Origin of the sequence: Kiloniella sp., from assembly GCF_048270245.1 — a bacterium.
GTDB lineage: Bacteria > Pseudomonadota > Alphaproteobacteria > Kiloniellales > Kiloniellaceae > Kiloniella.
Window position 1 is genome coordinate 114,951 of record NZ_JBLWTH010000004.1, and the last position, 57,671, is coordinate 172,621.

General features: G+C 44.6%; 55 protein-coding genes (2 of these 55 cut by a window edge). 30 read left to right on the forward strand and 25 right to left on the reverse strand.

Annotated features, from left to right (window positions below; all coding sequences use genetic code 11):
- Together ACN0W5_RS10770 and rpmG are read left to right on the forward strand one after the other, a co-directional pair.
- Positions 1 to 1,070 carry the 3' portion of a S41 family peptidase gene (locus ACN0W5_RS10770; protein WP_417454131.1) on the forward strand. 547 nt of this gene lie to the left of the window's left edge, so only the last 1,070 of its 1,617 coding nucleotides appear in the window; its start codon lies off the left edge, out of view; it ends in the stop codon at positions 1,068 to 1,070.
- A gap of 147 nt (positions 1,071 to 1,217) precedes the next feature.
- Entirely contained in the window at positions 1,218 to 1,385 is a 168-nt protein-coding gene (gene rpmG / locus ACN0W5_RS10775; protein ID WP_046507740.1) for a 50S ribosomal protein L33, read from the forward strand.
- 91 nt (positions 1,386 to 1,476) lie between these two features.
- On the opposite strand, the gene ACN0W5_RS10780 is transcribed toward rpmG, so the two are convergent.
- Together ACN0W5_RS10780 and ACN0W5_RS10785 are read right to left on the reverse strand one after the other, a co-directional pair.
- Positions 1,477 to 2,889: a PleD family two-component system response regulator gene (locus tag ACN0W5_RS10780; protein WP_417454132.1), complete on the reverse strand. Its 1,413-nt coding sequence runs from the start codon at positions 2,887 to 2,889 to the stop codon at positions 1,477 to 1,479.
- A gap of 47 nt (positions 2,890 to 2,936) precedes the next feature.
- Positions 2,937 to 3,314 (reverse strand): response regulator, encoded by a 378-nt coding sequence (locus ACN0W5_RS10785; RefSeq protein WP_046507735.1) that lies wholly within the window; start codon positions 3,312 to 3,314, stop codon positions 2,937 to 2,939.
- Positions 3,315 to 3,651: 337 nt separating this feature from the next.
- Here ACN0W5_RS10785 and ACN0W5_RS10790 point away from each other — a divergent pair, with 337 nt between their 5' ends.
- Positions 3,652 to 4,950 carry a DNA polymerase IV gene (locus tag ACN0W5_RS10790; protein ID WP_417454133.1) on the forward strand — a complete coding sequence of 433 codons (1,299 nt, stop codon included), beginning with the start codon at positions 3,652 to 3,654 and terminating at the stop codon, positions 4,948 to 4,950.
- A 36-nt stretch (positions 4,951 to 4,986) separates the two neighbouring features.
- On the opposite strand, the gene ACN0W5_RS10795 is transcribed toward ACN0W5_RS10790, so the two are convergent.
- Positions 4,987 to 5,772, reverse strand: a complete 786-nt coding sequence (locus tag ACN0W5_RS10795) for an EipB family protein (protein ID WP_417454134.1) — start codon at positions 5,770 to 5,772, stop codon at positions 4,987 to 4,989.
- 332 nt (positions 5,773 to 6,104) lie between these two features.
- On the opposite strand from ACN0W5_RS10795, the gene ACN0W5_RS10800 reads away from it, so the two are divergent.
- On the forward strand, positions 6,105 to 6,863 hold the full coding sequence (locus ACN0W5_RS10800; RefSeq protein ID WP_417454135.1) for a GGDEF domain-containing protein: 759 nt from the start codon (positions 6,105 to 6,107) through the stop codon (positions 6,861 to 6,863).
- 93 nt (positions 6,864 to 6,956) lie between these two features.
- Here the strand turns inward: ACN0W5_RS10800 and ACN0W5_RS10805 are convergent, their stop codons facing one another.
- Positions 6,957 to 7,505, reverse strand: coding sequence for a hypothetical protein (locus ACN0W5_RS10805; RefSeq protein ID WP_417454136.1), 549 nt, complete (start codon positions 7,503 to 7,505; stop codon positions 6,957 to 6,959).
- A gap of 183 nt (positions 7,506 to 7,688) precedes the next feature.
- Complete coding sequence (gene aspS / locus ACN0W5_RS10810) at positions 7,689 to 9,482, reverse strand: aspartate--tRNA ligase (RefSeq protein ID WP_417454137.1); 1,794 nt, start codon at positions 9,480 to 9,482, stop codon at positions 7,689 to 7,691.
- Positions 9,483 to 9,788: 306 nt separating this feature from the next.
- Here aspS and rnd point away from each other — a divergent pair, with 306 nt between their 5' ends.
- Both rnd and ACN0W5_RS10820 read left to right on the forward strand, forming a co-directional pair.
- The gene (gene rnd / locus ACN0W5_RS10815; protein WP_417454138.1) at positions 9,789 to 10,940 is read left to right on the forward strand and encodes a ribonuclease D; all 1,152 of its coding nucleotides are present in this window, start codon (positions 9,789 to 9,791) and stop codon (positions 10,938 to 10,940) included.
- Positions 10,918 to 12,060 carry a M23 family metallopeptidase gene (locus ACN0W5_RS10820; RefSeq protein WP_417454139.1) on the forward strand — a complete coding sequence of 381 codons (1,143 nt, stop codon included), beginning with the start codon at positions 10,918 to 10,920 and terminating at the stop codon, positions 12,058 to 12,060. Before rnd ends, ACN0W5_RS10820 begins: the two co-directional genes overlap by 23 nt.
- Before the next feature lie 56 nt (positions 12,061 to 12,116).
- Here the strand turns inward: ACN0W5_RS10820 and ACN0W5_RS10825 are convergent, their stop codons facing one another.
- Positions 12,117 to 14,294 carry an RNA degradosome polyphosphate kinase gene (locus tag ACN0W5_RS10825; protein ID WP_417454140.1) on the reverse strand — a complete coding sequence of 726 codons (2,178 nt, stop codon included), beginning with the start codon at positions 14,292 to 14,294 and terminating at the stop codon, positions 12,117 to 12,119.
- A 134-nt stretch (positions 14,295 to 14,428) separates the two neighbouring features.
- Between ACN0W5_RS10825 and ACN0W5_RS10830 the strand changes: the two genes are divergently transcribed.
- Entirely contained in the window at positions 14,429 to 14,935 is a 507-nt protein-coding gene (locus tag ACN0W5_RS10830) for a SixA phosphatase family protein (RefSeq protein ID WP_417454141.1), read from the forward strand.
- Between the two features lie 59 nt (positions 14,936 to 14,994).
- On the opposite strand, the gene ACN0W5_RS10835 is transcribed toward ACN0W5_RS10830, so the two are convergent.
- From ACN0W5_RS10835 to ACN0W5_RS10845, 3 genes are all read right to left on the reverse strand, one after another.
- On the reverse strand, positions 14,995 to 15,672 hold the full coding sequence (locus ACN0W5_RS10835) for an HdaA/DnaA family protein (RefSeq protein ID WP_417454142.1): 678 nt from the start codon (positions 15,670 to 15,672) through the stop codon (positions 14,995 to 14,997).
- Positions 15,673 to 15,718: 46 nt separating this feature from the next.
- Positions 15,719 to 16,807, reverse strand: coding sequence for an AI-2E family transporter (locus ACN0W5_RS10840; protein WP_417454143.1), 1,089 nt, complete (start codon positions 16,805 to 16,807; stop codon positions 15,719 to 15,721).
- A gap of 69 nt (positions 16,808 to 16,876) precedes the next feature.
- The gene (locus tag ACN0W5_RS10845; protein ID WP_417454144.1) at positions 16,877 to 18,109 is read right to left on the reverse strand and encodes a DUF2066 domain-containing protein; all 1,233 of its coding nucleotides are present in this window, start codon (positions 18,107 to 18,109) and stop codon (positions 16,877 to 16,879) included.
- Positions 18,110 to 18,371: 262 nt separating this feature from the next.
- On the opposite strand from ACN0W5_RS10845, the gene purM reads away from it, so the two are divergent.
- Both purM and purN read left to right on the forward strand, forming a co-directional pair.
- Positions 18,372 to 19,442, forward strand: coding sequence for a phosphoribosylformylglycinamidine cyclo-ligase (gene purM, locus ACN0W5_RS10850; RefSeq protein WP_417454145.1), 1,071 nt, complete (start codon positions 18,372 to 18,374; stop codon positions 19,440 to 19,442).
- The gene (gene purN, locus ACN0W5_RS10855) at positions 19,430 to 20,077 is read left to right on the forward strand and encodes a phosphoribosylglycinamide formyltransferase (RefSeq protein ID WP_417454146.1); all 648 of its coding nucleotides are present in this window, start codon (positions 19,430 to 19,432) and stop codon (positions 20,075 to 20,077) included. Before purM ends, purN begins: the two co-directional genes overlap by 13 nt.
- A 123-nt stretch (positions 20,078 to 20,200) precedes the next feature.
- Here purN and ACN0W5_RS10860 read toward each other — a convergent pair whose 3' ends face one another.
- Entirely contained in the window at positions 20,201 to 21,244 is a 1,044-nt protein-coding gene (locus tag ACN0W5_RS10860) for a zinc-dependent alcohol dehydrogenase family protein (protein WP_417454147.1), read from the reverse strand.
- A gap of 230 nt (positions 21,245 to 21,474) precedes the next feature.
- Here ACN0W5_RS10860 and ACN0W5_RS10865 point away from each other — a divergent pair, with 230 nt between their 5' ends.
- Positions 21,475 to 21,597 (forward strand): hypothetical protein, encoded by a 123-nt coding sequence (locus ACN0W5_RS10865; protein WP_299374261.1) that lies wholly within the window; start codon positions 21,475 to 21,477, stop codon positions 21,595 to 21,597.
- Positions 21,598 to 21,655: 58 nt separating this feature from the next.
- Here the strand turns inward: ACN0W5_RS10865 and ACN0W5_RS10870 are convergent, their stop codons facing one another.
- Positions 21,656 to 22,783 (reverse strand): aminotransferase class V-fold PLP-dependent enzyme, encoded by a 1,128-nt coding sequence (locus tag ACN0W5_RS10870; protein ID WP_417454148.1) that lies wholly within the window; start codon positions 22,781 to 22,783, stop codon positions 21,656 to 21,658.
- Positions 22,784 to 23,031: 248 nt separating this feature from the next.
- The gene (gene ndk, locus ACN0W5_RS10875; RefSeq protein ID WP_085900674.1) at positions 23,032 to 23,454 is read right to left on the reverse strand and encodes a nucleoside-diphosphate kinase; all 423 of its coding nucleotides are present in this window, start codon (positions 23,452 to 23,454) and stop codon (positions 23,032 to 23,034) included.
- 267 nt (positions 23,455 to 23,721) lie between these two features.
- Here ndk and ACN0W5_RS10880 point away from each other — a divergent pair, with 267 nt between their 5' ends.
- Entirely contained in the window at positions 23,722 to 25,629 is a 1,908-nt protein-coding gene (locus tag ACN0W5_RS10880) for an ABC-F family ATP-binding cassette domain-containing protein (RefSeq protein ID WP_417454149.1), read from the forward strand.
- Positions 25,630 to 25,648: 19 nt separating this feature from the next.
- On the opposite strand, the gene ACN0W5_RS10885 is transcribed toward ACN0W5_RS10880, so the two are convergent.
- A complete protein-coding gene (locus ACN0W5_RS10885; RefSeq protein WP_417454150.1) occupies positions 25,649 to 26,503 on the reverse strand; it encodes a substrate-binding periplasmic protein in 855 nt (284 codons plus the stop codon).
- Between the two features lie 208 nt (positions 26,504 to 26,711).
- A complete protein-coding gene (locus ACN0W5_RS10890; RefSeq protein ID WP_417454151.1) occupies positions 26,712 to 27,548 on the reverse strand; it encodes a cysteine hydrolase in 837 nt (278 codons plus the stop codon).
- 164 nt (positions 27,549 to 27,712) lie between these two features.
- Between ACN0W5_RS10890 and ACN0W5_RS10895 the strand changes: the two genes are divergently transcribed.
- Positions 27,713 to 28,630 carry an AraC family transcriptional regulator gene (locus ACN0W5_RS10895; RefSeq protein ID WP_417454152.1) on the forward strand — a complete coding sequence of 306 codons (918 nt, stop codon included), beginning with the start codon at positions 27,713 to 27,715 and terminating at the stop codon, positions 28,628 to 28,630.
- 135 nt (positions 28,631 to 28,765) lie between these two features.
- Positions 28,766 to 29,590, forward strand: coding sequence for a universal stress protein (locus ACN0W5_RS10900; RefSeq protein WP_417454153.1), 825 nt, complete (start codon positions 28,766 to 28,768; stop codon positions 29,588 to 29,590).
- Positions 29,591 to 29,624: 34 nt separating this feature from the next.
- Here ACN0W5_RS10900 and ACN0W5_RS10905 read toward each other — a convergent pair whose 3' ends face one another.
- Entirely contained in the window at positions 29,625 to 30,080 is a 456-nt protein-coding gene (locus tag ACN0W5_RS10905; RefSeq protein ID WP_417454154.1) for a DNA polymerase III subunit chi, read from the reverse strand.
- 51 nt (positions 30,081 to 30,131) lie between these two features.
- A complete protein-coding gene (locus ACN0W5_RS10910; RefSeq protein ID WP_417454155.1) occupies positions 30,132 to 31,631 on the reverse strand; it encodes a leucyl aminopeptidase in 1,500 nt (499 codons plus the stop codon).
- Positions 31,632 to 31,838: 207 nt separating this feature from the next.
- Between ACN0W5_RS10910 and ACN0W5_RS10915 the strand changes: the two genes are divergently transcribed.
- Genes ACN0W5_RS10915 through rsmA form a run of 6 tightly spaced genes read left to right on the forward strand, consistent with a single transcriptional unit; the run spans position 31,839 to position 39,481 of the window.
- On the forward strand, positions 31,839 to 32,987 hold the full coding sequence (locus tag ACN0W5_RS10915) for an LptF/LptG family permease (protein WP_417454156.1): 1,149 nt from the start codon (positions 31,839 to 31,841) through the stop codon (positions 32,985 to 32,987).
- Positions 32,987 to 34,111 carry an LPS export ABC transporter permease LptG gene (gene lptG / locus ACN0W5_RS10920; RefSeq protein ID WP_417454157.1) on the forward strand — a complete coding sequence of 375 codons (1,125 nt, stop codon included), beginning with the start codon at positions 32,987 to 32,989 and terminating at the stop codon, positions 34,109 to 34,111. Before ACN0W5_RS10915 ends, lptG begins: the two co-directional genes overlap by 1 nt.
- 3 nt (positions 34,112 to 34,114) lie before the next feature.
- The gene (locus tag ACN0W5_RS10925; protein ID WP_417454158.1) at positions 34,115 to 36,322 is read left to right on the forward strand and encodes an LPS-assembly protein LptD; all 2,208 of its coding nucleotides are present in this window, start codon (positions 34,115 to 34,117) and stop codon (positions 36,320 to 36,322) included.
- Between the two features lie 22 nt (positions 36,323 to 36,344).
- The gene (locus ACN0W5_RS10930) at positions 36,345 to 37,610 is read left to right on the forward strand and encodes a peptidylprolyl isomerase (RefSeq protein WP_417454381.1); all 1,266 of its coding nucleotides are present in this window, start codon (positions 36,345 to 36,347) and stop codon (positions 37,608 to 37,610) included.
- Positions 37,607 to 38,617, forward strand: a complete 1,011-nt coding sequence (gene pdxA, locus ACN0W5_RS10935; RefSeq protein WP_417454159.1) for a 4-hydroxythreonine-4-phosphate dehydrogenase PdxA — start codon at positions 37,607 to 37,609, stop codon at positions 38,615 to 38,617. Before ACN0W5_RS10930 ends, pdxA begins: the two co-directional genes overlap by 4 nt.
- Before the next feature lie 3 nt (positions 38,618 to 38,620).
- Positions 38,621 to 39,481 (forward strand): 16S rRNA (adenine(1518)-N(6)/adenine(1519)-N(6))-dimethyltransferase RsmA, encoded by an 861-nt coding sequence (gene rsmA / locus ACN0W5_RS10940; RefSeq protein WP_417454160.1) that lies wholly within the window; start codon positions 38,621 to 38,623, stop codon positions 39,479 to 39,481.
- Positions 39,482 to 39,496: 15 nt separating this feature from the next.
- Here the strand turns inward: rsmA and gmk are convergent, their stop codons facing one another.
- Positions 39,497 to 40,141: a guanylate kinase gene (gene gmk, locus ACN0W5_RS10945; protein ID WP_417454161.1), complete on the reverse strand. Its 645-nt coding sequence runs from the start codon at positions 40,139 to 40,141 to the stop codon at positions 39,497 to 39,499.
- 19 nt (positions 40,142 to 40,160) lie between these two features.
- Entirely contained in the window at positions 40,161 to 41,054 is an 894-nt protein-coding gene (locus ACN0W5_RS10950; protein ID WP_417454162.1) for a YicC/YloC family endoribonuclease, read from the reverse strand.
- Between the two features lie 120 nt (positions 41,055 to 41,174).
- Between ACN0W5_RS10950 and ACN0W5_RS10955 the strand changes: the two genes are divergently transcribed.
- Entirely contained in the window at positions 41,175 to 41,936 is a 762-nt protein-coding gene (locus ACN0W5_RS10955) for an SDR family NAD(P)-dependent oxidoreductase (RefSeq protein ID WP_417454163.1), read from the forward strand.
- 143 nt (positions 41,937 to 42,079) lie between these two features.
- Here ACN0W5_RS10955 and ACN0W5_RS10960 read toward each other — a convergent pair whose 3' ends face one another.
- The 7 genes from ACN0W5_RS10960 to fabD form a co-directional block, all read right to left on the reverse strand.
- Complete coding sequence (locus ACN0W5_RS10960) at positions 42,080 to 42,871, reverse strand: YdhR family protein (RefSeq protein ID WP_417454164.1); 792 nt, start codon at positions 42,869 to 42,871, stop codon at positions 42,080 to 42,082.
- 372 nt (positions 42,872 to 43,243) lie between these two features.
- The gene (gene infA / locus ACN0W5_RS10965) at positions 43,244 to 43,462 is read right to left on the reverse strand and encodes a translation initiation factor IF-1 (RefSeq protein WP_046507661.1); all 219 of its coding nucleotides are present in this window, start codon (positions 43,460 to 43,462) and stop codon (positions 43,244 to 43,246) included.
- Positions 43,463 to 43,681: 219 nt separating this feature from the next.
- Positions 43,682 to 44,584, reverse strand: a complete 903-nt coding sequence (mltG, locus tag ACN0W5_RS10970) for an endolytic transglycosylase MltG (protein WP_417454165.1) — start codon at positions 44,582 to 44,584, stop codon at positions 43,682 to 43,684.
- A gap of 112 nt (positions 44,585 to 44,696) precedes the next feature.
- Positions 44,697 to 45,959: a beta-ketoacyl-ACP synthase II gene (fabF, locus tag ACN0W5_RS10975; protein WP_417454166.1), complete on the reverse strand. Its 1,263-nt coding sequence runs from the start codon at positions 45,957 to 45,959 to the stop codon at positions 44,697 to 44,699.
- A 77-nt stretch (positions 45,960 to 46,036) separates the two neighbouring features.
- Positions 46,037 to 46,273: an acyl carrier protein gene (locus ACN0W5_RS10980; RefSeq protein WP_046507651.1), complete on the reverse strand. Its 237-nt coding sequence runs from the start codon at positions 46,271 to 46,273 to the stop codon at positions 46,037 to 46,039.
- Positions 46,274 to 46,460: 187 nt separating this feature from the next.
- Complete coding sequence (gene fabG / locus ACN0W5_RS10985; RefSeq protein ID WP_417454167.1) at positions 46,461 to 47,201, reverse strand: 3-oxoacyl-[acyl-carrier-protein] reductase; 741 nt, start codon at positions 47,199 to 47,201, stop codon at positions 46,461 to 46,463.
- Between the two features lie 90 nt (positions 47,202 to 47,291).
- Complete coding sequence (gene fabD, locus ACN0W5_RS10990) at positions 47,292 to 48,233, reverse strand: ACP S-malonyltransferase (protein ID WP_417454168.1); 942 nt, start codon at positions 48,231 to 48,233, stop codon at positions 47,292 to 47,294.
- Positions 48,234 to 48,635: 402 nt separating this feature from the next.
- Between fabD and rpsF the strand changes: the two genes are divergently transcribed.
- The 10 genes from rpsF to ACN0W5_RS11040 all read left to right on the forward strand — a co-directional run.
- A complete protein-coding gene (gene rpsF, locus ACN0W5_RS10995; RefSeq protein WP_085900695.1) occupies positions 48,636 to 49,103 on the forward strand; it encodes a 30S ribosomal protein S6 in 468 nt (155 codons plus the stop codon).
- Positions 49,104 to 49,114: 11 nt separating this feature from the next.
- A complete protein-coding gene (gene rpsR, locus ACN0W5_RS11000) occupies positions 49,115 to 49,372 on the forward strand; it encodes a 30S ribosomal protein S18 (protein WP_047764749.1) in 258 nt (85 codons plus the stop codon).
- A gap of 15 nt (positions 49,373 to 49,387) precedes the next feature.
- The gene (gene rplI / locus ACN0W5_RS11005; RefSeq protein ID WP_299373286.1) at positions 49,388 to 49,954 is read left to right on the forward strand and encodes a 50S ribosomal protein L9; all 567 of its coding nucleotides are present in this window, start codon (positions 49,388 to 49,390) and stop codon (positions 49,952 to 49,954) included.
- 184 nt (positions 49,955 to 50,138) lie between these two features.
- On the forward strand, positions 50,139 to 51,665 hold the full coding sequence (locus ACN0W5_RS11010; RefSeq protein ID WP_417454169.1) for a replicative DNA helicase: 1,527 nt from the start codon (positions 50,139 to 50,141) through the stop codon (positions 51,663 to 51,665).
- A gap of 267 nt (positions 51,666 to 51,932) precedes the next feature.
- On the forward strand, positions 51,933 to 52,706 hold the full coding sequence (locus tag ACN0W5_RS11015) for an MlaE family ABC transporter permease (RefSeq protein WP_299373292.1): 774 nt from the start codon (positions 51,933 to 51,935) through the stop codon (positions 52,704 to 52,706).
- On the forward strand, positions 52,703 to 53,503 hold the full coding sequence (locus ACN0W5_RS11020) for an ABC transporter ATP-binding protein (RefSeq protein ID WP_417454170.1): 801 nt from the start codon (positions 52,703 to 52,705) through the stop codon (positions 53,501 to 53,503). The genes ACN0W5_RS11015 and ACN0W5_RS11020 overlap by 4 nt, the downstream gene beginning before the upstream one ends.
- A 79-nt stretch (positions 53,504 to 53,582) precedes the next feature.
- Entirely contained in the window at positions 53,583 to 54,995 is a 1,413-nt protein-coding gene (gene radA / locus ACN0W5_RS11025) for a DNA repair protein RadA (protein WP_417454171.1), read from the forward strand.
- Positions 54,996 to 55,017: 22 nt separating this feature from the next.
- Positions 55,018 to 55,707, forward strand: coding sequence for a CvpA family protein (locus tag ACN0W5_RS11030; protein ID WP_417454172.1), 690 nt, complete (start codon positions 55,018 to 55,020; stop codon positions 55,705 to 55,707).
- 34 nt (positions 55,708 to 55,741) lie between these two features.
- Positions 55,742 to 57,199 carry an amidophosphoribosyltransferase gene (gene purF, locus ACN0W5_RS11035; RefSeq protein WP_417454173.1) on the forward strand — a complete coding sequence of 486 codons (1,458 nt, stop codon included), beginning with the start codon at positions 55,742 to 55,744 and terminating at the stop codon, positions 57,197 to 57,199.
- 10 nt (positions 57,200 to 57,209) lie between these two features.
- On the forward strand, positions 57,210 to 57,671 hold the 5' portion of the coding sequence (locus ACN0W5_RS11040; protein ID WP_417454174.1) for an SDR family NAD(P)-dependent oxidoreductase. Its footprint extends 261 nt past the window's final position; the window shows 462 of its 723 coding nt (coding positions 1-462); it begins with the start codon at positions 57,210 to 57,212; its stop codon lies off the right edge, out of view.

Below are 57,671 nucleotides of genomic sequence, written 5' to 3' on the forward strand. Positions count from 1 at the left end.
ATCGGAATGGTTTCTCTGGTATTGGTATCCGCTACATAAAGGAAAAAGCTGGCGCACGTATCGTATCTGTTATGGAAAACACACCAGCTTTGGCCGTTGGTCTTCAAGAAGGTGATATTATTATCAAGGTTGATGGAACAGACATTATCCCACTCCCTGAAAATGAAATAACAAAGTTGATGAAGGGACCCACGAATACAACAGTTGAGTTAACTGTTAAGCGCACCAATAGTGATTCTCCCCTCACCTACAAAATCACACGAAAAAAAATTTCCGTCCAAACGGTATTCTACAAGCGAATGGGGAATATAGCCTATCTTCAAATATCAAGCTTCAATAAACAAACCCCCCAAAACCTTCTCACAAAAGTAAGAACTGCCCAAAAAGAAATTGGGGACGATCTTTTGGGCTATATACTGGATCTAAGAGATAATGGAGGCGGCATAAAGATAGCTTCAGTCACCTCAGCAGACCTTTTCATATCAAGCGGTACTATTTCCTCTGTAAGGGGAAGGAACCCCAAGAGCCACGATTTAAATGTCGCCAAGAGTAGAGATATCGCCAAAGGGCAACCAATCATCGTTTTAATCAATGCGAATTCCGCCTCTTCTTCAGAGATTTTGGCAGCAGGCCTTCAGGATTCTGGCAGAGCTCTGGTGGTTGGTAGTAACTCCTACGGTAAGGGAACTGTCCAAAGTATTAATGAGCTGCCCAATGGCGGCGAGTTTAGAGTGACCTGGGCGAAGTTCCTTGCTCCATCTGGTTACGCTATCCATGATCGTGGGATAATCCCCAACGTATGTACGACAAACGAAAACTACAGCTCTGCCGATGACATTATTCAGCGCCTGCAATCAGGCACCTTGGAAATGACATATCACATCCAGAATTACGTATCGGAAAACTCATCCGATAGTGAGAGCCTGGAACAAATAAGAGCTTCTTGCCCCCAAAGGACAGAAACAATGGAAATCGATCTAGAGGTTGCAAAGTCTCTGATAAGCTCATCAAAGCTATTTAATATGGCAAAAAACAATACGAACTCAACAACATCAGAGCTGGTAAATTAACCTTCCTGATCATAATAACTATTTCATTTCGTCACTAAACTGTTCGCAATAAAGAAAATGTTAGAACAGGGCTTGACTTCAGGGCTTAAAACGTTATGTTTCGCCCCTGTTATATTTGTAATTTTTAAGCGCGATGAGGATTTCGCTATGGCTAAGCCAGCTACTCAACTAATTCGCATGGTAAGCACCGCGGACACTGGCTACTTTTATGTAGCAAAGAAAAACCCGCGCACACTTACTGAAAAACTCGAGCTACGCAAATACGATCCAGTTGCGCGCAAGCACGTTATTTTCAAAGAAGCGAAAATGAAATAAGCTTTTATAGCTTAGAATAAAAAGGCCGCATTATGCGGCCTTTTTTATGTCTGATATATAGGTAATCTGGTCAACTAGGTCTTTCATTTACTCAGATCGTAACCTTATGCCCCGCCGGGATATTTTTACTGGAATGCTCAATACATACGCAGTTACGACCCATAGATTTAGCATCATATAAGGCAGTATCTGCGCGCGCCAAAAGACTATCAGCCATTTCCATTGGGTCCGAAGTCGTTGCAACCCCAACCGAAATCGTGATTGTCAATGGTTCTGCAGATCCCGGCACCTCAATAGGTTTATCCCCGACTCGTGATCGAAGCCGTTCAGCAACGGTAAATGCCTGCTCAGAAGAAGCACTAGGCATAATAACAACAAATTCTTCGCCGCCATAACGTGCGAGCATATCAAAATCACGAACGGCATCAGTAACCCGTTTAGCCAGGACTTTAAGAACTTCATCTCCGCTCGCATGACCATAAGTGTCATTCACCTTTTTAAAGTGATCAATATCGAACATAAGCGTTGATACTGGTTTGGCCGTTTCTGCAATTTCCATAATTGCTCGATCCAAGTGCGCGTTCATATAGCGCCTGTTAAACACGCCTGTCAGTGGATCTGTGTACGCCATAGCAACACTTTTCTTGAGCATGTCAGTCAGGCGGTCGTGATAACGGCGACGTTTAATTTGGGTTTTACAGCGCGCACGTAATTCGTTTGGATCTATCGGCTTGACCAGATAATCCGTAACACCGATATCAAGGCCCTTAGCCAACTGAGACAGATTTTCCTCTTCCAAAACCAACAGGATTGGTACATGACGTGTTTCTTCGTGTGCACGCAGCTGAGAGCATAGCCTCAGGCCATCTTCCCCCCCTAGATCAAGTGCCACAATAAAAAGATCGTAAGACTTTTCCTGACCAAACTCGATCACTTCACGTGATTGACGGGAATGATCGACATTGTGGTCAAGCTCAGTCAAAAAATTGATAATTTTACTAGCGGTTAAATCGTTGGATTCCGCTAACAATATATTAGCATTAGAAATGGCTTCTTCTTCATCTGGTTCGCCAGATCCGATAGAATCAAACCGAGAAGAAGCTTCTTGGCGGACCCGTAACTCATCGGTCATCATTTTAAGTCGAACAAGAGAACGTACACGCGCAAAAAGCGCGACATCATTGAGCGGTTTTGTCAAAAAGTCGTCTGCGCCAACCTCAAGACCACGGACACGGTCGCTTACCTCACTTAAGGCAGTAACCATAACAACGGGTATGTGACGCGTCTTAGGATCGCTTTTTAAACGACTACAAACTTCATAGCCATCCATGCCAGGCATCATTACATCCAACAGGATGATATCCGGCATTTCTTTCGCTACGATTTCTAGTGCGGATTGCCCATCAGAAGCAGTTATCACCTCGAAATACTCTGCCATCAGCTTTGCTTCTAAAAGCCTGACATTAGCAGGTATATCGTCTACGACCAGAATCCTTGCCGCCATGAATGCTGCACTCTTTCAATATTATAAGAAAAACTGACGAGAAGGTTCTAGTTCAAGAATCTTTCTACAGTTTCTAAAAACTTTGTAACAGAGATCGGCTTTGGAATATAAGCTTCACAGCCGCCTTCCCTGATTTTTTCTTCGTCCCCCTTCATGGCAAACGCCGTCACGGCAATCACAGGTATAGCACGAAGATTATCATCTTCCTTGAGCCACTTAGTCACTTCCAGACCGGATACTTCAGGTAACTGAATATCCATCAAAATTAAATCAGGTTTGTGGGTTCGCGCTATTGAAAGCGCCTCCATTCCATCTTTTGACTGGAGGATATTATAGCCCTGAGCTTCCAGTAAATCGTGGAAAAGCTTCATATTAAGTTCGTTATCTTCGACAACAAGAACAGTTTTTTCTTTGTTCGTCTGCATAGATGTTTCCTGCCGATGCCTCCTAAAAACACATGGAGAGCCCAATGCGCTTCATTAAATGTCTCAGGTGGTTAACCATTTTCACTGAAACAATACCCTTGAATGCCACACTACTCAACTTTAGTTAACATAAGGTAACGGAAATATTGTTAAAATTAACGATAAAAACATATTTTTGCTGACTAACCCCCTAGAATCTCAAAAAATTTAAGCCATAGGCTGCATAATCAATCATATTTACACACTGATATTCATGAATGATTTTAAATTGTAAAATCTTGCAAAGCAAAGAACATAAAGAGTATAAAATAAGAACAATAAATAAACGTGAATTCCCATGCCTGATCTTTGCAGAGACTGTTTTCATTGGCGCGAAACACCCCCAATTTCCCAGGTTAAGCCAATTCGGTGCGGCAACTGTCACTCACCAAGACTGATCAATCACCCTGAACTCGGTGATCTATCAATGGCTCACATAGATTGCGATGCCTTTTATGCCAGTGTGGAAAAAAGAGATAACCCGGCGCTACAAGATAAACCAGTCATTATAGGCGGCGGGAAAAGAGGTGTGGTCTCGACAGCATGCTATTTGGCTAGACTTTATGGTGTCAAATCAGCGATGCCGATGTTCAAAGCCCTCAAAGCTTGCCCAAGCGCGGTAGTTGTCAAACCCAATATGTATAAGTACAAAGAAGAAGGCCTAAGAGTTAGAGACATGATGCAAGCCCTAACCCCCTTGGTCGAACCGCTCTCTATTGATGAAGCATTTTTGGATTTGTCCGGAACAGAAAAATTGCATGGGCACTGCCCTGCTATTACCCTTGTCAAACTTATTAAAAACATAGAAGAAAATATCGGGATAACTGCTTCTGTTGGCTTAAGCTATAACAAATCAATGGCAAAAATTGCATCTGATTTGGATAAACCACGTGGTTTTTCAGTGCTCGGACGAAGCAATACACAGGGATTTTTAGAATCTCAGCCTGTAAGACTTATTTGGGGTGTTGGAAAAAATCTAGAAAGACAACTTCACCAAGATGGCTTAAGACAGATTAAAGACCTTCTCCCCTACTCAGAAGAAGAGCTAATGAAGAAATACGGACAAATGGGGCAAAGAATGTTCCATTTTATCCGGGGAGAAGATGGAAGAACAGTTAACCCTAAATCCCCCACGAAAAGCATTTCAAACGAAACAACCTTTAATGATGATATCAAAGACTTTGATCAGCTCTCTGTCATTCTTTGGCGACTGTGCGAGAATGTTTCTCGCAATTTAAAGAAAAAGCAATTCGCGGCGGGCACGATAAACCTTAAACTGAAAACAGGCGATTTCCGCCTAATCTCCCGCAGTCGAAAAGCTTTTGCACCGACGCAACTCGCCGAGGAAATTTACCAAACAACATTGCCGCTGTTGAAAGAACAGTGTAACGGCCAACGCTTTCGTTTAATCGGTGTCGGGGGGAGTGAGCTTGTGTCAGCGGAACTTGCGGATCCACAAGACTTGCTTGATCCAGAAAAAGAAAAGCGCAAAAAAATAGAAACAGCACTAGATAAAGTTCGTGATAAGCTGGGCAACGACAGTATTCAGAAAGGTCGTTCCTATCAAAGAGCTAATAAGCAGGACACCAGAAAGTAATCCGTGATTACCCTTCTTAGGCAGGCTTGTTCGTGACTATCCACATTGCGGGGAATTATGAACTTCAAGCCCAGAGAGCTTCCCCTTTACAGAGAAATCCCCAAAATCCAAATCAATAGAAGTCACGACACCATTCTCATAAAGTGTAAGTTTTTGTTCCTGTATTGGCAGAGTACTTTTTGACCCCACCTCATAGAACGCAAGGAAAACCTTCCATGAAACCTTACCTCTTAATTCAGATGGTGTTTCATTTTCTTCATTAGGCAAGATAATCGCAGACGCCTTAAAGGCCTCCAGTTCGGCAGTTCCATCAAAAACACCCCTGTTTAAGGCAGTTTCACCCTCTTTAGCTGCAAGAATAATATCTTTTAAAAAGGCAGATGGGTAGATAACGTCTTTTAACTCAACATTTTGTTTCTCAGGCTTTGTGATCTCTGCCAGAACGGTTTCCCCTGAGTCCGAACGAGAAGACTTGCCAATATAACTGCTTTGACCAGACAGATTACCATCTTGAACCACTGTAAAACGATACCGCTGCCCATCCAACGCTTCCCAGGTATTGATATTGAGATCCATATCCATACGTTGACCTGTGCTATAAACAACACTCATTTCAAGATCGTTTGTCATGAGCCATCCACGGCAATCGGTCGTCAAATCATATTCTATTTGCCCGGCCATACTGTTAATAGCCCCTTGATGCGAACTATTTAAACGTAAGTCATAGGTTGCTTTATGCAAAAGTAAATCGACAGACTTTTGTTCTGCAATACTGGTATTAATAAACAATAACGCCGCAGCAGAAGCCGATAAAAAAATCATTTTTTTCTGCCATTTACGCATAAAAGAAATCCATTTCTATAAATTGAGGGGCCTTGAAAACCGCAGACTTTATCTAAGTACTCACTATTTCAGGCAAGATTGAGGCATATTCAACGATAAAAAATTATCTGTTATCTAAATTGTACTAGTCACATTTTACCCATCAACAGTCTTTTCTGTAAATTTACAGGAAAAAACGACACATCAATGCCAACAGACGCATCCCTAAAAATATGTTCCTGACTTTAAAACAGAGACTTAGTCATCACATATTTTCTGGCATATAAATTGCTTACTTACATCGTGATCTTTAATTGGAAATGGTGGCGAGTGTGACTTATACGGATGCATTTAACGGATCTGACTCTTTATATCCTGCAGCTTTTGGAAAAAGTGACGACATAAAACTATCGGCGGACCGCGATAATCTTATGTTTAGACTGCGCCGGATAGCCTATACCCAACCCAGCAAAAGCAAACCAATATCAGATAAACAGATCATTGAATTATTAGAAGCCGCTGCCTTGGCAGAGCAGACACTGTCCGAACAGCATGAACGTATTCGTTATTTAGAAAATCTTTCGATTACAGATGAATTGACAAGCCTTCTTAATCGTCGAGGTTTCCAAGTTGAACTTGATCGCACCCTAAGCCGTGCGACACGCACCGGAGACCAAGGCATCCTTGTTATATGCGATATGAATCACTTTAAATCTATCAATGATTCTTATGGCCATATGGCTGGTGACTGTGTCCTGAAAGAAGTCGCCAAGGCACTGGTAAAGCATTGTCGGAAAAGCGATTACATCGCACGCTTAAGCGGGGATGAATTCGCGATCCTTATGCCTAACACAGCACCAGACAGAGTCGATGCAATTATTGGCAAGCTCAACAAAATTTTAAATACGCTTATCGTACGCTGGGGCCAACACGAAATCCCGGTATCCGTTAGCGTTGGGCATGAAAAATATACAGCTGGTACAAACCCCAACCAATTACTTCATCTCGCTGATAAATCTATGTACCTAAACAAAGGCAACCAGATCGCCTGTCATCTTGGCCCTAAATACATCGAAAAAAGAACACTCTAGTTTTCAGTTACGCAGCTCTCTTCAAATTTCCAATACAAAAATGCCCTGAAAATATTCAGGGCATTTTTGTATTGTAATGATGTGACGATATATCTAGCCGTCAAATTCCATTGGCTTTAGATTATCAGCAAGATAGTCAGCATTATCAAATATTTCAGCAACTTGATCATCAACAACGATCTTGGCTGCCTTTAAGTGATTTGTCTGCGTATCAATGGCTGCGATCTCTTCGGAATAAGCAGATACTTCCGTCGGGTCAGTCGCCCCAAGTTGTGCGTCTTCAGCAAAATAACTAATTGATGTTTCCAAATCAGAAATAGCGGCGATCTCTATTTCATCCACAGGAGAAAGAGGCGCAAGCGTTGCATCTGCAACTTCAAAGTCAACATAGTCATCACACATATCCCCTTCCATCAAGCGGATAAGGGCACAATCCTGTTGCGCTACGGCCGAGATACCGTGGTCAGTCAGTGTTTTCCCGCTAAAAAAATAGCTCGCAACATCAACTGCTAATGAAGCAACCCCAATAGCAGGAGGCAGCGCACAGCCGCTCAATGTAAGCGCAAGAGTCGAAGCGACAAGAATTTTTCGCATGATATTCCCCCCAGGAATAACGATAAGCTTTTGAGAATCATGAGTCATTTAGCTTCCCCGTGCAAGGAAAACCTCCAAAAAGATCAAATTTTATCTAATTTTCGACTCCAAGCTGCGGTTGCCTTGTCGAATACACAACCACTACGAGTCAAAATCGCCCTGCCTAGATCAGTAGGGCGATTCGATTATTATTGCCTAATCCGAGTAAACCCCTGACCAATAGTCAGCGAATTAGCTCTCTTCTGTATCTTCCAAAGGCAGATCAAGTTTGATGTGCAACTCGCGCAAACGATCTTCATCAACTTCTGCTGGTGCCTGCATAAGCGGATCTTCGGCTTTACCATTCATTGGGAAGGCGATCACTTCGCGAATGTTTGGCTCATCAGCCAGCATCATCACCATACGGTCAACACCCGGTGCCGAACCACCGTGTGGCGGCGCACCAAACTTAAACGCTGACAGCATACCACCAAAGCTTTCTTCTACATCTGTGTTACTGTAGCCAGCAACTTCGAAAGCTTTATACATGATATCAGGACGGTGGTTACGGATCGCGCCAGAAGATAGCTCAATACCGTTACAGACGATGTCGTACTGATACGCGTTAATGGTCAGAGGATCCTGTGTTTCCAGCGCTTCCATTCCCCCTTGAGGCATAGAGAACGGGTTATGGCTGAAGTCAATTTTGCCTGTGTCTTCATCCGCCTCAAACATTGGGAAGTCAACAATCCAGCAGAATTTGAAAACGCTCTTGTCCAGAAGATCAAGATCAGTACCCAGCTTATTACGAACATGTCCCGCAAATTTGGCGGCAGCCAATTCTTTGTCACAAGCAAAGAACACTGCGTCTCCATTCTCTAGGCCTGCAATTTCTTTGATCTGAGCCAGACGATCTTCATCTAGGTTCTTGGCAATAGGCCCCTTAGGAACGCCTTCCTTATCATAGATGATATAACCAAGACCTGCGGCGCCTTCTTTACGTGCCCAGTCATTGAACTTGTCAAAGAAGCTACGTGGGTTTCCAGCAGTCCCCGGCGCAGGAATTGCGCGAACGACGTTACCACCTTCGATAGCACGGGCAAAAATGCCAAAGCTTGAGCCACGGAATGCTTCTGTGACGTCATTGATGATAATTGGGTTACGAAGGTCTGGTTTATCTGAACCATATTTGGCCATCGATTCTGCGTAAGGGATACGCACAAACGGATACGGAGAAACTTCGCGTCCTTCGGCAAATTCTTCGAACACACCGTGAAGCACAGGTTCGATAGCATTAAATACATCGTCCTGTGTCACATAACTCATTTCGAAATCGAGCTGATAAAATTCACCGGGGGAACGATCTGCACGACTATCTTCATCACGGAAACAAGGAGCAACCTGGAAATAACGATCAACACCACCAACCATCAACAGCTGTTTGAACATCTGTGGTGCCTGTGGCAGCGCGTAGAATTTACCAGGGTGAATACGGCTAGGAACCAAGAAATCACGTGCACCTTCAGGGCTGGACGCCGTTAGAATAGGTGTCTGGATTTCCATGAAGTTCTGTTCAATCATCCGACGACGTAGAGAGGAAATCACACCTGAACGAAGCTTCAGCTTCTTCACCATCTTTTCACGGCGTAAATCCAGATAACGATAGCGCAGTCTTGTGTCTTCGCCAGCGTCTTCATCAGAATTCACCTGAAGCGGCAACACTTCTGCACGGGACTGGATTTCAAGCTCACGAACGCGGACTTCGATCTCACCTGTCGGCAAAGCCCCGTTAATCGTCTCAGCCGTACGAGTAACCACATCGCCTGTCACAGTGATCACAGATTCAACACGTGTACTTTCCAGCATTTCAAAAAGTGGGCTAGAAACATCAACGACACACTGGGTAATACCAAAGCTATCGCGTAGATCTACAAAAAGAAGCTGACCGTGGTCACGTTTACGGTGAACCCAACCAGAAAGGCGAACCTGCTGACCTTCATCTGAAAGGCGCAGTTCAGCACAGTTATGTGAACGATAAGGATGCATAGTATTTCCTTTGGTATTATAGCTATCTCGATCCAGCAATTTTTATGTAGAGCGATTAAAACCGAACCTTGCAGGCTATCGATTTCAATTCAAACTTTACACACTGCCAAAATCATAAATTATTCCGTTGGAAAAAGGCATCAGATTGGCAATTTGTCAAGGTTTTGCGCCTCAACTTTGAAGAAAGTGACTAAATAATTTTCACAAGCAGCAAATTATGCGGATATCCCCCCTATCAGAAAGTCATTTTTGCTTATTAACCATATTCATCTTTCTAAGCAGGGATCAGGCACGTATAGTCGCGTCATGACATTGATTACATCCAGTAAAGAACTATCAGATCTCTGCCAGGATTTGGCTAAATCTGATGTCGTAACCGTAGATACAGAGTTCCTTCGGGACCAAACCTATTGGCCCAAACTCTGTCTTGTCCAGCTCGCTGATACTCATAATTATGCAGCTATTGATGTACTGGCGCCTGACATTGACCTCACACCACTTTTTGATTTGATGAAAAATCAAAGTGTGTTGAAAGTTTTCCACTCGGCACGCCAGGATCTCGAAATCTTCTGCCTTCTCATGGACGAAGTTCCAGCGCCGCTCTTTGATACGCAGCTGGCAGCCATGGTTTGTGGTTTTGGCGATTCGATTGGGTATGACAATCTCGCTAAAAAACTTCTGAATGTAGATATTGATAAATCCGCCCGCTTTGCAGATTGGTCCAAGCGTCCCTTGACGCCCAAACAGATATCCTATGCCATTTCAGATGTTACCCACCTGCGCGATATCTATGCAAAATTACGCTCACAGATTGACAAAAATGGTCGTGAACACTGGCTCGCCGAAGAAATGGCCATACTTGAAGATCCAGAAACCTATCGCCAGGATCCTGATACAGCTTGGTTGAGATTAAAAACAAGATCCAATGATCGTCGCTATCTTGCTATATTGAAAGAACTGGGCGCGTGGCGAGAACGCGAAGCACAACGACGCAATACACCGCGCGGCAGAGTGGTTAAAGACGAACAGCTTTACGATATTGCTTCCAACCGACCAACCAATGCCAAGGAACTTTCCAAGACCCGTGGTGTCTCGGTTGATATGGCAGAAGGTCGTCTTGGAAAGGAAATCCTTGCGGCAGTTAAGATCGCGATGGATCTACCTAAAGATTCCTGTCCAAAAGCAAAAGAACGCCATATCCCTAACAATGGACTTGCCGCAATCATTGACCTGCTCAGAGTTCTGCTCAAGCAATGCTGTGATGAATTTGATGTCGCACAAAAACTCATTGCCAACAGCAGCGATCTGGAAAAAATTGCAGCAGATGATAATGCCAAAGTCCGTGCACTAACTGGCTGGCGCCGCGAAGTCTTCGGTGACAAGGCGTTACGTCTAAAAAAAGGTCTCATTGCTCTTAGCATCAAGGATGGCAAGCTTGTCGTGGAGGATCTCGGCTAAACTGCGGAGAGCTAATTTCTATCTCTGCAATAGGGTTGCTACGACAGGTATTTTTCATACCTGTACGATCTATACCTGTGCCCTATTCACAGGAATAGTATTACTATTCTCATCCCCCGCGTTAACGGCACCACAAAAGCCGCCCGCACCTTTGCTCGCCTTTCCCGTAGCATGTGACACCGATAGCGATTGCTTTATTCAACACTACTTTGATTACGATCCCGGCCCCGAAGCTCTGGACCACACCTGTGGTATTTTGACCTATAACGGGCATCAGGGCATAGACATAAGAGTTAGCTCTCCACAGTGGAAAGAAAGCGGCTTCCCTGTTCTGGCTGCTGCAAAGGGCAAAATTGAAATTATCAAGGACGGGATTCCAGATCGTGCCTTGAATCAACAAGAAATCAAATCTTCCCTAGGCCTGGCACCAAAGCCAAGCAACTCAGTGGTCATTAACCACGGCGATGGCTGGCGCACACACTATGGCCATTTACGCCAAGGCAGTGTGATCGTCAAACCCGGGCAAGAGGTCTCTCAGGGATCTCTTTTGGGTCTCGTTGGCCTATCAGGGTCAACAAGTTTTCCTCATTTACACTTTCACCTTTCCTACAGAGGGCAAAATATTGATCCCTTTACAGGCATGACAGGTCGTGAGGGCTGCGATCAAGCGGCAACAGGACGTTCTTTTTGGTCAGCAGAGGCCAATGCCAAGCTTGGATACAAAGATGCTGGCGTTTTCCGTACTGGTTTTTCAGATCATTTTCCAGATTATGAAGAGCTTGATACCCTGAAGGTTGAAATCAATCTTTTCCCTGCTGATAGCAAAGAATTTTATTTTTGGGTCAGCCTATGGGGTATCCGACAGGGTGATATGGAAGAGTTAAAAATACTCTTACCCGACGGTGATGTATATCGACGGAGTGACGAGATCGAGAAAAGCTCGGTCCAAGGGCTAAGGGGATTTTACTACAGCAGAAGTCTGCCTTTACCAGCAGGAACCTATCAAGTTAACTACAAGCTTCGTCGCAAAAAAAATCAGAGAGAACCGGAAACAATTATAAACATAGACCGGTCCATGGAAATTTCCTCCCCAACAGAAATATTCTCGTCACCAAACTAATATCCAGTACCTCCAATTTACATGGTAAAGTACCTCAACAGTCTTTAACGTCTCTCTTAGAGAAGCCTTTTCAAACGCGGTGTCGACCGTTTATCTTTTAATGAGGTACCGCGCCCAGAAAGAGAGGGATTGTTCATAAAGTAGTTATGAGCAGAGAAACTCTCCTCGCATCTTTCTTTACGAATATAGCTACCATCAGCTTGTAAATCCCAGGATTGAGCTGTGTCATTTAATGTCGCGATCATAACCTGCTCGAGCACTTGTTGGTGAACCGTTGGATTTTCGATCGGTACAAAACTCTCAACTCGCCGATCAAGGTTTCGCGGCATCCAGTCTGCTGATGAAATAAAAACTTTGTTTTTTCCGGATGGAATTGTGTGACCATCACCAAAGATAACAATACGCCCATGTTCCAGATAGCGACCAACCAATGATTTAACACGAATGTTTTCCGACAAGCCCGGAACCCCCGGACGCAGACAACAGATACCACGGATGACCAATTCGATAGACACCCCAGCCTGAGATGCTTTGTAAAGCTGATCAATAACCTGACGATCCACAAGCGCATTCATCTTGGCCCAGATCGTGGCGGGTTTACCTTCTTTGGCCAATTCGATTTCTCTTTGAATATACTGCAATAACCTTTCCCTGAAGGTTAGCGGCGCATAGTCAATTTTCTCCATCGGAAGCGGCTTGGCATAGCCTGTAATGTAGTTAAAGAGCTTTGCCGTATCACGACACAATGCCTGATCAGAACTAAAGAACGAAAGATCAGTATAGACCTTGGCTGTAATGGGGTGATAGTTGCCTGTACCATAGTGCACGTAGGACTTTAACTTTTTACCTTCACGACGGACGACCAGCGATAATTTTGCATGGGTTTTAAGCTGAATAAATCCATAAATAACCTGAACGCCTGCGCGTTCCATATTTCTGGCCCAACGGATATTACGCTCTTCGTCAAAACGCGCTTTCAATTCCACCAGTGCCGTCACTGTTTTCCCGCGTTCAGCAGCCTCGATCAGGGCTTTAACAATCGGAGAATCTTCACTGGTTCGATAAAGCGTCTGCTTGATGGACACAACAGCCGGATCTTTTGCTGCTTGTCGAACGAACTGAACAACAACGTCAAAACTTTCATAGGGGTGATGAACCAGCAAATCTTTTTCCCGGATTGCCGCAAAACAATCACCACCGAATTCTCGGATACGTTCAGGAAAACGCGGTGTATAAGGTTGAAAAACCAAATCCGGACGATCTTTGACAATAAGCCGCTTAGTATCGACAAGCCCCAAAAGCCCTTCAAGAACAAATATCCTCTCGGGGTCAACATCTAATTCCCGCGTTACAAAAGCCCGTAAATTTTCCGACATATTGGCGTCAATAGAAAGACGGATACAGCTTCCTCTACGGCGGCGTTTAAGCGCACTTTCAAAAACCCGGACCAGATCTTCCGCCTCTTCTTCAATCTCGATATCACTATCTCGGAGCAATCTGAAATGCCCGACACTAATAATATCAAATCCCGGGAATAACTGCGACAAATGTAAGCGAATGACTTGTTCCAAACGAATAAAGCGATGATGCTCGCCCGGTATCCGAATAAAACGATTTAGCTGATGCGGCATCGCAATCAAGCCATTTATATATTTATCGCCCTGTACATCTTCCAATTCCAGCACCATGCAAAACCCATGATTTGGAACAAAGGGAAAAGGATGTGCCGGATCAATTGCAATTGGTGTCAGGATGGGAAATACCTGATCCTGAAAATATTCAGCCAGCCAAACTTTATCCTGATCCGTAAGCTCATCAACACTTAAAAGATCAAAATCTGCCTGTCTTAATTCCTGTCTTATAGAAGACCAGATAAGCTGCTGACGGTGCATCAGCTTTGCTGCTTGCGCATCAATTGCCTTCAGCTGTTGATCAGGGCTTAACCCGTCCTGACTGCGCGAGGTAACACCCGCATTCACCTGCCCCATCAGACCAGCAACACGCACCATATAGAACTCATCCAGGTTACCTGAAGAGATCGACAGGAATCTTAGCCGTTCAAGTAGGGGGTGAGATGGATTATCAGCCTCTTCGAGAACACGTTCGTTAAAGGCAATCCAGGAAAGCTCTCGGTTTATAAACCTGCTTGGAGAATCAGCCGCAATAGACAATACTTCACCCTCTTGCTGAGAGTTTTTTGCTCTTTTATCTTGTTGAGCTGCCTTAGCGGTCATAAATGTCTCCTGAATTGTGGGTAAAAGAATTTTACGTAAATACTGTAAAATAATAGTAAAAATATATCTGGCTATCTATGTAGTATAGTCAATAGCCCAAAGAAAACTAGCTCGTAATATACTTGTGTTGTCATATGAAAAAAATTTATCTTGCACGCCACGCTACAACCCACTATCCAAAGCAAAACCAGCAAGATCGGGATCGACCTCTTACCGAGAAGGGACTGAACGAAGCCAGTTGGCTGAGCAAAAAAATGAGCGATGTTTCTCCATCGATTATCATTACCTCATCAGCGGTAAGAGCTATGGAAACTTCTGCTGTTATCAAAAAGACATTAGACCGCGGTATCGAATTGAAGAGTTTTCCTGAACTTTATCTCGCTGCTCCTCAGATTATATATAAAACGTTGATTGAATTATCTGACCAGCACACGACAATTGTACTTGTCGGGCATAATCCGGGACTTAGTCAGTTTTTGTTCGACATAAGTGGGCCAAATTCTGAGAATACAGCTCTTCAACGAATTTATGGGGGGCTTCCCCCTGCTGGATACGGTATTCTAAAAAGCACAAGCACCGTCTGGGCCGATCTGACAAAAGAAAATACAGAATTGGAACATATTTATTTTCCAGGAGAATAACGCACACAAAAAAACCTTTGTTGCTTTACGTCTTAAACCATCCCTTGATAACCAAAGATCTAGGCTTCGAGAACAGACTTAATGAAGGGTATTGTTATCTCGCGTTGCGAAGCCAAAGATTCCTGATCAAGAACAGAGACAATCTCACGCGCAGCCTGAAACGACCGATCCAGCCTCAGAACCAAAAACCTTAAAACTTCTTTGGATATCGTCAACTGACGATCATAAAACAATTTTACCAGCAAGGCTTCGAACAAAAACTCATCCGGTGCGCCCATCTCAAAGGATGGAATAGCAGATAGCCGCGATGATAGATCAGGCAAGGAAACACCCCACCGAGCTGGAGCCTCTCGCCCCGTGAAAAGAAGATATCCCGCCTCTTCTCGAGCATAGTTGTATAGATGAAAAAGCTTCCGCTGTAGCTCTGCATCTTGCGTCAAGTCTTCCTGAATATCATCGAGAATACACCCACCCTGTTTTTTCAAAAGCTCGGTTGGTTCTGACGCCAATAAATCCTTGGCAGTAACAAAAACAGCAGCACTTTCCATTCGCCAAACATGGGCAAGATGCGTTTTCCCGCAACCAGATGGTCCATAAAAGGCAAGTGCGTGCCCCGGCCATTCCGGCCATTGATCAACACATGCGACCGCAACCTCGTTGCAAGGTGCAACAAGGAAATCTTCTCGTCCAAGGGCTGGACGATGACCAAAATCTAGCGGCAGCTGTGAACTATCCATTTATGATGTAAGCCGTTTAACTACTTCGTTATTTAGGTTGAATATTTTACGAATCTTTATCCTGCAGATTCTTGGGGCGATTGATACCATAATAATAACGACTGTCCATATATTCGCTCAAGGCAAAACGAGCACCAACGCCAATAACAGCTGCAACAGGCAAAGCCAACAGCATGCCAACAAAGCCAAACAAAGCGCCCCCGGCTAGTAAACCGAAGATAACCCATACAGGGTGCAAACCTATTTTCTCTCCGACAAGTTTTGGGGTCAAAATGTTACCTTCTAAAATTTGTCCGGCAAAAAAGACCCCGGCAACAACCGCAATTGGCCCCCAGCTATCAAATTGGAAAAAGGCCAATCCGACAGACAAAATCAGACCAATGATGGACCCAACAAAAGGAATAAAGGAAAGCAGACCAGCCACCATACCCAGCACAAGGCCAAAATTAAGCCCCGACAGGCTGAGGCCAACAGCATAAAACCCGCCTAGCACAAGGCAAACAGTGCCCTGCCCCCGAATAAATCCGGCCAAGGTTTCATCAACTTCTTTTGCTAAACGACGGATTGTTTCCAATTGTGACCTTGGCAACCAGCTATCAACTTTGGCGACAATTTTGTCCCAATCTCTAAGTAAATAAAAGGTCACGACAGGCGTGATAACCAGTAAGGAAACCAGATTGGCAAATGCCACACCACCGTCGATTAAGCTGCCCGCAAAACGAGAAAGCCACTGTGTTACGGATTTCAGGCTGTCCCCAAAAGCTTCTTTAAGATTAACGACACTCGTCGGATCAACGCGATCTTCAATCATCAACAGCAATTTGCTCATCTGTCCCCGAACTGCTTCGACAAGTTTCGGGAGGCTTTCGACCAGGTCAACAGCCTGCCCAATCAAAGCGGGAACAAGCAGAATGAGAGCAACGATAAGTATCAATAAAAAAGCAATCGTGACGAGCGTTGTGGCAAGAACACGTGACACCCCCATCTCTTCGAGCTTGTCACACACTGGATCGAGAAAATAAGCGATTGCCATACCCGCAACAAAGGGCAGCAAAACCGAGCGCAACACATAGACAGATAATAGAAAAACAACCAGCCCAATAAGCCAGAATCTAATTTGACGTTCGGCCGTCATTTTATTCCCCTCAATCGTTTATTGCCGATCACAATTACCTAACGTCTCTTTCAAGAGAGAGGCGTTAAATCATTCACTAACCTCTTCCTCGGAACCAAGATTAATTTCTTGTTCTGGAACAATTACCTCATCGACAACGGTTTCTTCGGGCGGAAGATCCTGATTAATTTGAGATGGAAGCGTAAGGCCTTGTTGGACCTTTGGCCTATTTAAAATCTGCAGCTCCCAAATGCTTCGCTGGTTCAGGACAAGTGCCAAATCCTTTTGCGCCAGAGCCAACGACAATTGTCTTTCATCCCCAGCGAAATAAACGTCGAGATTCACTTGTGTACGATTAATAGACCGGGTTTTTACTTTGTTGATCGCCGGAACCCCCTCTAACCGGTTATTTACCAATACCCAATCCTGCAAGCCTGATATTGGAACTTCGACCTGTATCCATCGCTCAACCCCAAACTGTAACAGGTTCGCCTGTTTCCAATCATGTTGAAGAGAATTATCAAGTGATCGCGCGGCACGCCGCAACATTTTTTGTGTTGTTTCGCCTTCTGATTTGTTCACATTCAGCTGATAACGTCGACCTTCACCAAAACGACCGACACGAACAGCAGACACTTTCGCAGTAGCACCATCATTGTTGATTTCTGCCACAGACAGAAAAACATCACTACTGCCGTACTTTGCCGCCAGTTTCCATAAACCTTCGCTGCCCGCTAAGGCCCCCTTTGCATCCACCAAAGAAAGATCATCAAGATCACCCAATGGCATTGTCACCGGAACCAGGCCATTACTAGTACCAACACCGCCCCAAGCTGTTCGCCATTGATTACGATCTTCCCACAGCAGGTTTGACCCCGCTCTTTTTTCAATGGGGATAATCAAAACCGGCTTACTCACTGTTTCCGCGATTGCGGCACCAGAATTACGAAATAACGCCCGAGTCTGCGATTCTTTAAACCGCACCGTCATATTTGCGATATATCGAACAGAAGATGATTTTTCTGCAGTTAAAGATATATCCAACACATAATTCAGCGCATCATTAGAATTCAATTTCGGAATTTTTGCATGATCATGTTCAGGCACAAGTTTACGAACCAGAGCACGAAAAGCCTTTTCATAACCTTGACTTAACGCATTTTTTTTCGCCTCGATCACTGAATTGGCCGTTGCATCAACGGGTATATCACGAACCGTATAAACTTCGTTCGCCGCCAAAGCAGGCGAATGACAAAGCCCTGTCACGAGCCCAAAAAAGGTTGTTAGAAATGCTGTCTTATAGAAAAAGCGGCGAAACCGCATTGCAAACCATCCCGGATTAAGTATCTTCCCAAATTACAGAGCCTAATACCGAATGCATTAGGTCGTATCTGAACCTGATAATAACCTCGAACTGTGACTATTCAATGAGACTGTTATCTCATTCGTATAAGTCATAATCGCTCGGTGTCATTAACCGGCTAGAAATGATCCGGGATTATTATCAGGTTCAGACACTTGAGTACATTAATACTCGAAGTTACAGGAGGATACCATAAGTACCATCCCTAATAATCCTGATTCCTTGAGCTACAAGGATGCCGGAGTTGATATCGACGCGGGAAATGAGCTTGTTGAAGCCATTAAACCCCTTGCAAAATCAACTGCTCGTTCAGGCTCCATGGCTGGTCTTGGTGGCTTTGGCGCTTTCTTTGACCCCAAAGCTGCTGGCTTTACTGATCCTCTTCTCATTGCCTGTAATGATGGTGTCGGGACGAAACTGAAAGTTGCCATTGAAGCGAACAAACACGACACTGTGGGAATCGATCTGGTTGCCATGTGTGTAAATGACCTTGTTGTGCAGGGCGGTGAACCTCTCTTTTTCCTCGATTACTATGCGACAGGTAAACTGAGCGTTGAAGCTGGGCGCGATATTATTGCAGGTATTGCAGAAGGTTGCGTGCTTTCCAACTGTGCATTGATCGGTGGAGAAACTGCTGAAATGCCGGGCATGTACAGCGATAATGATTACGATCTAGCTGGTTTTTCTGTCGGCGCGGTTGAACGCGGGCAAGCCTTAACCGGTGATCTGGTGAACGACGGTGACGTTGTTCTTGGCTTGGCATCAAGCGGTCCTCATTCAAACGGCTACTCTCTCATTCGTAAGATTGTTGAGATTTCTGGTCTAAAATACAGTGACCCCGCTCCTTTCCAGGATGGCGTAACTCTTGGCGAAGCTTTGCTTACCCCAACACGTATTTATGTAAAAAGCTGCCTTGAGGCTATCCGCGCCTTTGGTCCCCATGGTGAAGGCGTAAAGGCCTTTGCTCACATCACCGGGGGTGGATTTGTCGAAAACCTACCGAGGGTTTTACCCAAAGGCCTCGGCGTAACAATCAACGGTATTTCCTGGCCTATTCCACGTGTCTTTAGCTGGCTTGCTAAAGTCGGAGGGATTGATGAACACGAAATGATGCGCACATTCAACTGCGGCATTGGCATGGCTGTTGTGGTTGCCGCCGACAAAGTAGAAGATGTTACAGGTATTCTTCAAGCTCAAGGGGAAACCGTTGTGTCACTTGGCACAGTAGAAACCCGCAGCGATGGCGAAGAAGCCGTTCAGATTGAAAGGCTTGCAGAAACGTGGCCCGCTTAAAAGTTGGCGTTCTGATATCTGGCAGGGGAAGTAATCTGCAGGCTCTTTTAGATGCCGCAGCAGATCCCGCTTTCCCTGCTGAGCTTGTATTAGTTGTCTCTAACGTTCCAGACGTCGCAGGGCTGGAACGCGCAAAGAAAGCTGGTGTTGCGACAGCAACTGTAAATCATCGCGACTATAAAAGTCGTGTTGATTTTGATAATGCCGTCACTGAAACCTTGGAAAATTCAGACGTTGAATTCGTCTGTTTAGCTGGCTTTATGCGTCTGGTCACAAAAGAATTTGTTGAACATTGGCACAACCGTATGATCAACATCCATCCTGCACTATTGCCATTGTTTCCCGGTCTGGACACACATCAACGTGCGCTGGACGAAGGATGCAAGCTTCACGGCTGTACCGTCCATTTTGTCCGCCATGAAATGGATAGCGGCCCTATTGTTGGTCAAGCGGCAGTGCCCGTTCTCCCAGCAGATACAGAAAGCACTCTCGCGGCCCGCGTCCTCACCGCAGAACACAGGCTCTATCCGGAATGTTTGAAGCTCATTGCCCAAAAGAACATCACAATCTTGGGCAATAAGCTCACCTTCAAGCAAACATCACAAACAACAGAAGAAATGATCTGTAATCCTTGAGCTTGATAATTGGCAATTACAACGCAGATTGTTCTCCACAAAAACCGCAGCCTGAATCAGGACTGCGGTTTTTGATATTCCATACCATTTTGTTAAAACGAATTGCCTCTGTCTATTGAGGCATTAAAACTTATCAATAACGACCACACCACTTGGCGACATTGTCGACATCTTCATCAGCACATCAGCCCCTTCTTGTAAGCCCACAGTACGATCAATGAGCTTTTCAGGGGAAAGTTCACCTTTGATAATCATGTCAAGCATCTGACCGTATTGATGACCTTGCATACCATGGCTTCCCAGCAGATCAAGCTCTCGACCTATGACCAAATTCATCGGGATATTCATATCCTTATGATCACCCGCCGCCAGACCAATTTGAACATGCCTTCCACGCTTCGCTAGACAGGCAATCGAATTATATGCCGTTATCGGTGATCCCAAAGCATCAATAGAAACCTCTGCACCACCGCTCGTAATAGACAAAATAGCTTCGATAACATTATCAACTTTCGCCGCATTAATCACTTGCTCTGCACCCAACAACTTTGCCTGTTCCAAGGTCTGATCATTTACATCAATAGCAATAACCCTGGCCCCTAGGGCACGAGCAATCATCAAGGAACTCAAACCAACACCACCACATCCGTGCACGGCGACCCATTGTTCAGGACCAACTTGGCCACGTTTTACAACACCACGAAAAGCTGTCATAAAACGGCACCCCAAACTGGCAGCAACCACATGATCAAGCTGATCAGGCAAAGCCACCAGATTAACATCGGCATATTCGACAGCCATATACTGTGCAAAAGCGCCCCAGCCCGTAAATCCGGGTTGAAAGTCGTCATCACAGATATGCTCATTTCCCTTTGCGCAAGACGGACAGCGGCCACATCCACAGCTAAAGGGAACAATAACCTCATCCCCTGTCTTCCAACGTGTTACCCCGTCTCCAACAGCAACAACTGTTCCTGCACATTCATGCCCGGGCACATGAGGAAAGCCCGTAATTGCGCCGTCATGACCAACCCAACCATGCCAGTCACTCCGGCAAACCCCATTGGCTTTGACTTCAAGTACAACACCACCAACCGGAGGCGTTGGGTCAGCTAAGTTACCAACTTTGATATCGCCATTGAATTCTTCATAATAAGCAGCACGCATGGATTTTCTTCTTAAAGACAGGGAACAGGTAATGATTTTACAGGATACTCAGAAATATCCGGCTTGAAAATCAAAACACAGTTAAGTCTGAACAAAGAGAGACAAAACAATGCCAGTCCTAGCTATAAAAACCAGTTCAGACTTGAAAAAGCGCCAACCTTTGGTAAAGTCATCTTGAATTTGGCCTCTGGCCAGATATAGATATTTGTGGAACAGAGGATCACACGATAATGACAAACGAAGAACTAACAGTTGAACGCCAACGCGGCTGGGAAAGCTTTACAAAAGTTTCCACATATTCTGTTATCGCAATTATGATCGTTCTTGGCCTAATGGCAGCAACACTGGTTTAAGTTTACTTGAACTAACTTAAAAAGGAGGCTGAAAAGCCTCCTTTTTTTATTGCTCGCCTCACACGACAACAAACCGATCAAGCGCCGAAAACAACTGCTCGATATCATCTTTGCTGTTATAGAGATAAGGTGACACACGAATACCTTCACCTCTTTCACTGACAAAAACGTTTTCAGTCGCAAGTTTTTTCGCCAGATTTTCAATCTTTTGATTTGGAAAACTGATGCCGATAATATGAGCGACCCTGTTTTCGCCGATTGGGACTTTCCAGCCCCGCTCCCCTGCCATTTCAGCAACAAGGTTAGTCATTGGCCTGAGTGTTTCTTGAACTCCTTCTGCCCCCCATTTACTGACCTGGGTTGCTGATTCCAAAGCCATGGACAGAAGAATAAAGTTATTACGTCCCCCCATTTCATAACGTACCGCGCCAGCTTTGGGCTGATGCATCCCGAAAGACGAATCTGGATCATCACAGTTGAATTTATTGTATTCAATTGATTCCCCTTCTTGCCATTTAGGCGCAGCGTAAAGAAAGGCAGATCCAACCGGGCTTAGAAGCCATTTATAAGAAGAACAAATAAGGAAATCAGGCTGGATAGCTGTAACGTCAATTGTCATTGCACCCACCGCCTGGGTCGCATCGATAACCAGCGCCGCGCCTTTATCCCTACAACGATCTCCAACGGCAACGAGATCGATCTTACTACCATCAGTCCAATGACATGGTGGCAGTGTTACAATTGCAGTTTTCTCGGTTATCGCCTCAAGTACATGAGGTGTCCAATCGTAGTCATCAGGACGCTTAACAACGCTTAATTCACCCCCACATGCATTAGCTTTCTGTTCCCATGCAATAACATTAGACGAAAATTGCCCCTCTAGCAGAACAATATTTTGCCCCTTATCGAGAGATAGATTCTTTGCCGCCGTGGCAACACCATAAGCTGTGGAAGGAATAAGAGCGATATCGTTCGTTTGGGCAGAAATCATTTGCGCAAGAAGGGCCTTCAGTTCGCCCGAACGCTCATTCCAGAAATCCGGATCGAGAGTCCAGGGATTTGATTTGATCGCCAACCCTGCATCGCCGGCAATTTTGGCGGATTTCAACATGGGTGACTGCGCAGCGCAATTCAAATAACAAATATCAGAAGGGATATCAAAAAGGGGTTTCACGTTATCTATCATCGGACCTTACCAAAAACTATTTGAATTTTACCGTTAAAATGCGTCAAGACATTCATTACGGCAGATTGGTTGTATTGCGAGATAAGAATGATCGTACGAACAAGAAGAGTACACTTAATTTTTGCCGTCAGAAAAATTGAATGCGGACAAATTGTAAGCAGACAAAGCAAAAAATAAGGAACAGTATTTCCTACAAAAAAAGGGAAGCCGAAGCTCCCCTTTTCAATCTCGTATAGTCAGAAAGACTATTAGCCAACCAATTCAGCGTCTGAGAAGAAATATTTGATTTCTTCAGCAGCTGTTTCAGGAGCATCAGAACCGTGTACAGAGTTTTCACCGATTGAAAGTGCGAACTCTTTACGGATTGTACCTGCATCTGCTTCGGCTGGGTTAGTTGCCCCCATAACTTCGCGGTTTTTAGCAATCGCGTTTTCGCCTTCAAGAACCTGAACAACAACTGGCTCAGAAATCATGAAATCAACGAGTTCACCAAAGAAAGGACGCTCTTTATGAACAGCATAGAAACCTTCAGCCTGTTCGCGGCTCATGTGAATACGCTTGGAAGCAACGATGCGAAGACCAGCTTCTTCGAACTTAGCAATGATTTTGCCAGTCAGATTACGCTTTGTGGCATCGGGTTTAATGATAGAGAAAGTACGCTCAAGAGCCATGTCAGGCACTCCTACTTTAGATAAAGAATGGAAATCGTTTGGCGGCCTTATACAGCCAGAAATGCTTTGGGGCAACTTTAATTACATGACATCTCTGTGTTAGCAGTTATCCGGCAGTTATCCGAGGGGACACATCCTCCGCTTCAGTCTCATAAAAACAAATTTTTTGCCGTGAAAGTGAGGACGTAAAATCGAATTGGCATTGTTTTAGAAATATTCCTCAAGAAAACTCTTACCACAGCCTCTCTTCAGTGATATTAAGCGCACATGCTACATATTAATAACCTTACATACCGCATCGTAGGCCGCCCGATTTTCGAAGAAGCCTCTGCAACCGTTCACAAAAACGATAAAGTTGGTTTTGTCGGCCGTAACGGCACGGGTAAAACAACCCTGCTGAAAATCATCTCTGGAGAGATTGCTTCAGAATCAGGCGACATCAACGTTCCCAATAAAACCAAAATGGGGAAAGTTGCTCAGGAAGCTCCATCTGGCAATGTCAGTCTTATTGATACTGTTCTTCTATCTGATGTTGAGCGAACAGAACTTCTCAAAGAAGCTGACACGGCGACAGATCCGATGCGCATAGCTGAAATTCACGAGCGCCTTGTGGATATAAAAGCCGACACTGCACCTAGCAGGGCAGCACGGATACTTGCGGGGTTGGGTTTTAACGAAGAAGCACAGCAACAGCCCTGTTCTGCCCTTTCTGGTGGTTGGCAAATGCGTGTTGCCTTGGCCAGCCTGCTTTTTGCAGAACCTGATTTTCTTCTTTTGGATGAGCCAACCAACCATCTAGATCTGGAAGCTACAATCTGGTTGGAAAGTTATCTAAAAAACTATCCGGGAACGCTATTACTCATTTCCCATGACCGTGCCCTTTTGAATAATGTTGCCAACAAGATTATCCATCTAGAAAACCTTCAACTGAATTCCTACACAGGAAATTACGATCAATTCGAACAGGTTCGTCGGGAACGTCTTGAACACCAGGCGGCACAACACGCAAAACAACAAGAACAGCGCAAACACATTCAGAGCTTCATTGATCGTTTTAAAGCCAAAGCGTCAAAAGCCAAACAAGCACAATCTCGCGTCAAGATGTTGGAACGTATGCAGCCTATTGCTGCTGTTTCAGAAGACAGTACCTTGGCTTTTGATTTCCCCTCACCAGAAGAACTTGCGCCACCGCTGATCAACCTTGACCGTGTGGATATCGGGTATGAGCCAGGCAAACCAATCCTTAAGGGATTAGATCTTCGCTTGGATATGGAAGATCGTATTGCACTCCTTGGGGCAAACGGCAATGGTAAGTCCACCTTGGTGAAACTCCTTGCAGGACGTTTGGATCCTCAAGAAGGGCAGCTATACAAATCATCCAAGCTCAAGGTTGGCTATTTTGCGCAGGATCAAGCCGAAGAACTTGATCTCGATGCGACGCCGTACACCTTGATGGCCCGCTTGATGAAACCAGGAACACCCGAATCAAAAGTAAGAGCACAGCTGGGTCGCTTTGGCTTTGGCGTGAACCATGTATCAACAAAAGTTGGTAAACTATCAGGTGGCGAAAAAGCACGCCTGCTCTTCGCCTTATCAACCCGAGACGCCCCCCACATATTACTTATGGATGAGCCGACCAACCACCTGGACGTTGATTCCAGAGAAGCCCTTGTTCAGGCCATGAACGCCTTTGAAGGCGCCATTGTATTGGTCTCGCACGATCCTCATTTAATCGAACTTACTGCCGACCGTTTCTGGCTCGTCGCTGATGGTAACGTACAAGCATACGACGGGGATTTAGAAGACTATAAGCGCCTCCTGATGGAACAACGCCGAAAAGAGCGCCAAAGCTCTCGCAGATCCAACGATGTAAATCAGGGAAATGATGCACCTCGCGCAAAGAGCATGAGTAAAAAAGACAAACGTCGGGCAGCAGCAGAGGCCAGAGCTGCCGGAGGCGACCTCAAAAAAGCCGTTCGCCTCGCGGAACAAAAAATGGAAAAATTTCAAGCAAAGAAAGATAAGCTTGAGAAAGATATGGCCGACCCTTCACTCTATGAGGGCGACAACGCCAGACAGCTGGAACTCGCTAAAGAGCTGGCAAAGGTAGAAAAAGAACTCATGAAAGCAGAAACCCTGTGGCTCGAGGCTCAGGAGAAGCTTGAGTCACCTTAGGTAGGATGAAGTTTTCTGATTAATTTGTGCCAGGTTGCAATTGATATTCTTCAAGATAACGTGGCATAAATTTTTCGGTTAATTCGTCTCTGTATTTTGCAATTTTATCCCAAATTTCGTCTCGTAAATCAGGATATTTATCAGAAAATTTATGACCGAAAATTAAAAAATAATCTTTTGTTGCTATTGGCTGAGATACTTTGGTGATTCCAGATATATTATTCTTAAATATAAAGGCATCAGCAACTATTCCCTGATCGGCGACACCGTCAACCCGGCCACTTTTTAACTTTGCAAAATTATTCTTGGTTGATCTCGCCTCCTCCACCTTTATCCCTTTGTTCTTGAGATCCTTCGCAATCGAATAGCCAGAATTTGCACCAACTACTCCCTCTTGATTGATAAACCGTTTACCGTCCCAACCTACAGAGTTTTCATTCATTTTATAGAGATAATAGGATAGAACTGCTAATCGCTTGTCACCATCAGGCCTATTATCCTTCATGGGAAAGACGCCAAATTCTTCTCGTTCAGGCTTGTAAGAAAAAATAAACGCGGCATCCAACTGATCTTCCTTAAGTTCGTTCAAGATGCGGCGCCCAGGTCGTCTTATATATTCAATATCAAAGTCCAAATCACTGGCAATTTGGTTAAGCAAATCCAGTGACACACCAGGTGGTGAAGCAGGTTCAAGCCCAGTACCCAGAAAGTGTGGATAAGACGAATTTACATTGTATCCGATACGCAGCTTCATCTTGTCAGCTTCGGACGGAAAGACCAATAAACCGTTTATAATAAGGCACACCAAAAGAACCAAAAAATTATTAGCTCGGTTCAACAACATACCCCAAACCCAAGTTAAAATAGGACCCAACGCAAACTCCCCGACAGTCGCTAGGCGTAAAACAACTCCGACACTCATAGCAACAGCCTTACATCTTAAACCATAACATCTTTCATTATTGTTAAAGTGTTTTTTAAACCGACACCTCAAATATGGGCCTGAGATAAAGCGCCCAATCGGTTGTCACCGAAAGGACGCCTTATACCTACATTGCGGATACAAGAATGCTAATTAAGGTTTATGCGGCCGCAGCGGAAATCTTCTTCACCGCTTCTTTTGTTGTCCAGAGACCATTTGCAACATATCGAAAGTTAATTAACGCAGCGTGATAGCCATCACCTTCGGGAATTTTCGCTGCTGCTGTGGCATCGCGAACGACAGCCACTTCGAATCCCTGTTCTAGCAAATCATACAAATGAGCTTGCACACAAAGATTTGCAGACATTCCAGCCAAGATTATTTTATTGACGCCATTTTTACGCAATTGAAGCGCCAAATCATTATTCTGTGGCCCATAAATCTTATGTGGGCTAGCAATAATCGTCTTCCCATCAAGAATTTGTTTCTTATATTCTGGCATAAAATCAGCACCGGAATTCTCAAACCCATCTAAGCTCAGAGAACTTTTCCGATTAAACATCCCAATTTTATGCATTAGCCTTTCCAAAGGCCCTTCAAATCGCCACCCGTGATCTGTTGGATAGTAATAATGTGGCGAAATAGCAACGGTCATTCCTGCTTGTTTTGCAGAATTCAATAAATCACCAATATTCTTCACCACATTATGTTCAGAAACACTCTCGCCGACGACACCCCACGCGACACCATTTTCACTTAAAAAGTCTATTTGTGGATCCACAACAACCAAAGCCGTATCAGCTAAACTGACGTCGACATCAATAGCTGGCAAGGCAGGTTTTTCCGGATCAGCATAGCTTGGATTAGAAGCTTCGGCCTCTGCACTATTTCCAAGTGATGTTGCTGTTAGACCTGCCGCGACTAACGTTACAGCAGCTCCCCCCAACATTGCTCGGCGAGAAAAAGCTTTATCATTATGATCATGACAATCACACATTGTACTGTTCCTTAATATTTCTGACCCAAGGATAATTCCTTGTTCTCTAATATCTAGAACGTCATGTGTGCTTTATCGTCTGGATTGTGTCTTTTTCAACAGGGAAGGCATGATATTAAAACCATGTTCTTGTTATCGGTCACAGATTGCACAAATTATAATGTATGACTATCGACCATATCCTTGAAGCCATCGACATCAATCTAAATCCCTTTGCTTTTTGCGAAATTCGCGGGGCAAGCACAACACTTGCTTTACCTGATCAAAATCAGGCAATTCTGCATTACATTACAAGTGGATCGGGAGAGATTGCTATAAGTAACCGTCCCAAGCAGAAAATATCAACGGGGGCGATTATTCTCCTTCCAGCTCACCAACATCATAGCTTAATAAGCGCAACAGAAAGAAATACCCCTCTACCTCTATGCAGGCCGCTTGATGCTTCTCTTAAACATCTGATAACAGGGACAGGACAACAAACTTTAACAGCCGTATGTGGTTTGGTCGATGTGTCGTACCGCGGTATAACCGGATTGCTGAATTTAATTCAAACACCCTTGATCGCTCAACTAACATCAGAAGATCGCATACGAAATGCGATGGATGAATTATTATTAGAACTTGCCAATCCAACAATTGGTACCAAGGCTTTGGCACGCTCACTACTAGAGCAATGCGTTATTATGCTAGTAAGGCGTCATCATTTGGCGGGACATAAATCTGTTGAATGGTTACGTGGTGCTGAAGATCGACAAATGTGGGATGCCTTACAGTATATTTTGAACAAGCCTGAATCACATCACACCGTGGAAAGTCTAGCCGATAACGTAGGAATGAGTCGTGCCAGCTTTGCGAATAAGTTCAAGAAAATTTATGGAACAACCCCCATCGGATTACTTAGATCCATTCGTTTGCACCGCGCTGCGGAACTGTTAAGTGCAACAGATTTACCTATAAAAATCATCTCATCAAAAGTCGGTTATCACAGCCGTAGTTACTTTACCAAGGCCTTTGAAATCGAATTTGGGAAAGCACCTGATCACTATAGGAAAATGGTGCGAAACAACATTGGGTTATCTTAACGAAACCTCGCCAAAATTGATTAAGATCAATGCGCATATTCTTATAAATTTGCAAACTCTCATGAGTTAATCAAATAAGATACATCGTCAGAAAAACTATAGTATCTTTTACATTTCAAAAACGGAGATGCATTTATGTTAAGGGACATTCAGGTTCAACTTGATAACACAGAAGCAGGACAAACCCGTTTAGAAGCAGCAATACAACTATCTGCAAAATTTGACGGAGCGCATATTCTAGGTGTTCACGCACTAAGAACACCAGAAGCGATACTGCATGGTTCGCCCCATGGCGTAACTGGCTATTTTCCAGAAGAAATCATCGAACAACAGCGAAATAACATTAAAGAGCAAGCTGCTACGGTTCAAAAAAGTTTTAAAGAAAAGGCTGAGGCCGCACAAGTAAGCTATGAATGGCGAGAACACGAAGGGCGAGAAGTAGATATCGTTGCTTTCCATGCACGCTTTACAGACCTGACAGTGATTAGCCAGGTAAAGGGAAAGTTTGCCGATGAGCTCGAATTTGCAGGGTCGTTACTGATGGAAAGTAGCCTCCCCATCCTAGCCGTTCCCAATCGTAAAATCCCTAAAGATATTACAAAAAACATTCTTATCGCTTGGGATGGGTCAGCCGAATCCTCTCGCGCAGTAAGGGGCGCCCTACCGCTATTAAAAGCAGCAAAAAAAGTAATATTATTGTCAGTCGGATTACCCGAAGAGGGTAATATATCTCAAGATGATATCTCTACCCATTTGAAACGTCACGGCATCCAAGCTGAGAACAGAGTAGTTGAAAGTGCTTTCCCTGAAGACGTTATCCTAAAAACAGGTAAAGAAGAAGAGATCGGTTTGATTGTTGCTGGCGCTTGGGGACATAGTCGGATCAGAGAAATGATATTTGGCGGCGTTACAAAATCACTCTTTTCCAACCAGGAATTCCCTGTCTTGTTATCTCACTAGCACTGTAAGTAGTTTTTTTGAGAAGAAAGGCAGATCAGGCTTTCTTCTCCCAAGATCCACGATCTGTTTGCTGCCAATACGTCAATTCATGATTGGCAGCTTTCAGCTCTTTCCAAAGTACGCGAGAATCCTGAACTACTGTTGGGTTATTTCCATCAAACAGAACCGCGCATAAAGAGGTTTTATCACTTTCGAGGATTCCTGGGTGTGCGCCATGCACAATGAAGGCAACATCCCGTTTGGCAAGATCATCCTGCTCAGTGGTCAACCAAACCGGATGCTCTTCAATTGAACCGTCTCGTTTAGTGCCATGAGGAAGAAAGGAATCTGGGCGATAGCTCCAAAGATTCTGATCCAGCTCGCCCAATGCACGTTCATCAGATGACAGAATAACAGCTTCCTGACCACGCTCTATTACTTTTTCAAGCATTTGAGGAAGTGCATTTTCCAATGCTGTTTTAGTCAAATGATAAAAACGTATATCTGTCATCAAAGTCATCCAGAAAAAAGGCAGGATACACTGCATCCTGCCTTTTGATTTTTAATCTTCGTAGTTATCAGCAACAAAGCGATCAAGCAAACGAACGCCAAAACCAGTTGCCCCCTTCGCCGCAATGGCTTTTTCTTTTGTCGACCAAGCAACACCAGCAATATCAATATGAACCCAAGGACGATCCTTATCGATGAAACGCTGAAGGAATTGAGCCGCTGTTATTGATCCGGCAGCTCGGCCGCCAATGTTTTTCATATCGGCTGCGTCACAGTCCAACAGTTTATCATAGCAATCTGCAAGAGGCAGACGCCAAACACGTTCATCAACACTTAGACCTGCGCTTGTAAGCTGTTCACATAAAGTATCGTTGTTTGAGAAAATACCGGCGATATCATTACCCAAGGCAATAATCATTGCACCTGTTAGTGTCGCCAAATCTATCACGAGACGTGGATTGTATTTCTCTTGCGTGTAAGAGAGAACATCAGCAAGAACCAAACGCCCCTCTGCATCCGTATTTAATACTTCAATGGTTTTTCCTGAATAGGATTTTACAATATCACCAGGGCGTTGTGCATTAGCGGACGGCATATTTTCAACCAAGCCACACGCACCAACAACGTTTACCTTTGCCTTACGGCCGGCAAGTGCTTTCATCAAACCAAAGACAGTTCCCGCACCGCCCATGTCAAACTTCATGTCTTCCATACCGGCCGCCGGTTTCAGCGAAATACCACCCGTATCAAATGTCACGCCTTTACCAACAAAAGCCAACGGTTTCTCAGTGCTTTTTTCAGAAGCACCATTCCATTCCATAATGACGACTTTAGATTCACGCTCAGACCCCATGCCAACAGCATAGAGAGCATTCATACCCAGTTTGGCGATATCACTTTCGGCCAAGACAGTTACCTTTACCCCAAGCGCTTCAAGTTCTTTAGCCTGTGCTGCAAATGTATCAGGATACAATTCATTGGGGGGTTCAGATACCAACTGTCTGGTAAAAAACACACCTTCTGCAACTTTGGATAACGTTGCATAAGCACTTTTGGTACCCTCAGAATCAGCAGAGAAGATTGTGAACTCTTCGAGTGTATTTTTCGCATCGTTTTTGCTGGTCGTTTTATAGGTATCAAAACGATAGCTGCGAAGTAAGGCACCATAAGCGATAAGAGCACCTGCGTTATCTTCGCTTGCCCCTTGAACACAAGTACCATCCGTGCACACACAGACGGCTTTCTCTCCTTTAGAAAAAAGGTCCTTATAAAGCTGTCCCCCCAGATTTTCAAAATCTGTTGCCTTCAATTCATTAGGATTGCCGAGACCAGCCAAAATAATTCGACTATTTTCGACACCACTTGGTGCTAAAATTTCGAGCAACTCCCCCTTCTTGCCTTTGAAAGAGCTATTAGCGACCGCACGTCTTAGTACTCCGCCTGTCTTATCGTCATATTGCTTTGCAGTTGTGGAGAATTGTCCACCTTCAGATACAGTCGCGACAATCGCGCCAGTGCTAGGAAAATTGTCAGAGACAAAAGAAAACTTCATGCCGCCCTCTTTGGTAAAACGATTTAATTAATTGCTGCTATAGAACAAGGATTACTCTGTAAAATGCAACCGTAATCATAGAACTTTGTATTCCATGACTCAAATCTCATTATTCTTCTTATGAAAATCCACGAATTAACTGGACGTGACAAGGGTGTTCTGGCTATTTCTTTTGTATATTTTTTTATAGGTTATTTTACGGACCCTATGCAGATAATTTCGCGCTATATGCTTGTGCAACTGGTTTTGTTTGCTGTTTCAGTCGCAGTGTCTCTTGCTGTTGCTGTATGGCTGGCTCAATCATTACGATTCGTTGACATGATTGTTAACGACGGCCTTCCGGCATCGACATTTTTCTATTTTGTTATTTTGTTGATGCCTTATTTCCTGGTTATCGTTATCCCTGTCGCGACTTTTTGTTCGGTTCTTTTTATCTATAACAAATTGACAACTGACAGCGAGCTTGTGGTCTTAAAAGCAGCAGGTTTTTCACAACTTCAACTCGCACGCCCTGGAATAATGCTGGGTGCAATATCAATGATCACAGTTGTCGCCATCAATCTATACTTTTTACCTGTTTCATATCGTGAATTCAGAGAGCTACAGCATTATTTCAGGGATAATCTATCCCCCGTCCTTCTAAAAGCGGGGAAGTTCAATACAATCAACACTGAGTATACTATTTATTTTAAAGAAAAAACGCCTGCTGGAGAGTTAAAAGGCCTCATCGTTCATGACAGTAGTATCCCGGGGCAACAAATAACTTATTTAGCTGATACCGGTGCATTGTTAAAAGAAGAGGACGATTTTAGGGCTGTCCTTTGGAATGCAAGTCGACAGGAAGTCAACCCCGTAACAGGGCAACTTTCAATTGCTTATTCTGACAAATATGTCCTTAAATTCGGGGACATCAGTCAAGAAGAAAGTGATCGATGGTTAAAACCCAGAGAACGCTTTCTTAATCAGTTAATATTTCCTGATTTAACAGATCCAAGAGATGTAGATAACTATGACAAGCTCGTCGCAGCTGGCCATTACCGTATCGCCAGCCCTCTATTCACCCTTGCAATGGCTTTTATAGCCTTGGCATGTCTTTTATCTGGAGAATTTAGTCGCAGAGGATATTTGGGGCGCATTATGTTCGCCATTAGCCTTATGGGGGTTATGATGCTGACAATGTTCTTGTTTAAAGATATTGCAGAAAAAAACAAAAACCTAATTCCCTTGCTCTATATCTGGCCATTATTTGTTGTGATCACTTCCCTTTATTTTATTGTAAAAAAGCCTAAAAATTTATCATCGAAAACTTCTGGTGGTTCGCATCCCCCTCACGATGAAGAGGTCGTGGCATCATAATGACAGCACTTGTAAATAAAAAATCTGTTAAGTCTGCGCACATTTCCTGGACTCTTTTTAGATACGCATCCAAAAATTTTTTAATGAGCTTTTTTAGCTTTTTCTTTGTTTTGATGGGTGTGGTCTTCCTTATCTCCTTAATCGAAGTATCGGATGATCTCGAAGATGAGGCAGTTCCCTTCTTACAGATCATAAAAATTGTCCTCTATAAGATGCCTCAACTGAGTGAAGAGATCATGCCATTCATGATTTTGTTCGCAGCAATGGCTACTTTTTGGAAATTAACACGGGCAAACGAACTCGTTATAATTAGATCCGCTGGCGTTTCTATCTGGGGAATCATTTTTCCATTTGCGTTCTGCTCCATCATAATCGGGGCACTGTCTTTTGCTGTAATCAACCCAGTCTCATCAGCGCTATTTGCCAAAAACAAAGAGCTTTCACGTATATACAAGAAAAAAGATCAAGCTATTTTTAAGGTATCAGAAACAGGATTATGGCTCCGCCAACCTGACGAGACGGGTCTTTCCGTTATTCATGCCGGATCTGTGAATAAAGATCTTTCGCTAAATCGGGTCATTATTTTTAACCTAACTAATGACGGGGAATTTTTGTCTCGGTATGACGCGGGAAAAGCACGTTTAGAAAATGGCAATTGGGCCCTACAAAACACCTGGCACTCTTATCCTGGTAAAAAGCCAGATTATTTTGATGAGGTATTAATTCCAACCGACTTAACTATGGAAAAAGTTCAAGACAGCTTTGCCAGCGCAAAATCAATCTCTTTTTGGGAGTTACCGTATTTCATAAATTTATTGGAAAAGGCTGGTTTTTCTGCAGTTAAACTCAAATTACAATTTCACCGACTGCTTTCTAAACCCTTTCTTTTTCTTGCAATGGTATTACTTGCAGCAACCTTTTCCATGCAACAACATCGACGAGGCAGGGTCGGATTGATGATCCTCTCTGGTATTCTTACTGGATTTCTGCTTTATTTCTTATCCAATTTCGTTTTTGCCTTAGGTCAATCAACCAAAGTGCCAGTTGCTCTAGCAGCTTGGTCACCAGCGGGGGTATCACTATTGTTAGGTGTCACTATGCTTTTACATCTGGAAGACGGATAGAACATGTCTTTTAGGGGGGTAAAAACATTACTAAAAAATTCAGTGTCTGTACTGGCACTAACTTTTGTCGTTGGACTATCTTTACCAAATGCATCCTTTGCTCAATCTTTGGAAGGTGTCAATGAAGAGATCCCAGCACTTATTAGTGCTGACGAAGTTGTCTATGACGAAGGATTAGGGGTAGTAACAGCATCAGGGAATGTCGAGATTTCGCAAGGTGACCGTACGGTTCTTGCGAATAGTGTATCTTATAACATGAACACAAATGTTGTGAGTGCAACAGGCAATATAAGCCTGCTAGAGCCTAGTGGTGATATCGTTTTTGCTGAACATGTTGAACTTACAGATAACCTAAAAGAAGGCTTTATTCGTGACATCCGTATACTACTGACAGATCGTAGTCGTCTAGCGGCATCGACGGGACAATTAACCAGTGGTAATATCTCTGTCTTTTCCAATGGCGTTTTCAGCCCTTGTGAACTTTGCAAAGATGACCCTAGCAAGGCGCCTATTTGGCAGCTCAAGGCTAAAAAAATTGTCCATAACAAAACATCACAAACAATAAAATATGACCATGCATGGATGGAAATATTTGGTGTCCCTGTTATCTACACGCCATACCTTGCCCATCCTGACCCCACAGTAAAAAGACGGAGTGGATTCCTCCTACCAAGTTACGGTAACTCCAGTCAGTTAGGTATAACCCTACAGATTCCTTATTACTGGGCAATTGACGAGTACTCAGAATTTTTATTTGCACCTATCGCGACAACAAAACAAGGGATCGTGCTCGCAGGGGAGTATGAAAAAAAATTCAACAAAGGTGACCTCTCAATTGAAGCCAGCGCAACGATCGCTGATAGGGATGAAAATAACGGCAATGTCGAGAAGGATGAATTTCGAGGACAAATCATAAGCGAAGGTCGATTTGACTTAGATAAAACCTGGCGATGGGGTTTTAACGCTGAATATGCTTCTGATGACACTTATGGCCGAGTTTATGGATTCAATACAGAATCAGAGCTTGAGACAAGTGCTTTCATCGAAGGATTTAGAGGGCGTAACTTTGCAAGGTTAGACAGCTATAAATTTCAAAGCACGCGTAATGGTGTTGACGATTCAGAAAACCCTTTTGTTTTACCCCGAGCACAATACCACTTTCAAAGTCAACCAGGTCTGACTGGGGCAACCTATCGCTTGGATGCCAACGCTCAAGCCTTAGGCCGCAGCGAGGGTAGAGACAGTAGACGTGTATCCATGCTTAGCGGATGGGACCTTCCCTACACTGGATCTTGGGGGGATCAGTATAAGCTCACCACGCAAATACAAACTGATGGCTATTGGGTAAATGGTGTCGATACAGCGAATGATGACATTCGAAAAAGCGGGGATAGTTTTACAGGCTTTACGGGTCGTGTTTTCCCACAAATGGCGTTGGAATGGCGCTTTCCCTTTGCCAGTCATCGCGGTAACTTTAGCCAAACAATAGAACCTATTGTACAAGGTGTCCTCGCACCAAATGGATCGAATCCAAACGAAATTCCAAACGACGACAGCCGTGACTTTGAGTTTGATGATGCCTCGCTCTTTTCTCTAAATCGGTTTGCCGGAACAGACCGTGTAGATTCAGGCAGTCGCGTAAGTTATGGCGTAAAATGGACAGCTTCTACTGTATCGGGTAATCAGGCCGACTTTATGGTTGGACAAAGTTATCGATTTAGCGGGAAAAGCAACCTTCATGAAGAGAATTCAGGTTTGAAAGAATCTGTATCAGATATTGTAGGGCACGTAGGTATATATACTATTGATAACTTTAATGCCCTATATCGCTTTAGATTTGACCCTGATGATTTAGGCGTTAATAGAAATGAAGTTGAAGTCAATATTGGCCCTGCGGCATTTAACTTAAACTTGGATTACGTCTTTCTTAAAGATGACAATATCGATGGTGAAACCTCTGATAGAGAAGAAGTCAAAATTGGTATTAACAGCGAGTTGACTAAATATTGGAGCCTGAGATCTAGCTATACACGAGATATCGATGCAGATTCGTCCCGTGAAGCAAGCTTGGGCCTAATTTACCATGATGAATGTATCATTATAGATAGCCAATATTCTCGCACTTGGTTCCAAGATAGAGAAGTAGAACCAGATAACAGGTTTATGGTTGAGTTAACATTTAAACACTTGGGTACAATTCAGCCGCTATAGTAGAATTCGGCTATCTGAGATAATAAGGTATCGATATCAAATGAGAATTAATTTTGCTGCGAATTTGTTGGGCTTTGCCCTCATGCTAACAACAGCAACGACTTCATTTTCACAAGACGTTTTACGTCCAGCAGCAGTTGTGAACGACGATATCATATCTTTGCTGGATGTAAGCCAGCGTACTCAGCTCGCAATTGTATCAAGTAAGCAAAAAAATACTCCACAAGTTCGACAAAGAATGGTCAGACAAGTGGTTCGTATTCTCATTGACGAAAGGCTCAAACTTCAAGAAGCCCAGCGGCTTAATATCACAATATCAGACCAACAAGTTCAACGTGCCCTGACCGCTGTTGCGAAGCAGAACAAAATGACGGTACAACAACTGACAGATGGGCTGCGTAAACAAGGCGTACTTCCAACAACCCTTCTTGACCAATTTAAAGCCGATATTGCATGGAGAGCAGTTGTTAACAGACGACTAAGATCATCTGTTAATATCTCTGAAGCTGAAATAGATGAAGTTATTACAAAACTTCAATCAGATGGTCCAGCAGTCCAGAAAAGAATTTTTGAGATTTTCCTCGGTATCGATACTGCTTCCGATGAAGCTAAAATAAAAGCACAAGCAGATGATGCTCTACTGACAATAAAAAATGGCGGAAATTTTTCTGCTTTGGCCCGGCAAATATCACAATCAAACAGTGCGGGGTTGGGTGGAGATCTTGGATGGTTGCAAACAGGACAACTTTCTAACGAGCTTCAAACCGCTGTAGAATCCGCCTCTATCGGGTCATTGCTCGGCCCGATACAAACCAAGAGAGGCTATTATATTCTCTTAGTTCAAGATCAACGCTCTGCTGAAAGTGAACAGAAAGTCCATCTAAAACAATTCTTCTTCTCTTTGCCTGCAAATCCAAGTTTTGAAGAAACACAACAAGCACAATCAAGAGCAGCTGATGCAAGACGGAAATTCACAAGCTGTAATGAAATGGATGAACTATCCGATGAACTCGGTGACGATGGGTCAGGTGATTTAGGAACCCTTAAAACTAAGGACCTTCCCGCCACAACCAGGGCAGCCATAGAGCAGGTAAGTGAAGGCCAAACAACAGCCGCAATCAAAGTTACGGGCGGTTTGGCTGTTATTGCAGTCTGTAATCGTCAGGAAAGTGGTGGTGTTGATCGCTTGGCAATTCAAGAAAAACTGACGAATGATAGATTAGATACCCTCGCAAGAAGGTACCTTTTAGATCTTCGCAGAAGTTCAAACGTGGATATACGTCTGTGAGCCAATCGATACCTTTACCTGTAGCCATAACAATGGGAGACCCTGCTGGCATTGGCGGTGAACTAACACTTAAAGCGTGGGATCAATTACATCAAAAGGCGGTACAGCCTTTTTTTGTAATAGATTGCCCTAGTCGCTTAAAAAAACTGGCAACCGACCTATCGTTAAACGTACCTGTTAGAGAAATTTCATCTCCGATTGATGCTGTTTCCTGTTTTGGGCAGGCATTACCTGTCATTTCAGAAGAATTACACGAAGCTGTAACTCCTGGTGTAGGAGATCCCCGCAATGGTTCTGCTGTTATTAATTCCATCAAAAGATCTGTAAGTTTTGTACAGAACAAAGAAGCCTCAGCAGTTGTCACAAATCCGATTAATAAAGCCGTTCTTTATCAATCAGGATTTAATCATCCCGGACATACAGAATATCTGTCAGACTTAGCCAAAAGTAAAACTCCGTCCGTTATGATGCTTGCTTCCCAACAATTGCGTGTTATTCCCGTTACGATTCACCTTTCCCTGGCTGAGGCAATAAATAAACTCGACAGCGATTTGATAACGCATACAATAAGAACGGCAAGTACCGCGTTGAAACAAGATTTTGGCATTAGCACACCGCGTATTGCAGTTTCAGGACTAAACCCGCACGCTGGTGAAGACGGCACAATGGGGTCAGAAGAAATTGACCTTATCATTCCAACGCTTGAGTTCCTTCGTAAAGAAGGCATCGACGTCAGAGGCCCTCTACCAGCAGACACAATGTTTCATACCAAAGCACGCGAAGAATATGATGTCGCCGTTTGTATGTATCATGATCAGGCATTAATCCCTATTAAGACCTTGGATTTTGACAACGGTGTCAATATTACACTTGGCCTTCCTTTTATTCGGACTTCACCAGATCACGGTACGGCCTATAATATCGCAGGACAGGGAATTGCAAATCCCACCAGTTTTATTGCAGCGATTGAAATGGCGACGACAATGGCAAGAGCCAAAGTACACTAAAAAATGAACAGATCACCAGACAACCTCCCCCCGCTAAGAGATGTTATCGCGCGCTTTGATCTCGCCGCAAAAAAATCTCTTGGGCAAAATTTTTTACTGGATTTAAATCTTACCTCCAGAATAGCAAGAGGTGGGGGCCCACTTGATCAAGGAACAATATTCGAAATTGGCCCCGGACCGGGCGGTCTAACACGTGGGCTGCTTATGGAAGGCGCCCAACACGTTATTGCCATAGAGAAAGATCAACGTTGTCTCGAAGCTCTGAAAGAAGTCTCAACTGCTTATGGCAATAAATTACAAGTTATGGAAAGCGACGCCCTTAAGGTCGACTTAACAGAACTTGGTAGCCCTCCACGACGAATTGTCGCCAATCTGCCGTATAATATTTCAACAGTACTTCTTCTTAGATGGCTTAAACAAGTTGCACTGGATTCCACTTGTTTTGCAAGTTTAACCCTAATGTTTCAAAAAGAAGTGGTTGATCGCCTAATTGCTGAACCCAGAACAAAAAGTTATGGCCGCCTGAGTGTCATGACACAATGGCTCTGCGAAACCTCTGCGCTTTTTGATATTCCGCCTAGGGCCTTCATCCCTGCACCGAAGATAACATCAACAGTAGCAAGGCTGGAACCTAGACCAAAACCATTGGCAGAAGCCAATGTGTTTACGATGGAAAAAATCACAGAATCAGCCTTTGGGCAAAGACGTAAGATGTTGCGTCAAAGCCTAAAAAGCCTGGGCACGGATACTCCAGAGCTTATATCAATCGCTGGTATAAAAGAGACAGCTCGGGCAGAAGAACTTACCATTGAAGAGTTCTGTTCAATTGCCCGAGCCTATGATCACCTTAAAAGCCGATTCTAAAGCTCACTTCCAAAACTACGCCTGGCGTAATCCACGGACAAAAGAATCAAGGTCAGGCCGACGGTCTCGCTTTAATCTCTCTGCCCTGAGAATAGCCTGTACATCGGCAACAGATTTTTCTACATCTGTATTTACAATAATATAATCATACTCCGCCCAATGACTCATTTCATCAGCAGCTTTGGCCATCCGCCCTTTGACAACCTCTTCGCTATCTTGAGCCCGCGCATAAAGGCGTCTCTCTAACTCTTCCAACGACGGTGGAAGGATAAACACGCGAACGATATCATTAGGTGCCTTTGCAGCAACTTGTTGTGTTCCCTGCCAATCAATATCGAACAGAACATCCTGCCCAGATGAAAGCCCTTGTTCTACAGGTTCACTTGGTGTGCCATATTTATTATCAAATACAGTCGCATGTTCCAGCATCTCATTACTATCCACCATCGAGTTAAACTCTTCAGAGCTCACAAAGAAATAATCTTTGCCGTGGATTTCCCCCGGGCGCATTTGTCGGGTGGTCGCAGATATCGATAGCGTAAGTTCTTCTTCTCTTTCCAGTAAAATTCTGGAAATTGTTGTTTTGCCAGCCCCGGATGGGGAAGAAAGGACCAGCATAAGTCCACGACGTTCAAGCGTGGGAGCAACAACAGCATTCATTGTTTCTAAAACCTTACTTTTATTCGACGTTTTGAATTTGTTCGCGAAGTTGTTCTATCGTTGCCTTGAGCTCAATACCAATCGTCGTCAATGCAACGTCAGAAGACTTTGAGCAAAGTGTGTTGGCTTCGCGATTAAACTCCTGGCAAAGAAAGTCTAACCTACGCCCACAAGGCCCCCCATTTTCCAAAAGCTCACGTGCAGCAGCAACATGCGCAGCGAGACGGTCAAGCTCTTCCCGAATATCAGCCTTAGTGACAAGGATCGCAATTTCCTGTGCTAGACGCTCTTCGGAAACAGTACTTGTATCAGATAACAGCTCTGTCAGTTGTTTATTAAACCGCCCCTGTATCGCTGCCGGTTGTGTCGCCGCTAGTTTAACTGCGTCTTTTTGAAGTTTCTCAATGTCATCCAACTGGGTGCAGGCGATTTCCGCAAGCCTTGCACCCTCTTCTCGTCGCATACTTTGCATCGCTTCGATCGCATCTTTCAGGCTTGCTTCAATCAAGCCTATACGCGTATCAGCCTCATCTTGAGCTTCCTCTTCCTCAACAAGCTCTAACACACCACGCAAATTCAAAATGCCGTCAATGGAAGGGGCAACAGCATCCAGATCATTACTAATTCTTGTTGCAAGCGGAATAACTTGTTGCAGGATGTCTTCGTTCACTTGCAACTTCACCGACCTCTGCTTGTTATCAATCACAAGGTTGATATGGAAATTTCCGCGTTTAAAGTTTTTTGCCAACGCGGACCTTACTTTTGCATCTAAAACTTCGAATCCATTTGGAACCCGACATCTGGCGTCCAAGTTTTTACCATTAACGCTTTTAAGCTCCCAAGACCAGGTTGTTCCTGCGTATTCACCTTCAGCACGGGCAAATCCTGTCATGCTGGCAATTGCTTTTCCCATAATGGTTCCTCGGGGTTATTGAAACATCCTACTCAACCACATGATCGATTGTTTTACATTCATCACAAGCAGCCTTATTTTCATAAGCCTTATACCCAAAGCATATGAGTTACTGCAAGAATGACAATTCCAAAGACGATATTTATTACCGGCGCTTCTAGTGGTATTGGTGCCGCCCTTGCAGAATATTATGCCAAGCCAGGGAATATTTTATTCCTCACAGGCAGAAACAGCGAACGTTTAAATACCACGTCAGATCAATGTATAAAACGTGGCGCAACCGTTCATCAATTGCAACTGGACGTCACAGATCAAAGAGCCTGCTACCAAGAAATCATCAAAGCCAATCAACTGTCAAAACTTGATCTTGTTATCGCCAACGCAGGCATTTCAGGCGGCACAGGAAAACAAGACGAATCTGAAAGTCAAACACGTGAAATTATGGATATAAATCTGAACGGTGTACTCAACACTGTTCTCCCTTCAATTGAGATCATGAAATCCAATGGTCAGGGACAAATCGCGATTATGTCCTCTCTCGCTTCATTTAAAGGGCTTCCTAGTGCCCCGGCTTACTGTGCCAGTAAAGCAGCTGTTCGCACCTGGGGGGAAAGCCTACGAGGCACCTTAAAGAAGAGTAACATCAAGGTCTCAGTGATAACACCCGGCTTTGTCAAAAGCGGTATTACAGCCGTCAATAAATTTCCAATGCCATTTTTAATGGAAGGTGCAAAGGCAGCGACCATTATTGGCAAGGGTTTAGAACGCAACAAAGCCCGTATCTCTTTTCCGAAACCAATGTACATTGCCGTATTATTCTTCTCTGCCCTGCCCCTTTATCTCTCTGAATTTATCTCGAGCAAATTACCTAACAAGCAGTAATTCATCACAAATTATATTCCCGCAAAATGATAATTAGTTCTATCAGATTGGGTTAAGTTCTCACCACCATACCCTGTAAGACACAACATCATAAAGCCGTCCCAATAAATGGAACGGCTTTAATAAAATTTTATCGCTCAAGTCTATACAAAAAAGGGCGAATACATATCTCGGCTTGCCTCTTCAGTGAGGCTGGCATCAAACACACGTGTATAGAAAGCCGCATTCATTCTTTTTGCTGTCTGAGGGAATGTTTCCAAGGCAAAAGAAGTGGCATTCTCTAGCGTATCAAAGGCATCAATCCCACCGATGGTATTGGTGTGCAAACCACTCAGCCATGTTTTCGCTAACAGACCTTTTTGTTGCTTCAAAACAGGATTGCGTTCCTGCCAAGGTGCATTTGCAAACGGCGCGTTAACCTGTACTTCTGTATAAACAAACGCACCTGGCTTTTGCCGAGGTGCAACACCAAAATGTGGAGAACCAATATCCAGGCTAGCATCTTTTACAAGTGTCGCATCAAAAATACGGGTATTGTGCGCAGCACCAAACCCACCCGCCTCTGCAGGAAAGTACCCCGTTACAAATTTTTGTGCATTTTCAATACTGTCGAACGCGTAGATACCACCAAGTGAATTTGTTTTAACGCCTGCTAGCCAAGTTTTGTTGATAAATCCAGGCTGTTCTTTTATCGCTCTATTTACATCCCCCCACGGTGCTTTTTCAAAAGGAACATTAATTTGTACTTCAGTATATACGAATGCTTTCGTGTCCATGATTTTCCCCAATGAATTAGTATTTGATTGTGCGAGAACACCCCTAGAACCAAGTGTTGACGCGAATGCTGTTGCTGCTACTGTTTTTGCCCCGACAACTAATACATCCCTGCGTGACTTCATCCCGTCATCTAAATCACCTAATTTATTTTCACTCATTTTCTCACCTTTGATTATTTTAATTTTCTTATGCGCACACAAATATAACGATCGATATATTTAAATAAATAGTGATCATTATATTTTTGTCAACTTTTTTATACCGTTCGTTATATTTTAAATAATGTATGAACTTATACGCGCAAGCCCCGAAAGCGCTAAGATACATGTCAGCGTATTATCAGTATCGTTTCAGAAAAGTAATAAATAAGTGTCGAGCGACACAAGCGGACGCCGTAATCATGACCATCCCATAAAATACCCACAGCTCGGCGGGAATAATTTATCATATAATAGAAGCACAAAATGCGCGTTCCGTCTTAATGACCAAACGCGCAACTGCACTGTATTCTCTATTTTGAAAAGATAGAGTTATTTGTGACGGAAAGTGATCCGGCCCTTAGTCAAATCATAGGGGGTCATTTCGACGTCAACTTTATCACCAACCATGGTACGAATGCGGAACTTGCGCATTTTACCGCCAGTGTGGGCAATAATTTCGTGTCCATTTTCAAGCTCGACCCGGAACATTGCATTTGGGAGCTTTTCGATAACAGTACCACTAAACTCAAGGAGTTCTTCTTTAGCCATTCAACCTTTGCCTTTTTTATACCGCATTTGTGCGTGCCGCAAAACTACTCAACATTTGCGAAAGGTCAAGTAATCATCTCATTTTTGCACAACTATCGTTAAAAATTAATGAAATCACATTGTAAAATAACCATAAAACTACGAACAATCCGACAGTAACCGTATGTTCTAATTTCCAAAACCATCTCGCTTAACAACTTCGTAGGAGTGACGCTTATCCTATTTCTTATTTACAGAACGCCAATGACGAACGTTTTTATTATGCTCTTTAAGACTACGAGCAAAAGCATGACCACCAGTGCCATCCGCGACAAAATAAAGATATTTTGTTTTAGCAGGTTGAGTTACAGCTTCTAGCGCAGACAAACCAACATTAGCAATTGGCCCAGGAGGAAGCCGATCAATCGTATAGGTATTATAGGGCGTAGGTGTCTTCAAATCTTTACGCGATAGACTGCGTTCCAAAGGCTTAGTACCAAGAGTTATCCCATAGGATACCGTAGGATCAGACTGTAAACGCATTTTCAAATTCAAGCGATTGATAAAGACCCCTGCAACAAGTGGTCTTTCAGCTGCAATCCCAGTTTCCTTTTCAACAATAGATGCCAAAACCAATGCTTCTTCTTTGGTCTTGAGCGGTAAACCTTCCTGTCTATTGTCCCACAGTTTATCAAGACTGGAGCTTAATGCTTGTTCCATTCGGTCCAAAATTGATTGACGACTGTCTCCCCGGACAAACAGGTAAGTTTCAGGCAAAAGGCTCCCTTCTTCGGGGACATCATCAATTTTACCAACTAAATCAGGGTTATTCCGCAGTATTTCAACAATCTCGTAGGATGTCTTTCCTTCAGGTATTGTAATTGAGTAACTAACAGTTTTACCGTTCACCAGTATCTCAATGACACCCTGCATTGAAACAGCAGCCGGCATTAAAAATTCGCCTGCTTTTAAGTTTCTTGCTTTTTTTGTGTAGCGAGCCCCTAACTGAAAGATAAGCGGTTCACGAATGACACCTTCATCCTTCAGGATGTTAGATATTCTCTCTAACCCAGACCCTTTAGGGATCACAATAGTAAGATCTTTTTTGAGAGGGCCGGGCGCAAGAAATTCTTGTTGCCCCATGTACAATACAATTGAAAGGCATAAAATTCCTAGGGCTATAACAAGCGAGGCCCACTTAAAGAAAGAGGGCCTCGTAGATACTTTTTGTTCGTCACTCACAGCTTAAGTGAACTTATCTGAATGCTTTAAGCACTAGGCTTGCATTCGTTCCACCAAATCCAAAAGAATTGGAGAGCGCAACATCAATTTTCCGTTCCTGGGCTTCAAGAGGCACCAGATTAATCCCCTGACATTCGTCAGATGGATCTTCCAAATTAAGTGTTGGCGGGATCACACCTTCTTTAATAGCCTTCACGGAAAAGATTGCTTCAACAGCACCAGCAGCACCGAGTAGATGACCAATAGCAGATTTGGTTGATGACATACAAACGTCTTCGTTATTACCAAACAGACGTTTTACAGCACCAAATTCGATCTCATCCCCCAAAGGAGTAGAAGTACCATGAGCATTGATGTAATTCACATCACCTGCGTTTATACCTGCACGTTTTAGAGCAGCAGACATTGCGCGGAAACCACCATTACCATCAGGTGGTGGCGCCGTAATGTGATGAGCGTCCCCGGACAAGCCATAACCGACAACTTCACCGTAAATTGTAGCACCACGTGCCTTCGCATGCTCAAGCTCTTCAAGCACAACGACACCAGCACCCTCGCCCATAACGAAACCATCACGCCCTTTATCCCAAGGACGAGACCCTTTTTCAGGAGCGTCATTATAGCCAGTAGACAACGCACGTGAAGCACAGAAACCAGCGATTCCAAGTCTACAAACAGCAGCTTCGGCACCACCAGCAACCATCACATCAGCATCATCCAGCTGAATCAAACGCGCTGCATCACCAATGGCATGTGCACCTGTTGAACAGGCGGTTACAACCGAGTGGTTTGGTCCTTTGTATCCATAACGGATAGAAACATGACCTGAAATCAAATTAATTAGAGATGAAGGAATGAAAAAGGGTGAAAGCTTACGCGGCCCCTTCTCCTCAATCATCACCGCTCCATTTGCAATGGTTTGAAGGCCTCCGATACCAGAGCCAATCATCACACCTGTGCGGAACAAACTTTCTTCATCTTCAGGCTTCCAGCCTGCGTCTTCAATAGCTTGTTGAGCTGCAGTGATACCATATACAATGAAGGGATCTAGCTTACGGCGATCCTTTGCTGCGACATGATCATCCGCATTAAAGTAGCCGTCAGCGGTTTCGCCAACAGGAATTTCACCCGCAATCTGACACGGCAAATCAGCTGCCTCAAATTGAGTAATTTTACCTAGACCTGATTCACCGTTGGTAATACGTGACCATATGTGATCAACACCACATCCAAGCGGAGATACCATACCGAGACCGGTTATAACGACACGACGCATGATTTTACAAAGTCTCTACGCTATTAAAGACGAAAACGCCGGGGAGTTCCCCGGCGTTATAAACTTCTAAAAAACGATTAAACGTTTTCTGAAATGAAATCGACAGCGTTCTGAACTGTTACGATTTTTTCAGCAGCATCGTCTGGAATTTCACAACCGAACTCTTCTTCAAATGCCATAACAAGTTCGACAGTATCCAGGCTGTCAGCACCAAGATCGTCGATGAAGCTTGCACTTTCCACAACTTTGGCTTCTTCAACACCGAGGTGTTCAACTACAATTTTCTTTACGCGATCAGCGACATCGTTGCTCATAAACTTTAGCCCTTAACTATTTATCGCCTTTCGGCGGTTTTACTAACGACCCTAAGGCCTGAATTATCTATTTTTGCCCTGCTAAATACAGAGAAGCGCCGCCTCATAACACACTTTAAGTCGGCTTGCCAACGCTCTTAATCGTTTATCTTTCATAAAGATTCAACGCCAGAGGGTCAAATACTGATTATATCATGGCCATTCCGCCATTAACATGCAAGGTCTGGCCAGTCACATAAGCAGCTTCATTACTTGAAAGATATGCTACGGAAGCTGCGATATCCTCGGGTGAGCCAAGCTTTGCGCAAGGAATACCACTTAGAAGATTTTCTTTTATATCATCATTTAGGACATCAGTCATAGCCGTTGCAATGAAGCCAGGCGCCACGCAATTTACCGTAATTCCCCGTGATGCAACTTCTTGCGCCAAAGATTTGCTCATACCAATCAACCCTGCTTTTGACGCTGCATAATTAGTTTGACCAGCATTACCCGTTGTTCCGACAATAGAGGTAATCCCGATGATACGCCCCCAACGACGCTTCATCATACCGCGCAGGCATGCTTTTGACAGACGGAAGCTCGCAGTAAGATTCACAGCAAGAACAGCGTCCCAATCTTCGTCCTTAAGGCGCATTGCAAGATTATCGCGGGTAAGTCCCGCATTGTTTACCAAGATATCCAGCTGCCCCATCGCCTCATCAGCACGCTTCACCAAATCAGCCGGTGCATCTGGATCTGATAGATTCGCGGGTAAAACGTGGACCCGATCACCACCAAGTTCAGCAGCTACCTTTTCAAGCGCTTCTACTCTGGTTCCAGAAAGGCCAACAACGGCTCCCTGATCATGCAACGCCTTGGCAATTGCACTACCAATACCGCCGGAAGCACCTGTTACAAGCGCTGTCTTACCGGAAAGATCAAACATCCTATACTCCTAAGATCAATATTTATGCGCAGAAGAGTACTCAATTTCAAACATGATACCAAGTATCAGAACTTCTGCTTTGAGTTTTTTTTAAAGACTCTTCAACAGGCTTTCGATTTCTGCGGGCGTTCCGGCATTTGCAGAAGTAAGGTCCCGGTCAATACGGCGATTGAGACCACTCAATACTTTACCAGCACCAAGTTCAACCAACTGCTCAACTTCATTTGCGCGCATATAAAGCACGGACTCGCGCCAACGAACAACACCCGTCACCTGCTGGACAAGATATTTACGAATCGTCTCTGGATCCGTGACCATATCAGCCGAAACATTACAAACAACTGGTACAGAAGGGGCTCGCAGTGTCACAGAAGCCAAAGCTTCTGCCATGGCATCCGCCGCAGGAGCCATTAATGAGCAATGGAAAGGGGCAGACACTGGTAACAATACAGCTCGCTTTGCCCCTTTGGCTTTTGCAATTTCCAAACAACGTTCAACGGCAGCTTTGTGACCACTAACAACAACCTGCCCAGGCGCATTATCATTCGCAGCCGAGCAAACTTCACCCTGCGCTGCTTCTTCTGCAACAGCTTGAGCGTCTTCAAAATCCAACCCAAGAAGAGCCGCCATAGCGCCCTCACCAACAGGAACGGCCAGTTGCATTGACTGACCACGTAGCTTCAACAAACGTGCTGCATCAGCCAACTCCAGGGTACCAACGGCCGTTAATGCTGAATACTCACCAAGAGAATGTCCCGCAACAAAAGCAGCATGATCACTCAAGGATAAGCTACCTTCGCTCTGCAACACACGGGTCACTGCTGTGCTTACCGCCATCAAAGCAGGTTGGGCATTTTCTGTAAGCGTAAGTTCGTCAATTGGCCCCTCAAACATCAAGGCTGATAACTTTTGCCCAAGAGCTTCATCAACTTCTTCAAAAACTTCGCGGGCTACTGGAAAAGCTTCCGCTAGCTCTTTCCCCATTCCAACGGCCTGAGATCCCTGCCCAGGAAAAACAAATGCACGCTTCACTATAATCTCCTTATTAAACGCGCTGATGTCTTGGTGTAACAACGCTGCATTACACCCGCCTGCCCAATCAAACCGTCAAGACTTTAATCCGTTGATGAACAAACAACATTCAGGGTATTTGTGTTGCCCCAGAAATAGCCTTCTACAGTTGATTATGCAACGGCATGAGTACCTAATAATTTTCAAAGGCAAAACCATACAATAAAGACATAGGCATAATCGTATCTTTTCAATCAGTTAGTTGCACCACACACTATAGAGCTTGACCCACGCAGCAAGATCGCTATATTCCGCACGTTAATCCGCACTAAATCAACTCCTTGCTGGTGACCTCAAGCGGAAACAAGGACACCAGCTCCGGGTATAGGTTTTCCTCTACCCACAAAGCCGTGAGGAGTAACTATGGCTTTTTATGAATGTGTATATATCGCACGTCAGGACATCTCGTCCTCTCAGGTCGATGCACTCACTGAGCAGTTTACTGCTATTATCACCGAAAATGGTGGTTCTGTTGCTAAGACCGAATATTGGGGTCTGCGTAACATGGCCTATCGCGTTAAGAAAAATCGCAAAGGTCATTACGTTCTTCTCAACATCGATGCTCCATCTGCAGCGGTCCAGGAAATGGAACGTGTTATGCGCTTGAACGACGATGTTCTTCGTACACTAACTATCAAAGTTGATGTACTCGAAGAAGAGCCTTCTGTCGTCATGCAAAACCGTGGCAGCCGTGATGAGCGCGGTGGTCGTGGTGGTCGTGGTGGTCGTGATGACCGCGGCGGTGATCGTGGTGGCCGCGGTGGTGATCGTGGTGGTCGTCCTCCTCGTGAGGGTGGTGATCGCGCTCCTCGTGAAGCAACAGCTAGCTAAGGAAGAGAAACATGGCCGTTCAAATCGTTAGCCAGGGCGTTGGGTCACGTCGCCCATTTAACCGTCGCCGTAAAAGCTGCCCGTTCGTTGGTGCAAACGCACCAAAGATCGACTACAAAGACACACGTCTTCTGCAGCGTTTCATCTCTGAGCGCGGTAAAATTGTACCAAGTCGTATAACTGCAGTATCTGCAAAGAAACAGCGCGAGCTTGCAAAAGCTATCAAACGTGCTCGTTTCCTTGCTCTATTGCCATACTTGATCGGGTAAGAAGGAGATTTTATCATGCAAGTCGTCCTTCTAGAACGCATCGAAAAACTTGGTCAAATGGGTGATGTTGTCACCGTGAAACCTGGTTATGCTCGTAACTTCCTGCTTCCAAAGCAGAAAGCTATGCGCGCAACTAAATCAAATCTTGAACACTTCGAAAACCAGCGTGCTCAGCTGGAAGCAGACAACCTCAAGCGTCGCGAAGAAGCCGAACAGGTTTCTGGTAAGCTTGAAGGCTTGACTGTTTCCCTGATTCGTCAGGCTGGTGATTCCGGGCAGCTTTACGGTTCTGTAAACACTCGTGATATCGCTGAAGCAGTTACTGAAGCTGGCATCACTGTTGCTCGCTCTCAGGTTGTTCTCAACAAAGTTATCAAAACTCTTGGCCTGCACGACGTTAAAGTTATGCTACACCCAGAAGTTACCGTTAACATTGTTGTTAACACTGCACGTTCTGCTGAAGAAGCTGAGCTACAGCTTAGCTCTGGTGGTGCTGTTTCCAATGAGGAAGCAGCTGAAGAACGTGAAGCTGTTGCTGAAGTAGTTGAAGAAGAAATCACAGAAGAAGAAACAGAAGCGTAAGTCTTCGTTTCTCACTTTTGAGTTTTATGAGACGGCACCTTTCGAGGTGCCGTTTTCATTTCCAACCTGTACTTCTCATCCCTAAAGAGCTACATTCCTGTGCGCTCTTTTTTTGCCCTAAACAGGGAACAAGAAACAGGTATGATCAAGCGCTTGTTGATAATAATTTTCTAGATTCGAGGCCATGGAAGATCACGCGATTCCTCCCTTTGATGTTTCAGACATCCCCTTTGATGATGGACAAGAACTCCGCTCTCCTCCTCATAATTACGAGGTTGAGCAAGCTCTGTTAGGCGCAGTACTGTCCAACAACAAAGCCTTTGAAAGAATCTCTGACTTTCTCCTTCCTGTTCATTTTGCAGATCCGGCCCATGCCGAAATTTATCATGCCTGCAAAACGCTCATTGAACGGGGACAGCTGGCAAACGCTACGACGCTAAAAAATTTCTTTGCTAGCAACGGTAATCTGGAGGAGTTGGGCGGCACCAGCTATCTGGCTGAGCTTCAAAGCAACGTTGTTACAATCATCAATGCGTCTGAATACGGCAAGATCATTCACGACCTCTATATCCGTAGAGAGTTAATTGATCTTGGCGAAGAGGTCGTCAATCATGCCCATACACATGATTTAGAACTTTCTGCAACCCAGCAAATTGAGGGCGCAGAGCAAAAGCTCTATCGTTTGGCAGAAGAAGGTCAGACCGAAGGCGGCTTCGTATCATTCGCTGATGCGCTTGCAACATCAATGAATTATATCGATGTTGCCATGAAACAGGGCGATGGTATTTCCGGCGTATCAAGCGGTCTGCGTGATGTTGATAAACTTCTTGGTGGCTTTCACCATTCTGATCTGATTATCCTGGCCGCTCGCCCGTCTATGGGTAAAACCGCCTTTGTAACAAACATCGCCTTTAACATCGCGCAAGCAACCAAATCAGGGCACAATGCTGAAGGCGATGAAGTCGATATTCCGATGTCAGTTGCTTTCTTTTCATTGGAGATGTCAGCAGATCAGCTGGCGAGCAGGATTTTGTCTTCTGCGGCGGAAACACCATCGCATTTAATGCGTAAAGGTGAGTTAACTGAAGATCAGTTCGAGCACGTCTTTCAGATCAGTCGCGCCCTATCCAACTATAAGCTCTTTATTGATGACACACCGAACCTGACAATACCGGGGCTTCGAAATCGTGTCAGACGCCTCAAAAGACAACATGGTTTGGATATTATTATCGTCGATTACCTACAACTGATGTCAGGCGCCCCCGGCGGCAAAAGCGATAGCCGTGTTCAAGAAGTTTCAGAAATTTCACGTGGCCTGAAAGGGATTGCGAAAGAGATGAATGTACCCGTCATCGCGCTTTCACAGCTTTCCCGTCAGACAGAACAACGCGAAGACAAACGTCCCCAGCTCTCTGACCTTCGTGAATCCGGTTCGATTGAGCAGGATGCCGATGTCGTGATCTTCCTCTATCGTGATGAATATTACATTGCCCGTGAAAAACCGGGACAAGGTGCCGATGATTCAACAGATAGATTTCACGAAAAATTGGCCAATCACGAAGCACGTCTGGATGCCGCCAGAAACAAAGCTGAGATGATTGTCGGTAAACAACGTCACGGCCCTATTGGTTCTGTTGAACTCCACTTTAATGGCGAGTTTACGAAATTCTCTGACCTGGCAGAGGAAGATCAACTTCCTGAAAGCTATTAATTTCCCTGATTAATACAAATAACCCAACACTTTGCCCTGGCCTAGATTGACGCAAAAGAACACCTTAGGTATTGTGCCTACCCTATTAGAGACAATTTTCTTATCGCAGGTTCGCAAATAAAGTTGCCTTTAATAGTGAAGCGGATAAATCCTTGGGGGAAGGAAATTCTGGACAAATCAAGCGCATTACTCGTTACAGTCTGATTCAACAGCTTTTCAATAGACCCAACTTAATCATCTCAATCTCTATTCATAACGGTAAAATGTATGCCCATTCTTCAACCTCTTGGTAATCTTACTCTACGCTTTCTGGAGATTGTTGGGCGTCTTTCCATTTTTGCTGGAACAGCAATTTCGCATTGCTTTCGCCCCCCCTTCTATCCGAAGCTTATCCTCAAACAGATGATAGAGGTTGGGTATTATTCACTCCCCGTCGTTGGACTAACCGCAATCTTTACCGGTATGGTTCTCGCGCTGCAAAGTTACACTGGCTTCGCGCGTTTTTCTGCTGAAAGCGCTATCCCAAACGTCGTTATCGTCTCGATCACCCGTGAACTTGGCCCTGTGTTGGCCGGTTTGATGGTTGCTGGTCGCGTCGGCGCCGCCATGGCTGCCGAAATTGGTACTATGCGGGTTACAGAACAAATCGACGCGCTATACACCCTAGCAACAAACCCTTTTAAATACCTTATTGCTCCCCGCGTTATCGCAGGGGTGTTAACGCTTCCCCTCCTCGTACTTGTTGCAGATACAATTGGTGTTTTTGGGGGGTATCTTGTTTCCGTACACAAGCTTGGCTTTAACCCTGCGACTTACATCAAGAATACCATCGACTTTATGGAAAACCTCGATGTTATCTCTGGCCTTGTCAAAGCTGCAGCCTTTGGATTTATTATTACCTTGATGGGCTGTTACCACGGGTTCCATTCAAGAGGTGGCGCACAAGGCGTGGGCGCAGCGACAACAAACGCGGTTGTATCCGCTTCCATCCTTATTCTCACCTTCAACTACATTATAACTGAGTTGTTTTTCTCAATATGAGCAACAAAACAGATATACCCAGCAAGGACATCAGAATAAAGATTAGGGGACTGACCAAAGCCTTTGGCCCCAAAGTCATCCTCAATAATCTGGATCTGGATGTTTATGCAGGCGAATCCCTTGTCGTCATAGGAGGCTCGGGGACAGGAAAATCTGTGCTGCTAAAGTGCATACTAGGTCTATTACGGCCTGATGCTGGAACTATAGAGATCAATGGACAAAACATCGTTGGCCTCAACAGCGATGATATGGAAAGAGTACGCCGCAAATTTGGCATGCTTTTTCAATATGCCGCCCTTTTTGATTCACTTACCATCCTCGATAATGTTGCATTCGGTTTGATCCAAGCTCACGGTGTTTCTAAAAAAGAGGCACATCGTATCGCCCTTGAAAAACTATCCGCAGTTGGGTTGGGGGAACGGTTTGCAGCTAAGTTTCCAGCCGAACTTTCGAGCGGTATGAAAAAGAGGGTTGGACTTGCGCGCGCAATTGCAACAACACCAGAGACCCTGTTCTTTGATGAACCAACAACGGGTCTGGACCCTGTTATGGGCGACGTCATTGATCAATTGATCGTCAAGTCGGTTAAAGAACTTGGCGCAACGGGCCTTACAATTACGCACGATATGGATTCAGCAAAACGAATTTCTGATCGAATCGCCATGCTCTATGATGGCAAGATCACATGGGTTGGCCCAACAGACGAACTGGAGAAAACCGATAATCCTTTTGTTCATCAATTTATAAATGGATTATTAGACGGACCGATAAAAGTCAGCCTTGCCCATGATCATTAACCAACAGCCTAATACCCTTATCAGGCCCGTCTCAATTCGGGTAAATTAAATAACACCACGATAAATTCAGGAGATCCCTTTGGCCCGCCCCGTAATTCGCTACGTTTGTCAGTCCTGCGGTACTGACTATGCAAAATGGTCAGGGAAATGTGATTCCTGTGGCGAGTGGAACTCTATAACAGAAGAAGCTGGGTCATCATCCCCCGTTCCAGGCGGCCTTGGTAAAAAGAATGTCCGTAAAGGCAAACAAATTGAGTTTGTTAGCCTAGAGGGTACAAGCAAGCCCGTTCCCAGAATGATCAGTAAAAACCTTGAATTTGACCGGGTTTGTGGTGGCGGGCTCGTTCCAGGCTCAGCCGTTTTGATAGGTGGAGACCCAGGCATTGGGAAATCAACGCTTCTCACCCAGATATTAGCAGCACTTACAACAAGCGCAGGTGTTAAGTGTGTTTACATTTCTGGCGAGGAAGCTATTGATCAGGTTCGTCTAAGAGCCCGTCGCCTAGGCTTGAAAGGTGATGATTTTCTACTCGCCTCAGCAACTTCTGTTCGTGACATCGCCACCACACTTGATGAACATGACGCTCCACAAGTTGTCGTTATCGATTCTATACAAACAATGTTTGTGGACAGCCTGGATTCTGCCCCCGGAACAGTGTCACAAGTTCGAGCTTCAGCGCAGGAACTGATTCAACTGGCCAAGGCACGGGGCTTTAGCGTTTTACTGGTAGGTCACGTCACAAAAGAAGGCGTCATTGCCGGGCCGAAAGTTCTGGAACACATGGTTGATACCGTTCTTACTTTTGAAGGTGAACGCGGGCATCATTTCAGAATCTTACGCGCCGTAAAAAACCGTTTTGGTCCAACCGATGAAATTGGCGTCTTCGAGATGTCAGAACAAGGACTTGAACAAGTTTCAAATCCCTCAGCACTCTTTCTCGCCGAACGACGTGGCAATGTTACAGGCGCAGCCGTTTTTGCTGGGCTGGAAGGCACGCGTCCAGTTCTCGTCGAAATACAAGCACTTGTCTCTCCCTCACAACAGGCAAACCCAAGACGCGCAGTTGTTGGTTGGGATTCTGGTCGGTTAGCAATGATCCTCGCTGTTCTCGAAGCGAGATGTGGTCTCGTACTCGCCGGAAATGAAGTTTATCTAAATGTTGCCGGGGGTCTACGGATCGGAGAACCAGCAGCGGATATGGCCGTTGCTGCCGCTTTAGTATCAGCAGCCATGGACATTCCCGTCCCCGAAGATACTGTTGTATTTGGGGAAATTGGCCTTTCCGGTGAAATCAGGGCCGTCAACCAATCTGAAAGCAGGTTAAAAGAAGCCACAAAGCTTGGTTTTAAAAATGCAATAATTCCGCCTATTCGTGCAAAGAAGAATTGTAATAAGGCCGCTTCGGGGTTAGATACAAGACAGATTGAACATCTGCAGGATCTGGTTGCATTGTTTGCAGCTAAATCAGTCAAGAAAACTGCGGGTGGCTAACCGGCAAAATTGTTAGGTATTGATGGAAAACTTACCCATCTCACTCTTCGATGTCGCTGTAATTGGCATCATTGTCGTCTCAGGTCTCTTTGCTCTGTTTCGGGGTTTCGTGCACGAAGTCCTATCTGTAGCATCATGGATTGGTGCAGGCTTTGTCACCCTTTGGACATTCCATCCTCTCCTACCCTACGTACAGCAATTTATTAACATCCCCTTTGTTGCTGAAATCGTCACCGGGTTTGCTCTTTTTGTGATAACCCTTGGCCTTTTCATGGTAATGATCAGAGCTATCTGCCGACATGTCCGGGCAAGCACATTTGGTCCTTTGGATCGCTCGCTCGGTTTTCTATTCGGGCTAGTACGCGGTGGAATAATTGTCAGTATAACCTGGATTGCACTCTTTGTATTTCTCATGCCAGAAAAAGAGGGCTGGCCAGAGGATGTTCAACGGGCAAAAACACGACCCTCGATTCAGCAAGCTTCAGCAATCTTAGTAAAAGCTTTACCTGAAAAATTTCATAATGAGACCATTAGACAGGTTCTCAAGCAGGCCGAGGCTGCCCGACAAACCTATAATGCGACACAAACTTATCAACGTTTGATAAGCCCGGAATCAAAATCCTCATCAGATAGCGAAGATGCTTCTGGCTATAACGATGAGATGCGTTCACAAATGCAGAAGACCATAGATGCCGTAAGTGGCAGCGAATAACGGATTTATTACTGAGTTCAGGAAAGCGAAAGCCATGACACTCGAAGATTTTCATGATGATGATAAGCTCCACGAAGAATGCGGTGTTTATGCCGTTCATGGACACGAAGGGGCTGCGGCTCTTGTTACTCTTGGCCTTCATGCTCTGCAGCATCGGGGACAAGAAGCGGCTGGCATCATCAGCTATGATGGTAATGAGTTTTATAACCATCGTGCCCTGGGGCATGTCGGCGATAACTTTTCATCACAGGACGTTATCGAACGCCTGAAGGGGCATGTATCGATCGGGCACACGCGCTATTCTACTACGGGCGAAACGGCTTTGCGAAACGTGCAACCCCTCTTTGCCGACCTTCACGACGGTGGCTTTGCACTTTGCCATAATGGAAACCTGACAAACTCTCAAAAAATACGTGACCAATTGGTCATGCGTGGCTCCATCTTTCAGTCAACAATGGACACCGAGGTGATTTTACACCTCGTCGCAACCTCTATTCAGGATACCATTGTTGGCAAAGTTACTGATGCCATTCAGCGCATTGAGGGTGCCTACGCCCTTCTATGCATGACGAAAGAAGGCGTTATCGCCGTCCGCGACCCCCATGGGATCAGACCTTTGGTTCTTGGTGAACTAGAGGGCGGATATGTCGTCGCCTCCGAGACCTGTGCTCTGGACATTATCGGGGCCAACTTCATTCGGGATGTTGATCCCGGTGAGATGATTGTCATTAATGATGACGGCGTTCAGTCCCTTCGTCCTTTTCCGCCAACACGTCAACAAACATGTATTTTCGAATATATCTATTTTGCCCGACCAGATTCAGTCATTGATGGTGTCAGTGTTTACGATGCACGTAAAAACATTGGGAAAGAGCTGGCACAAGAAAGTCACGTCGAATCAGATGTTGTTGTTCCGGTCCCGGATTCAGGTGTTCCCGCCGCGATCGGCTATTCACAAGAATCCGGTGTTCCTTTTGAACTTGGCATAATTCGAAATCACTATGTCGGCCGGACCTTTATTGAACCAGGCCAACAGATCCGAAATCTTGGCGTAAAGCTGAAGCACAATGCAAACAAAGCCGTTCTTGAAGGCAAGCGCGTCATTCTTGTAGATGATTCTCTGGTGCGCGGAACGACCTCTATCAAGATCGTCGAGATGGTAAAAGCTGCTGGCGCGAAAGAAGTCCACATGCGCATCGCCTCTCCGCCGATTGGATATCCATATTTCTATGGCATTGATATTTCACAATCCAAAGAGTTGCTTGCTGCACAAATGGATTTAGAGGAAATGGCCAAGCATATTGGTGTTGATAGCCTCGCATTCTTAACCATTGACGGTATGTACCGTGCGATGGGCAAAGAAGGGCGTAATCCAGAGGCACCTCAGTATTGTGATGCACCTTTTACTGGGCACTATCCAACTCAGATCGACGACTATAAAGATCACGTCGTTGACGTGCCGAGATTTATGCAATCAAAAAAAGCCGGGTAGGACGTTTTTCATGAATAATGCAGTTAACGGGCGGCTTGAAGGCCGGATCGCACTTATTACAGGTGCGTCTCGTGGTATTGGACGCGCTGTTGCCAAACGCTTTGCACAAGAAGGCGCTCAACTCTTGCTCATGGCCAGAACAGTTGGTGCCCTTGAAGAAATTGATGATGAGATTCGCTCTGAAGGCGGTAAAAACCCTATCCTCATTCCACATGATCTTAAAAACATGGATGGCCTAGATCAACTAGGCGCATCACTATACGATCGCTATGGCAAGCTTGATATCCTCGTTGGAAATGCAGGATCACTTGGTCCGCTATCCCCCATTGGTCATATCAAGCCCAAGATCTGGCAAGAGACTTTTGATATCAATGTCACCGCAAACTATCGCCTCATCAGAAGCCTTGACCCTTTGCTAAAGAAATCAGACGCGGGTCGAGCTATCTTTGTCACGACAGGATCGACAGCCAAA

What these genes read in the sequence shown, in the direction of transcription:
- rpmG (WP_046507740.1), top strand. Translation starts at nt 1,218, where the DNA reads ATGGCTAAGCCAGCTACTCAACTAATTCGCATGGTAAGCACCGCGGAC.
- ACN0W5_RS10780 (WP_417454132.1), bottom strand. Translation starts at nt 2,889, where the DNA reads ATGGCGGCAAGGATTCTGGTCGTAGACGATATACCTGCTAATGTCAGG.
- ACN0W5_RS10785 (WP_046507735.1), bottom strand. Translation starts at nt 3,314, where the DNA reads ATGCAGACGAACAAAGAAAAAACTGTTCTTGTTGTCGAAGATAACGAA.
- ACN0W5_RS10790 (WP_417454133.1), top strand. Translation starts at nt 3,652, where the DNA reads ATGCCTGATCTTTGCAGAGACTGTTTTCATTGGCGCGAAACACCCCCA.
- ACN0W5_RS10795 (WP_417454134.1), bottom strand. Translation starts at nt 5,772, where the DNA reads ATGATTTTTTTATCGGCTTCTGCTGCGGCGTTATTGTTTATTAATACC.
- ACN0W5_RS10805 (WP_417454136.1), bottom strand. Translation starts at nt 7,505, where the DNA reads ATGACTCATGATTCTCAAAAGCTTATCGTTATTCCTGGGGGGAATATC.
- aspS (WP_417454137.1), bottom strand. Translation starts at nt 9,482, where the DNA reads ATGCATCCTTATCGTTCACATAACTGTGCTGAACTGCGCCTTTCAGAT.
- rnd (WP_417454138.1), top strand. Translation starts at nt 9,789, where the DNA reads ATGACATTGATTACATCCAGTAAAGAACTATCAGATCTCTGCCAGGAT.
- ACN0W5_RS10825 (WP_417454140.1), bottom strand. Translation starts at nt 14,294, where the DNA reads ATGACCGCTAAGGCAGCTCAACAAGATAAAAGAGCAAAAAACTCTCAG.
- ACN0W5_RS10830 (WP_417454141.1), top strand. Translation starts at nt 14,429, where the DNA reads ATGAAAAAAATTTATCTTGCACGCCACGCTACAACCCACTATCCAAAG.
- ACN0W5_RS10835 (WP_417454142.1), bottom strand. Translation starts at nt 15,672, where the DNA reads ATGGATAGTTCACAGCTGCCGCTAGATTTTGGTCATCGTCCAGCCCTT.
- ACN0W5_RS10840 (WP_417454143.1), bottom strand. Translation starts at nt 16,807, where the DNA reads ATGACGGCCGAACGTCAAATTAGATTCTGGCTTATTGGGCTGGTTGTT.
- ACN0W5_RS10845 (WP_417454144.1), bottom strand. Translation starts at nt 18,109, where the DNA reads ATGCGGTTTCGCCGCTTTTTCTATAAGACAGCATTTCTAACAACCTTT.
- ACN0W5_RS10860 (WP_417454147.1), bottom strand. Translation starts at nt 21,244, where the DNA reads ATGCGTGCTGCTTATTATGAAGAATTCAATGGCGATATCAAAGTTGGT.
- ACN0W5_RS10865 (WP_299374261.1), top strand. Translation starts at nt 21,475, where the DNA reads ATGACAAACGAAGAACTAACAGTTGAACGCCAACGCGGCTGGGAAAGC.
- ACN0W5_RS10870 (WP_417454148.1), bottom strand. Translation starts at nt 22,783, where the DNA reads ATGATAGATAACGTGAAACCCCTTTTTGATATCCCTTCTGATATTTGT.
- ndk (WP_085900674.1), bottom strand. Translation starts at nt 23,454, where the DNA reads ATGGCTCTTGAGCGTACTTTCTCTATCATTAAACCCGATGCCACAAAG.
- ACN0W5_RS10880 (WP_417454149.1), top strand. Translation starts at nt 23,722, where the DNA reads ATGCTACATATTAATAACCTTACATACCGCATCGTAGGCCGCCCGATT.
- ACN0W5_RS10890 (WP_417454151.1), bottom strand. Translation starts at nt 27,548, where the DNA reads ATGTGTGATTGTCATGATCATAATGATAAAGCTTTTTCTCGCCGAGCA.
- ACN0W5_RS10895 (WP_417454152.1), top strand. Translation starts at nt 27,713, where the DNA reads ATGACTATCGACCATATCCTTGAAGCCATCGACATCAATCTAAATCCC.
- ACN0W5_RS10900 (WP_417454153.1), top strand. Translation starts at nt 28,766, where the DNA reads ATGTTAAGGGACATTCAGGTTCAACTTGATAACACAGAAGCAGGACAA.
- ACN0W5_RS10905 (WP_417454154.1), bottom strand. Translation starts at nt 30,080, where the DNA reads ATGACAGATATACGTTTTTATCATTTGACTAAAACAGCATTGGAAAAT.
- ACN0W5_RS10910 (WP_417454155.1), bottom strand. Translation starts at nt 31,631, where the DNA reads ATGAAGTTTTCTTTTGTCTCTGACAATTTTCCTAGCACTGGCGCGATT.
- ACN0W5_RS10915 (WP_417454156.1), top strand. Translation starts at nt 31,839, where the DNA reads ATGCAGATAATTTCGCGCTATATGCTTGTGCAACTGGTTTTGTTTGCT.
- lptG (WP_417454157.1), top strand. Translation starts at nt 32,987, where the DNA reads ATGACAGCACTTGTAAATAAAAAATCTGTTAAGTCTGCGCACATTTCC.
- ACN0W5_RS10925 (WP_417454158.1), top strand. Translation starts at nt 34,115, where the DNA reads ATGTCTTTTAGGGGGGTAAAAACATTACTAAAAAATTCAGTGTCTGTA.
- rsmA (WP_417454160.1), top strand. Translation starts at nt 38,621, where the DNA reads ATGAACAGATCACCAGACAACCTCCCCCCGCTAAGAGATGTTATCGCG.
- gmk (WP_417454161.1), bottom strand. Translation starts at nt 40,141, where the DNA reads ATGAATGCTGTTGTTGCTCCCACGCTTGAACGTCGTGGACTTATGCTG.
- ACN0W5_RS10950 (WP_417454162.1), bottom strand. Translation starts at nt 41,054, where the DNA reads ATGGGAAAAGCAATTGCCAGCATGACAGGATTTGCCCGTGCTGAAGGT.
- ACN0W5_RS10955 (WP_417454163.1), top strand. Translation starts at nt 41,175, where the DNA reads ATGACAATTCCAAAGACGATATTTATTACCGGCGCTTCTAGTGGTATT.
- ACN0W5_RS10960 (WP_417454164.1), bottom strand. Translation starts at nt 42,871, where the DNA reads ATGAGTGAAAATAAATTAGGTGATTTAGATGACGGGATGAAGTCACGC.
- infA (WP_046507661.1), bottom strand. Translation starts at nt 43,462, where the DNA reads ATGGCTAAAGAAGAACTCCTTGAGTTTAGTGGTACTGTTATCGAAAAG.
- mltG (WP_417454165.1), bottom strand. Translation starts at nt 44,584, where the DNA reads ATGGGGCAACAAGAATTTCTTGCGCCCGGCCCTCTCAAAAAAGATCTT.
- fabF (WP_417454166.1), bottom strand. Translation starts at nt 45,959, where the DNA reads ATGCGTCGTGTCGTTATAACCGGTCTCGGTATGGTATCTCCGCTTGGA.
- ACN0W5_RS10980 (WP_046507651.1), bottom strand. Translation starts at nt 46,273, where the DNA reads ATGAGCAACGATGTCGCTGATCGCGTAAAGAAAATTGTAGTTGAACAC.
- fabG (WP_417454167.1), bottom strand. Translation starts at nt 47,201, where the DNA reads ATGTTTGATCTTTCCGGTAAGACAGCGCTTGTAACAGGTGCTTCCGGC.
- rpsF (WP_085900695.1), top strand. Translation starts at nt 48,636, where the DNA reads ATGGCTTTTTATGAATGTGTATATATCGCACGTCAGGACATCTCGTCC.
- rpsR (WP_047764749.1), top strand. Translation starts at nt 49,115, where the DNA reads ATGGCCGTTCAAATCGTTAGCCAGGGCGTTGGGTCACGTCGCCCATTT.
- rplI (WP_299373286.1), top strand. Translation starts at nt 49,388, where the DNA reads ATGCAAGTCGTCCTTCTAGAACGCATCGAAAAACTTGGTCAAATGGGT.
- ACN0W5_RS11010 (WP_417454169.1), top strand. Translation starts at nt 50,139, where the DNA reads ATGGAAGATCACGCGATTCCTCCCTTTGATGTTTCAGACATCCCCTTT.
- ACN0W5_RS11015 (WP_299373292.1), top strand. Translation starts at nt 51,933, where the DNA reads ATGCCCATTCTTCAACCTCTTGGTAATCTTACTCTACGCTTTCTGGAG.
- ACN0W5_RS11020 (WP_417454170.1), top strand. Translation starts at nt 52,703, where the DNA reads ATGAGCAACAAAACAGATATACCCAGCAAGGACATCAGAATAAAGATT.
- ACN0W5_RS11030 (WP_417454172.1), top strand. Translation starts at nt 55,018, where the DNA reads ATGGAAAACTTACCCATCTCACTCTTCGATGTCGCTGTAATTGGCATC.
- purF (WP_417454173.1), top strand. Translation starts at nt 55,742, where the DNA reads ATGACACTCGAAGATTTTCATGATGATGATAAGCTCCACGAAGAATGC.